This window comes from Paraburkholderia panacisoli (assembly GCF_008369935.1).
GTDB classification, from domain to species: Bacteria; Pseudomonadota; Gammaproteobacteria; order Burkholderiales; family Burkholderiaceae; genus Paraburkholderia; species Paraburkholderia panacisoli.
The window spans coordinates 1-57671 of the sequence record NZ_VTUZ01000030.1 but is presented as its reverse complement, the minus strand read 5'-3'; the positions used below and the strand labels follow the sequence as shown (position 1 = coordinate 57671).

44 protein-coding genes and 8 pseudogenes (1 of these 52 running past the window's edge) are annotated in these 57671 nt (G+C 56.4%); 27 read left to right on the top strand and 25 right to left on the bottom strand.

Annotated elements, in window-relative coordinates:
• The 9 genes from FVF58_RS33615 to FVF58_RS33575 all read right to left on the bottom strand — a co-directional run.
• Positions 1–809 carry the 5' portion of an NAD-dependent succinate-semialdehyde dehydrogenase gene (locus FVF58_RS33615; RefSeq protein ID WP_149674057.1) on the bottom strand. It extends 637 nt beyond the left edge of the window, so the window shows 809 of its 1446 coding nt (coding positions 1–809); its start codon is at positions 807–809; its stop codon lies beyond the left edge, outside the window.
• Positions 810–851: 42 nt separating this feature from the next.
• Positions 852–1682: an SDR family NAD(P)-dependent oxidoreductase gene (locus tag FVF58_RS33610; RefSeq protein ID WP_149674056.1), complete on the bottom strand. Its 831-nt coding sequence runs from the start codon at positions 1680–1682 to the stop codon at positions 852–854.
• Between the two features lie 46 nt (positions 1683–1728).
• On the bottom strand, positions 1729–3204 hold the full coding sequence (locus FVF58_RS33605) for an aldehyde dehydrogenase (RefSeq protein ID WP_149674055.1): 1476 nt from the start codon (positions 3202–3204) through the stop codon (positions 1729–1731).
• Between the two features lie 13 nt (positions 3205–3217).
• Entirely contained in the window at positions 3218–3964 is a 747-nt protein-coding gene (locus FVF58_RS33600) for an SDR family NAD(P)-dependent oxidoreductase (RefSeq protein WP_149674054.1), read from the bottom strand.
• Positions 3965–3987: 23 nt separating this feature from the next.
• Positions 3988–4980, bottom strand: a complete 993-nt coding sequence (locus FVF58_RS33595; RefSeq protein ID WP_149674053.1) for a branched-chain amino acid ABC transporter permease — start codon at positions 4978–4980, stop codon at positions 3988–3990.
• An 8-nt stretch (positions 4981–4988) separates the two neighbouring features.
• Complete coding sequence (locus tag FVF58_RS33590) at positions 4989–5864, bottom strand: branched-chain amino acid ABC transporter permease (protein ID WP_149674052.1); 876 nt, start codon at positions 5862–5864, stop codon at positions 4989–4991.
• Positions 5865–5898: 34 nt separating this feature from the next.
• Positions 5899–7053, bottom strand: a complete 1155-nt coding sequence (locus tag FVF58_RS33585; protein ID WP_149674098.1) for an ABC transporter substrate-binding protein — start codon at positions 7051–7053, stop codon at positions 5899–5901.
• A gap of 71 nt (positions 7054–7124) precedes the next feature.
• Positions 7125–7832, bottom strand: a complete 708-nt coding sequence (locus FVF58_RS33580; protein ID WP_149674051.1) for an ABC transporter ATP-binding protein — start codon at positions 7830–7832, stop codon at positions 7125–7127.
• Positions 7832–8605 carry an ABC transporter ATP-binding protein gene (locus FVF58_RS33575; RefSeq protein ID WP_149674050.1) on the bottom strand — a complete coding sequence of 258 codons (774 nt, stop codon included), beginning with the start codon at positions 8603–8605 and terminating at the stop codon, positions 7832–7834. Before FVF58_RS33575 ends, FVF58_RS33580 begins: the two co-directional genes overlap by 1 nt.
• A gap of 332 nt (positions 8606–8937) precedes the next feature.
• Between FVF58_RS33575 and FVF58_RS33570 the strand changes: the two genes are divergently transcribed.
• The 5 genes and pseudogenes from FVF58_RS33570 to FVF58_RS33550 all read left to right on the top strand — a co-directional run.
• On the top strand, positions 8938–9849 hold the full coding sequence (locus FVF58_RS33570; protein WP_149674049.1) for a LysR family transcriptional regulator: 912 nt from the start codon (positions 8938–8940) through the stop codon (positions 9847–9849).
• Positions 9850–10102: 253 nt separating this feature from the next.
• Positions 10103–11308: a CaiB/BaiF CoA transferase family protein gene (locus FVF58_RS33565; RefSeq protein WP_149674048.1), complete on the top strand. Its 1206-nt coding sequence runs from the start codon at positions 10103–10105 to the stop codon at positions 11306–11308.
• Between the two features lie 18 nt (positions 11309–11326).
• Positions 11327–12100, top strand: a complete 774-nt coding sequence (locus FVF58_RS33560; protein WP_149674047.1) for an enoyl-CoA hydratase/isomerase family protein — start codon at positions 11327–11329, stop codon at positions 12098–12100.
• Positions 12054–12914, top strand: a complete 861-nt coding sequence (locus FVF58_RS33555) for an enoyl-CoA hydratase (protein WP_246217271.1) — start codon at positions 12054–12056, stop codon at positions 12912–12914. The genes FVF58_RS33560 and FVF58_RS33555 overlap by 47 nt, the downstream gene beginning before the upstream one ends.
• A gap of 68 nt (positions 12915–12982) precedes the next feature.
• A pseudogene (locus FVF58_RS33550) lies at positions 12983–13294 on the top strand (MFS transporter); the annotation flags it as partial.
• 117 nt (positions 13295–13411) lie between these two features.
• Here FVF58_RS33550 and FVF58_RS33545 read toward each other — a convergent pair.
• The 5 genes from FVF58_RS33545 to FVF58_RS33525 all read right to left on the bottom strand — a co-directional run bounded on the left by FVF58_RS33545 (position 13412) and on the right by FVF58_RS33525 (position 20428).
• Positions 13412–14059 carry a glutathione S-transferase gene (locus FVF58_RS33545; RefSeq protein ID WP_149674044.1) on the bottom strand — a complete coding sequence of 216 codons (648 nt, stop codon included), beginning with the start codon at positions 14057–14059 and terminating at the stop codon, positions 13412–13414.
• A 1313-nt stretch (positions 14060–15372) separates the two neighbouring features.
• On the bottom strand, positions 15373–16113 hold the full coding sequence (locus tag FVF58_RS33540) for an SDR family NAD(P)-dependent oxidoreductase (RefSeq protein ID WP_149674043.1): 741 nt from the start codon (positions 16111–16113) through the stop codon (positions 15373–15375).
• A 488-nt stretch (positions 16114–16601) separates the two neighbouring features.
• The gene (locus tag FVF58_RS33535) at positions 16602–17975 is read right to left on the bottom strand and encodes an IS4 family transposase (RefSeq protein WP_149674042.1); all 1374 of its coding nucleotides are present in this window, start codon (positions 17973–17975) and stop codon (positions 16602–16604) included.
• A 219-nt stretch (positions 17976–18194) separates the two neighbouring features.
• Entirely contained in the window at positions 18195–19307 is a 1113-nt protein-coding gene (locus tag FVF58_RS33530) for an NADH:flavin oxidoreductase/NADH oxidase (protein WP_149674041.1), read from the bottom strand.
• 11 nt (positions 19308–19318) lie between these two features.
• Positions 19319–20428 carry an alkene reductase gene (locus FVF58_RS33525; RefSeq protein WP_149674040.1) on the bottom strand — a complete coding sequence of 370 codons (1110 nt, stop codon included), beginning with the start codon at positions 20426–20428 and terminating at the stop codon, positions 19319–19321.
• 564 nt (positions 20429–20992) lie between these two features.
• Between FVF58_RS33525 and FVF58_RS33520 the strand changes: the two genes are divergently transcribed.
• Positions 20993–24235, top strand: a complete 3243-nt coding sequence (locus FVF58_RS33520) for an efflux RND transporter permease subunit (protein WP_149674039.1) — start codon at positions 20993–20995, stop codon at positions 24233–24235.
• Between the two features lie 328 nt (positions 24236–24563).
• Positions 24564–25597: pseudogene (locus FVF58_RS33515) on the top strand (IS481 family transposase).
• Between the two features lie 231 nt (positions 25598–25828).
• Here FVF58_RS33515 and FVF58_RS33510 read toward each other — a convergent pair.
• The 5 genes and pseudogenes from FVF58_RS33510 to FVF58_RS33490 form a co-directional block, all read right to left on the bottom strand.
• Positions 25829–26947 carry an NADH:flavin oxidoreductase gene (locus tag FVF58_RS33510; RefSeq protein ID WP_149674038.1) on the bottom strand — a complete coding sequence of 373 codons (1119 nt, stop codon included), beginning with the start codon at positions 26945–26947 and terminating at the stop codon, positions 25829–25831.
• Between the two features lie 215 nt (positions 26948–27162).
• The gene (locus tag FVF58_RS33505; protein ID WP_149674037.1) at positions 27163–27882 is read right to left on the bottom strand and encodes a hypothetical protein; all 720 of its coding nucleotides are present in this window, start codon (positions 27880–27882) and stop codon (positions 27163–27165) included.
• A gap of 540 nt (positions 27883–28422) precedes the next feature.
• Complete coding sequence (locus FVF58_RS33500) at positions 28423–29247, bottom strand: alpha/beta fold hydrolase (RefSeq protein WP_149674036.1); 825 nt, start codon at positions 29245–29247, stop codon at positions 28423–28425.
• 200 nt (positions 29248–29447) lie between these two features.
• A pseudogene (locus FVF58_RS33495) lies at positions 29448–29570 on the bottom strand (IS110 family transposase); the annotation flags it as partial.
• Between the two features lie 46 nt (positions 29571–29616).
• Positions 29617–29835 (bottom strand): annotated as a pseudogene (locus FVF58_RS33490) (transposase); the annotation flags it as partial.
• Between the two features lie 994 nt (positions 29836–30829).
• On the opposite strand from FVF58_RS33490, the gene FVF58_RS33485 reads away from it, so the two are divergent.
• The 3 genes from FVF58_RS33485 (at position 30830) to FVF58_RS33475 (ending at position 33247) form a co-directional block, all read left to right on the top strand.
• A complete protein-coding gene (locus FVF58_RS33485) occupies positions 30830–32233 on the top strand; it encodes an MFS transporter (RefSeq protein ID WP_149674035.1) in 1404 nt (467 codons plus the stop codon).
• 92 nt (positions 32234–32325) lie between these two features.
• A complete protein-coding gene (locus FVF58_RS33480) occupies positions 32326–32721 on the top strand; it encodes a hypothetical protein (protein ID WP_149674034.1) in 396 nt (131 codons plus the stop codon).
• 217 nt (positions 32722–32938) lie between these two features.
• Complete coding sequence (locus tag FVF58_RS33475; RefSeq protein WP_149674033.1) at positions 32939–33247, top strand: hypothetical protein; 309 nt, start codon at positions 32939–32941, stop codon at positions 33245–33247.
• Positions 33248–34174: 927 nt separating this feature from the next.
• Here the strand turns inward: FVF58_RS33475 and FVF58_RS33465 are convergent.
• From FVF58_RS33465 to FVF58_RS54285, 3 genes and pseudogenes are all read right to left on the bottom strand, one after another.
• Positions 34175–34929: pseudogene (locus FVF58_RS33465) on the bottom strand (transposase); the annotation flags it as partial.
• A 15-nt stretch (positions 34930–34944) separates the two neighbouring features.
• Positions 34945–35280 carry a zinc ribbon domain-containing protein gene (locus FVF58_RS54890; protein ID WP_149674032.1) on the bottom strand — a complete coding sequence of 112 codons (336 nt, stop codon included), beginning with the start codon at positions 35278–35280 and terminating at the stop codon, positions 34945–34947.
• A 9-nt stretch (positions 35281–35289) separates the two neighbouring features.
• A complete protein-coding gene (locus FVF58_RS54285) occupies positions 35290–35415 on the bottom strand; it encodes a hypothetical protein (protein WP_281291313.1) in 126 nt (41 codons plus the stop codon).
• A gap of 14 nt (positions 35416–35429) precedes the next feature.
• On the opposite strand from FVF58_RS54285, the pseudogene FVF58_RS33455 reads away from it, so the two are divergent.
• Both FVF58_RS33455 and FVF58_RS54280 read left to right on the top strand, forming a co-directional pair.
• Positions 35430–35678, top strand: a pseudogene (locus FVF58_RS33455) (SIR2 family protein); the annotation flags it as partial.
• Between the two features lie 54 nt (positions 35679–35732).
• The gene (locus FVF58_RS54280) at positions 35733–35867 is read left to right on the top strand and encodes a hypothetical protein (RefSeq protein WP_281291311.1); all 135 of its coding nucleotides are present in this window, start codon (positions 35733–35735) and stop codon (positions 35865–35867) included.
• Positions 35868–36471: 604 nt separating this feature from the next.
• Here FVF58_RS54280 and FVF58_RS33450 read toward each other — a convergent pair.
• Both FVF58_RS33450 and FVF58_RS33445 read right to left on the bottom strand, forming a co-directional pair.
• Entirely contained in the window at positions 36472–38004 is a 1533-nt protein-coding gene (locus FVF58_RS33450; protein WP_149674031.1) for a CoA transferase, read from the bottom strand.
• Between the two features lie 274 nt (positions 38005–38278).
• Positions 38279–39205, bottom strand: coding sequence for a LysR substrate-binding domain-containing protein (locus tag FVF58_RS33445; protein WP_149674030.1), 927 nt, complete (start codon positions 39203–39205; stop codon positions 38279–38281).
• 272 nt (positions 39206–39477) lie between these two features.
• Between FVF58_RS33445 and FVF58_RS33440 the strand changes: the two genes are divergently transcribed.
• From FVF58_RS33440 to FVF58_RS33390, 12 genes and pseudogenes are all read left to right on the top strand, one after another.
• Complete coding sequence (locus FVF58_RS33440; RefSeq protein WP_149674029.1) at positions 39478–40164, top strand: SDR family NAD(P)-dependent oxidoreductase; 687 nt, start codon at positions 39478–39480, stop codon at positions 40162–40164.
• Between the two features lie 107 nt (positions 40165–40271).
• Positions 40272–40598 carry an NIPSNAP family protein gene (locus tag FVF58_RS33435; RefSeq protein WP_149674028.1) on the top strand — a complete coding sequence of 109 codons (327 nt, stop codon included), beginning with the start codon at positions 40272–40274 and terminating at the stop codon, positions 40596–40598.
• Positions 40599–40838: 240 nt separating this feature from the next.
• A pseudogene (locus tag FVF58_RS33430) lies at positions 40839–41548 on the top strand (aldehyde dehydrogenase family protein); the annotation flags it as partial.
• A gap of 163 nt (positions 41549–41711) precedes the next feature.
• The gene (locus FVF58_RS33425; protein WP_149674027.1) at positions 41712–42458 is read left to right on the top strand and encodes an SDR family NAD(P)-dependent oxidoreductase; all 747 of its coding nucleotides are present in this window, start codon (positions 41712–41714) and stop codon (positions 42456–42458) included.
• Positions 42459–42746: 288 nt separating this feature from the next.
• Positions 42747–43016, top strand: coding sequence for an SDR family oxidoreductase (locus FVF58_RS54885; RefSeq protein WP_425468991.1), 270 nt, complete (start codon positions 42747–42749; stop codon positions 43014–43016).
• Between the two features lie 362 nt (positions 43017–43378).
• On the top strand, positions 43379–44668 hold the full coding sequence (locus FVF58_RS33420; RefSeq protein WP_149674026.1) for an ABC transporter substrate-binding protein: 1290 nt from the start codon (positions 43379–43381) through the stop codon (positions 44666–44668).
• Positions 44669–44701: 33 nt separating this feature from the next.
• The gene (locus tag FVF58_RS33415) at positions 44702–45571 is read left to right on the top strand and encodes a branched-chain amino acid ABC transporter permease (RefSeq protein ID WP_149674025.1); all 870 of its coding nucleotides are present in this window, start codon (positions 44702–44704) and stop codon (positions 45569–45571) included.
• The gene (locus FVF58_RS33410; protein ID WP_149674024.1) at positions 45568–48108 is read left to right on the top strand and encodes a branched-chain amino acid ABC transporter ATP-binding protein/permease; all 2541 of its coding nucleotides are present in this window, start codon (positions 45568–45570) and stop codon (positions 48106–48108) included. Before FVF58_RS33415 ends, FVF58_RS33410 begins: the two co-directional genes overlap by 4 nt.
• A 670-nt stretch (positions 48109–48778) precedes the next feature.
• Positions 48779–49960: a porin gene (locus FVF58_RS33405; protein ID WP_188131001.1), complete on the top strand. Its 1182-nt coding sequence runs from the start codon at positions 48779–48781 to the stop codon at positions 49958–49960.
• Between the two features lie 695 nt (positions 49961–50655).
• Positions 50656–51906, top strand: coding sequence for an MFS transporter (locus tag FVF58_RS33400; protein WP_149674023.1), 1251 nt, complete (start codon positions 50656–50658; stop codon positions 51904–51906).
• 197 nt (positions 51907–52103) lie between these two features.
• Positions 52104–52376, top strand: a pseudogene (locus FVF58_RS33395) (recombinase family protein); the annotation flags it as partial.
• Positions 52349–53248, top strand: a complete 900-nt coding sequence (locus FVF58_RS33390) for a hypothetical protein (protein WP_149674022.1) — start codon at positions 52349–52351, stop codon at positions 53246–53248. The pseudogene FVF58_RS33395 and the gene FVF58_RS33390, both read left to right, overlap by 28 nt.
• Positions 53249–53570: 322 nt before the next feature.
• Here FVF58_RS33390 and FVF58_RS33385 read toward each other — a convergent pair whose 3' ends face one another.
• Positions 53571–53843 (bottom strand): DUF1488 family protein, encoded by a 273-nt coding sequence (locus FVF58_RS33385; protein WP_149674021.1) that lies wholly within the window; start codon positions 53841–53843, stop codon positions 53571–53573.
• Positions 53844–54225: 382 nt separating this feature from the next.
• Between FVF58_RS33385 and FVF58_RS33380 the strand changes: the two genes are divergently transcribed.
• Genes FVF58_RS33380 through FVF58_RS33370 form a run of 3 tightly spaced genes read left to right on the top strand, consistent with a single transcriptional unit; the run spans position 54226 to position 57222 of the window.
• Entirely contained in the window at positions 54226–55323 is a 1098-nt protein-coding gene (locus FVF58_RS33380) for a PD-(D/E)XK nuclease domain-containing protein (protein ID WP_188130994.1), read from the top strand.
• Positions 55320–56510 carry a hypothetical protein gene (locus FVF58_RS33375; RefSeq protein WP_149674020.1) on the top strand — a complete coding sequence of 397 codons (1191 nt, stop codon included), beginning with the start codon at positions 55320–55322 and terminating at the stop codon, positions 56508–56510. The genes FVF58_RS33380 and FVF58_RS33375 overlap by 4 nt, the downstream gene beginning before the upstream one ends.
• Before the next feature lie 16 nt (positions 56511–56526).
• Positions 56527–57222, top strand: coding sequence for a hypothetical protein (locus FVF58_RS33370; RefSeq protein WP_149674019.1), 696 nt, complete (start codon positions 56527–56529; stop codon positions 57220–57222).
• Positions 57223–57671: the final 449 nt, after the last annotated feature.

Below are 57671 nucleotides of genomic sequence, written 5' to 3'. Positions count from 1 at the left end.
CGCTCAAGGTCCGCATCTTCAGCGACGATGAACGGGGCATGACCTCCTAACTCCATCGTTACACGCTTCATGTGCCGACCAGCGAGTGACGCGAGTTCTTTGCCCACGGCAGTTGAGCCGGTAAACGTTACTTTGCGGATGATAGGGTGCGGGATCAGATAATTCGAGATTTCGGCTGGGTTGCCGTAGACGAGGCCAATCACGCCCGGAGGAATGCCGGCGTCGACAAAAGCTCGCACCAGCTCCGCAGGCGCAGCGGGCGTTTCCTCTGGTGCCTTGACGATAATTGAGCACCCTGTCGCCAATGCGGCCCCCATCTTGCGCACGACCTGATTAATTGGGAAGTTCCATGGCGTGAACGCCGCAACCGGGCCGACCGGGTCCCGGACGACCAGTTGCTGCGCTTCCAGATTGCGTGACGGCACGATGCGACCGTACACGCGAAACCCTTCTTCGGCGAACCATTCAATCAAGCCGGCGGCCAGCGAGACTTCGGTCTTCGCCTCGCCGAGCGGCTTGCCTTGCTCCTCGGTAAGCCATGCAGCAATCCGTTCAGAGCGTTCGCGCAGGAGAGCAGCTGCTCGCCGCATGATCGCGCTGCGTTCGTACGCGGGTGTGTCGCGCCAGACACCGAAGGCACGATGAGCCGCAGAGAGTGCGCGATCGAGTTCGGGAATTCCCGCGTGTGCAACAGTCGCGATCGCTACGCCGGTGGCTGGATTGACGACATCGAGTGTGCGGCCGTCCCTGGCATCCTGCCAGACGCCATCAATGTGAAGCTGCGTGTTGGGATATATGGGTGTAGTCATTGGTGCTGCCTTGGGTGAGTCTAGAAATCCGAAGGGGTAAAGTTACGCGATGCCCCGCGTTGCTGCGCCGAACAATGTCGTTATGCGACGCTCGACGATTGCGGGCGGGAGCGGTTGCGTGTGGACATACAACGTGCCGTCAAGAATGGCCTGCCGTACCATACGGCCCACATCGTCCGGTTCCATCGGGTTCATTGCGAGCGTTTTAAGAAGAGGGTTCTCATAGGGAGTGAAGGTGCGCATAGTGGATCGTTCATCGGCTGGACGTAACGCATCACCGTTTTGCGTAATATTCGTTTTGACGAAACCGGGGCAAAGAATCGTTACGCAAAAACCTTCCGGGGCGAGTTCCTCGGCGGCTGCTTCTGAGATCGAGGCCACCGCGGCTTTCGAAGCGCTATACGGCAAATGTCCAGCCAGCGGTACCAGAGCGGAAATGGAGGCAGTGTTGACGATGTGTTTCTCGCCGGACTGTTGCCGCATGCGCGGCAGGAATACGTCGAGTCCGTGTATCACGCCCCAAAGATTGACTCCAAACAGGAATTGCCAGTCGGCCATGTTGGCCTCGAGTATCGTGCGAAAGGGCCGCCACGACACGCCAGCGTTGTTACACAGGATATCGACCGCGCCAAACTTGTCGTAGGCTGCTTCGGCCAACGCTTCTACCGAGGCATGGTCGGCGACATTGGTTACAACTGACAGGGCTTCAACGCCTCGCTCGCGCACCTCCGAGGCGACCGCCGCGGCGGCCTCGGCAACGATGTCGGACACGACGATCCGGGTTCCCGCTTCCGCCAATGTTAGCGCGATGGCCCGCCCGATACCGCTCCCCGCGCCGGTTATGACCGCGGTCTTGCCTTGCAACGTCTTCATAGAGGGGTCTCCAGGTTAAGAATGCCAGGACCTGCAGCTGAGCAGTTCAAACCTTCATGATGAACGGGTCTGCTATTGTCTCGCCAAGTTCGCACCAGACACTCTTTGTCTGGAGATACTGGTTGATGGCCTCGATACCGTTCTGCCGACCGATGCCGCTTGCCTTCATGCCGCCGAAGGGCGATGCATAGTTCATGGCACGGTAGGTATTGATCCATACCGTGCCCGCCTTGATGCGACGCGCAAGCTGATGGGCGCGTTTAATGTCACGTGTCCAGATGCCGGCACCCAGGCCGTAGATCGTGCCATTAGCCATCGCGACGATATCGTCCTCGTCCGAGAAGGGCGTGATAGCCAATACTGGGCCAAACACTTCCTGCTGCATCAGCTCGCTGGATGGCGCGGAGTTTTGCAAAATGGTCGGCTGATAGAAAAAGCCGCCCTCGCAACCCGGAACGGTTACCCGGTCTCCACCGCACAATAGTTCGGCGCCATCGTCGATCGCGCGTTGAACCATCGTCTCGTCCTTTCGCAGCTGTGCCTCAGTGGACACCGGCCCCATCTGCGTGTGGCTGGCCATTGGATCGCCGACCCGGATTGCGCGTGCACGTTTAACAACGCGCTCAACAAGGGCCTCGTAGATCGAGGTATGGACATACGCGCGGCTGCCGGCGATGCATGTCTGACCAGTCGCGGCAAAGATCCCCGCCAGTACGCCTGTTTCCGCCTGGTCGAGATCGATGTCTTCAAAAAAAATATTGGGGCTTTTGCCACCCAGCTCCAGCGTACAGGAAACAAGTCTCTCGCCCGCGCGCGCAGCAATAGCGCGGCCCGCTGCATCGCTGCCGGTAAAGCAGATCTTCTGTACTGCGGGATGGGCTACTAGGGCTTCGCCAGCTTCGCGCAAGCCGGTAAGAACATTCAGAACTCCCTTGGGCAGGCCAGCCTCGATCGCCAGCTTTGCCAACTCGATCGCCGAGGCAGAAGTGACTTCTGAAGGTTTGATGATCACGGTGTTGCCCGCTGCCAGAGCGGGTGCGATTGACATTACCGTAAGAAAGATGGGGGAATTCCACGGTACGATTACGCCAACCACACCTAGCGCTTCTCGCAACGTGTAGTTCAGGACACTTGTCTGATCTAGAGGAATGACGGCGCCTTCAATCTTGTCCGCCAGGCCGCCGTAGTAGTACATCCAGTCACGCATCGCCTTGATCTGAGCGACGACTTCGACGTAGATTTTTCCGTTTTGCGCAGTGTCCAAGGCCGCCAGCCTCTCCGCGTTCTCCCAGATACGATCGCCCAGTTGCATCAGAAGCCGACCGCGTCGCGTGTGCGAGATGCGGCCCCATTCACCGTTGAATGCCAAATCAGCGGCGCGCGCCGCTGCGTCGACATCGGCCGCTGCTGAGAGCGCAAAAATGCCCCAAGGTTGTCCTGTCGTCGGATTGATGGTCTCGAAGACGCCGCCGCTCAGCGCCGCGACGTCGCGGCCGTCGTAATAGTTCAAAAATGTGTGCATAGTCGTCCCTTCCTCACATTGCTGTCTTGCCGCCGTCCACGCCTATAATCTGTCCAACAATGAAAGCAGCTCCCGGAGAGCTCAGGAAGCGCGCGGTGTCTGCCACTTCCTGAGGTAACCCAACGCGCCGCAACGGAATGCCCCCGATGAGCGCCTCCTTCCGCTCAGCGCTCCCAGCGAACCGGTCCAGCAATCCTGTCTCGATCGGACCAGGTGCGATTGCGTTAACTCGCACTCCGCGAGCCGCGGCCTCAAGCGCTGCCGCCTTGGTCAGACCTTCAACCGCGTGTTTGCTTGCCGCATACATGGAAGCTCCGACAGCACCGCGGCTGCCCAGCGTCGATGAGATATTGATGACGCTGCCGCTGCCTTGCGGCAGCATTACACGGAGTTCGTGCTTCATCGCGAGGATGGTTCCGAGAACATTGGTATCGAAGACACTGGCGTAGGTTTGCGCGGTCTGTTCGACTACATATCCGGTGTGTCCCTCAGTCCCGGCACTGTTGACAGCGACATCGAGTCGTCCAAATCGGTCGATGGCGGCATCGACTAGCGTTTGCATGTCGTCCTCCAAGCGAACGTCGGCATACACGAACTCTGCTACAGCACCGCAATCACGAAGCTCGGCCGCAAAGCTTGCGCCGGCAGCTTCATCGCGGCCGGAAATCACGACTCGCGCTCCGTCGCGGGCGAAGACCAGGGCGGTAGCACGTCCAATTCCGGTCAAGGCACTGGTGACCAGTACGACGGGATGGTTCACCTTTAACCACTCCAAATTAATTATCAATGTGTCCTCCGACGACGGTTAGCCAACGAAATAAGCTCGCCCATCACGCCACGTCGGAAAGCGAGGACACATATGACGAAAATGAAGCCGGAAATCAAGGTGGTGTATTGGCCCAACATGCCAAACCACGCGATGGACGTCAGGTTTTTCAGGAATTCGCCCGTTGCTTCAAGCCGATCATTGAGGAACGTAACAATTGCCGCACCCATCAACGGACCCGATAAAGTGCCCATCCCGCCCAAAAGCGTTATAAGGATGACTTGCCCCGAAGTACTCCAATGAACGTCTGCTAGTGTTGCGAAGCCAAGCACCAGAGCCTTGAGCGATCCGGCCAAGCCCGAGAGCGCGGCCGATATGACGTACACCAATAGCTTCACACGATCGACGTCATAACCAAGGGAGGTTGCGCGGGCACTGTTTTCCCGTATACAACCTAGAACCTGGCCAAAGGGTGAACCGAGCAGGCGTGAGATAAAGAGGAATGCAAATACGACGATAACTAAGACGACGTAATAAAGCGTGACATCATTGCTTAAATCCAACATCCCAAAGATCTTGCCGCGCGGGACCCCCTGCAGTCCGTCTTCTCCACCGGTCGCTTTGCTTTGCAGCGCCAGGAAGAACACCATTTGTGCAAGGGCAAGCGTAACCATAGCGAAATAAATACCTTGGCGACGGATGGCCAGTAGACCAAATATCGCACCAAGCAATGCACCGAAAGCTGTGCCTCCAAGCAGCGCAATTTCAGGCTCCACGCCCCACGTTTTCATCGCATAGCCAGCGACGTAAGCCGACCCGCCGAGAAAAGCAGCATGACCGAATGACAACAGGCCGGCGTAGCCGATTAGGAGGTTGAACGCCGAGGCGTACAACGCCAGGCACAGAAATTTCATGACGAAGACCGGGTAGACGCCGAGAACCGGTGCGGTGATGAGGCCGAGCAGAAAAAGGGCGTAGCCAGTCGGAGTGAGACAAGGATAAATTTTCATGGTGTCGCTCAACTCTGTTTGCCGAATAAACCTGCGGGGCAAATCAACAACACCGCGATCATGATGGCGAAGACGATCGTTGCGGACGACTCGGGATAGACAACTTTGGCTACGGACTCGGCTAAACCCAATGCAAGACCTGAAATAACCGCTCCGATGATCGAACCCATGCCGCCGATGACGACAATGGCGAACACAACCACAATATAGTTCTGGCCCATTAGCGGCGAAACCTGCATCACCGGCGCAGCAAGGACTCCGGCGAAGGCAGCCAGTGCGGCTCCGAACGCGTAAGTGAACGTGATCATTCGAGGTACATTGACGCCGAACGCTTCGACTAGGCTGGGGTTCTCAGTGCCCGCACGCAAATAGGCGCCCAGACGGGTTCTTTCGATCAGAAACCAGGTGGCGGCGCACGCAGAGAGAGCGATTACTACCACCCAGGCACGATAGACGGGTAGAGTCATGAATCCAAGGTTGGCTGCCCCATCAAGCGGCGCAGGTGTATCGTAAGGCAAGCCCGAAGAACCATAGGCGGATTGAAAACCTGCCTCGACTACCATAGCCAAACCAAGCGTAAGCAGCATGCCGTACATATGATCGAGCTTGTAAATTCTACGAAGCAGGAATCTCTCGACGACGATGGCGAGTATTCCGACCGTGAGTGGGGTCACTACAAGCATTGCCCAGTAACCGAGTGAAAAACACGACATACCAATGTATGTCACCACGGCGCCGAGCATGAAGAACGCGCCGTGAGCGAAATTGACCACGCCTAACAGGCCGAAAATAACCGCAAGGCCTAGGCTCAGGACCGCGTAAAAGGAACCGTTGACGATTCCCATTAACAGTTGGCCGGCGAGAACTGGCAAGGAGATGTTCATACTGGTCGGATCCGGGTTGGACTGGTTGCTGCGCCTAATGCCATAGCACGCACCTGCTTTCCGATTTTGTCGTCGCGATGTCCTCGCCTTTCAGGCGGGAGATCACCTGAAAGTAGTCCCACGGAGCTTTCGACTCAGCCGGTGACTTGACTTGCAGAAGATACATATCGTGTACAAATCTACCGTCCACGCGAATTACTCCATGAGCATAAAAATCGTCGATCGGTGTCTTCTTGAGATATGCCATGATTGCGTCGGCGTCAGTCGACTTTGTGGCCTGTACTGCCTTTAAGTAGGTTGTCGTTGCTGAATAGTCGGCAGCCTGCACGGACGTGGGCATGCGGCCGGTCTTTGCGTAGAATCGCTTGCCGAACGCACGTGTTTTCTCATCGAGATTCCAGTCCCACGTTGCAGTAAGAAGTAGTCCTTCGGTGTTTTGCAATCCCAGGCTGTGAATGTCGTCGTTAAAAACCAGCATGCCGACAATCTTCATCGATTTTCCAATGCTGAATTCCTTAGCTGCTTTTGCGGCATTGATGAAATCACCGCCGGCGTCGGCCAGCGCGAGGACCTGCGCTTTCGAAGCTTGTGCCTGGAGCAGATATGACGAGAAGTCACTGGCGTTGAGCGGATGGCGTACCGAACCAATCACCGTACCACCCTTGCTGGCGATGACCTTGCTTGCGTCACTCTGGAGTGAGTTGCCGAAAGCATAGTCGGCCGTCAGAAAGTACCATCGCTTATTGCCCTGATCCAGGACCGCGGTAGCGATACCCTTTGCCATGCCGACAGTGTCTATATCGTACTGCACGGTATATGGGCTGCATTCCTCATTGGTTAGCGTTGAGACGGTCCCGCCGCTAGTTATAAATACCCGCTTTTTATCCCGCGCAATCCTGGACATCGCGAGGTCAGCTGCTGAATTGGTCCCCCCCAGTAGCATTGTCAGATTGCGGGTGTCGATCCATTCACGCGCTTTGGTTGCGGCGATGTCTGCCTTATTTTGATGATCTGCCGTAAGCAGTTCCACAGGCATACCGTTAACGTTTCCGCCAAAGTCGTCGATCGCCATCTGAACGGTCAGCGCACCATTCTTTCCCTCTTTGTCTGCGTAAAGGCCGGACATGTCAGTGATAAAGCCGATGGTGACTTTGTCCTGTGCAGCCATGGCAAGTAGCGGTACGCTCATACCAAGCGCCAGGGTAACTTGAGCAAGGATTTTTTTCACTATATCTCCGTCTTTGTAATATGAATGTGGGCTTAAACCCCGAGAAGTTCGGTCAAGCGATATGCGAGCGCAGGCAATTGCGATGCTCCGAACGACTCAACAACCCGGCCGTGCTCCATAACGTAGAACCGGTCGGCCAGTGGAGCGGCAAACTGGAAGTTCTGTTCTACCATTACGATAGTGAAACCCTTGGCACGGAGTATTCCGATTGTGCGAGCAAGCGATTTCACCACGACGGGTGCCAAGCCTTCGGATATCTCGTCAAGCAATAGCAGATCGGCGCCGGTGCGCAGAAGACGTGCGACCGCGAGCATTTGCTGTTCCCCTCCAGACAGTCGCGTGCCTGGGCTGTGCCTGCGTTCAGCAAGGTTCGGGAAGATGTCGTAGATCTCGTCCAGTGACATGGAAGGTGTGGTGCCGCGCAATACCGGCGGTAGCAGGAGATTTTCCTCGCAGGTCAAGCTTGCGAAAATGCCGCGCTCTTCCGGGCAATAGCCAACACCCAGATGCGCGACCCTGTGACCGGGTAGTCCAGTGGTCTCTGTTCCGCGTATAGCAATGCTTCCGCTTCTCGCGTCTGTCATGCCCATAATGGCGCGCAGGGTAGTCGTGCGCCCGGCTCCGTTTCGACCTAGCAGTGTTACAACTTCCCCTTCATGAACGCAAATATCCACACCGTGCAAAACGTGTGATTCGCCATACCACGCCTGGAGATTTTTGATTTCGAGGACACAGGCCATCACAACGCCTCAGTGGGCATGCCCATATAGGCCTCAGTGACGCGCTGGTCGCGTGATACATCCTGGTATGAGCCTTCGGCAATGACTTTGCCGCGTTGTAGCACCGTAACGGTATCCGCGATTGTCGAGATGACGCTCATGTTGTGTTCGACCATCAACACTGTACGTCCGACAGAAACGCGCTTTATGAGCGCGGTGATGCGTCCGACGTCTTCGTGACCCATCCCTTGAGTTGGTTCGTCAAGAAGCATGAGTTCGGGATCTGCCGCAAGAGTGGTCGCAATTTCAAGCGCTCGCTTACGTCCGTATGAGAGGTTGCTGGCTTGCTCATCGGCATATGACGCCAATCCGACTTCGTCGAGCAGCTCCAGAGCGTGCATGTCGAGCGGGTTCAGTGAGCGCCCGCTTTTCCAGAAATGATAGGTAGTACCAAGTCGCCTTTGCAAGGCAAGGCGGACATTCTCACGCAGGTTAAGGTGTGGGAATACTGCCGAAATCTGAAACGACCTGACAAGGCCACGTCGCGCAACCTGTACAGGATTGCTGCGCGTGATGTCTTCACCATTGAAGAAAATTCTTCCGGCGCTTGGCTGAAGAAATTTTGTTAGTAGATTGAAACACGTTGTCTTTCCCGCACCATTTGGGCCGATCAAAGCGTGAATCGAACCACGCTCGACGCGAAGCGAGACGTCCTGCACGGCCACGAAGCCTGAAAACGCACGCGTCATGTTGCGTGTTTCCAGAATCGTGTCCTGCGATGGATCGTCCGTCATTGATTCGGTTTCGTCAGGCAGTTCTCTGCTATTGCACGCTTCCACACGAGTTGATGGTGAGGATGCGATAGCACTGCGCACTGTCGCAATAGGGCTGTGGCTCATGTCGTTGTACCGCTTGGTCTGTGCTTTACGGGCAGGTGTGTCGAACAAAGTTCGTCGCAGCAGGTGGGCTGGCGGCCCTCTGTCTCCGTGAGGGTTGCGCCTTGGGAAGATACTGCGTCGGTTTAGCTATTCCGACAATGGACTTATCTTCATGAATCCATCATGATCTGGAATAATTTGACGTCGTGCCGAAGGGCTCCGCTGTCAGCACATAAGGAGAGTAGGTGATGAATCTGACGGTCAAGCAATTGAAGGTATTCGTTAAGCTCTATGAATTGCGCAGCTTCACCGAGACCGCTGACGCACTGTTCATGACGCAATCTGCTGTCAGCAAACTGTGTGCAGAACTGGAAGATGAGGTCGGGTTCGCCCTATTTGAACGCTCAACGCGCAAGGTTGAGCCAATGGACGGCGCGACTGACTTGTACCGATTCGCGATAGAGATTCTTGGTACGCTCGACGCTGCGGCCCGCAGCCTGGCGGACTTGACTTCGGTGCGCCGTGGCAGCGTAAGCATCGCCGCCGCACCGATGATATTTCACGGCCTGATTTGCGATGTGATGGCCGAATACCACCGCACGTATCCGCACGTTCGCCTTGAGGCGCATGAAGTGTCTACCGATGTGGCAATCGAGTATGTGTTGAATGGCCGCGTCGACTTCGGTGTCGTGGCGCCCGACCGGGACGACCCGCGCCTGCTCACCGAGCCTATCCAGGAGGATCGACTGTTTCTTGCGTGCCCGGCCGATCACCCGATGGCCACTGCACGCAAAGTCAGCTGGCGGCGAATAGCGGACGAAAACGTGATCATGCTGCGTAGCGACAACAATATGGGACGGATGGTGGAGGCAATCATGCGTGAACAGCGGGAGGACTTCCAGCCGATGGTGGAAGCAGGCGCGTTGAGCACGTTACTAAGCCTCGTACGTACGGGAATCGGAATAGCCGTTGTTCCGGCTTACGTGGTGTCATTGGCGAAGGCTTTTAATCTCTGCGTGGTACCGATTGAGGGTAGCCAAAAATATCCCCGAGTGTTGTCGTTGATCCGTCGTGGTAACGGACGTCCATCAATTGCGGCGGGCAAGTTCTCGGACATGCTGATGAACAGGCTGAGGAAAACGAGCCCTTTTGCCGACTAATGCGGCAGAGATGGTCCACGGCTACAAGCCTTGCTTCTTCTCTGGTCTCCGCAACACCTTGGATTGAAGGCCGCCCTAGCCAACCTTCTGACGACGTCCTGAGTATTGCGCCGGTACGCAAGGCGTCGCTCGCCGTCGACCTATCGCTCGAATTATTCCAAATCGAGATTGATCTATAACAATAAGTCGATTGTTGGAATAGCCGGATGCTCTCACTATGGAGGTACGCAACAAAAACCGAAAGATTTGTACCATGACAAGCGCAACTAAAGACACGTCGCCCACATCTGAAGATCTATTCGGACCTCTTGCTGGTGTCAGGGTAGTCGACCTGACATCAGTTGGAATGGGTCCGTACGCCACTCAGATACTGGGTGACATGGGTGCTGAAATCCTAAAGATTGAGGCACCCGAAGGAGATGTGTTCCGCTATCCCGAGCCGGCGAGCTCCCCTGGAATGGGGGCAATCTATATTGCGCTGAATCGTAACAAGAAGAGCATCACGCTTGACTTGAAAGTCCAGAACGATTTGGCAACGCTGAAGCGGTTGATTGCGAATGCTGATGTCTTTGTGTCCAACGTCCGGCCGCGAGCTTTGCGAAAGCTTGGCTTGGACTACGAGACGCTGTCTCGTGACAATGCGCGTCTCATCTATTGCGCTGCGGTCGGCTTTGGTCAGAATGGACCGTATGCGGAGAAACCGGCCTTTGACGACATCATTCAGGCAATGAGTGGCATAGCAAGTCTGCAAGGTAAAAACGTCGATGCACCGTCTTACGCAAACACGATCATCGCTGACAAAGTAGCTGGACTCACACTCGCATATTCCATCCCGATGGCGCTCTATGAGCGCGAGAAGTCTGGACGAGGTCAAGCCATCGAGGTTCCCATGTTCGAGACTCTCGTCTCCTTTGCTCTGATTGAGCATTTGGGAGGCAAGACCTTTAAACCTTCGCTCGGACCGACCGGTTATGGTCGCGTGTTGTCGCCGCATCGACGGCCCTATCAGACAAAGGACGGCTTCGTCAGTTTATTGCCGTACACCGACGCCCAATGGAGCCGTTTTTTCACGCTCGCTGGCCGTGATGATATGGCTACAGACACACGCTTCACAAGTGCTAAAGAACGCAGCCTGAATTTCGATTCGCTTTATGGGGCACTGGCGGAGATCGTGAAGGGGCGCACTACCACGGAATGGCTCGATCTGCTGGAACCAGCGGATATACCTGTGGCACCTGTGTTGTCAATCGATGATCTGCTCGAGGACAAACACCTGAAGGAAACGGAATTTTTTGTAGAGCGTGAACATCCGACCGAAGGAATCGTGCGCGTAACGAATATTCCCGTTCGATTCTCTCGCACCCCAGGCCAAATCAGGTCCTTACCTCCGCGTCAAGGATCGGACCAGGCGGAGCTTGATCGCCTCTCCGCTCATCACGCGATCAAAGCGTCGCAATAAGTAAACGTATTGGAAGCTATGAACTCTATCTTTTATGAGATCCGCGACGGCGTCGCGGAAATTTCGCTGGCTCGCGTCCCTGTGAACGCTCTGGACGAGTCGACTCTTGACGAGTTGCTTGCTGCATTTCGACGAGCGGCAACGGATCGGGAGGCGAGGGCAGTCATTTTGCACAGCGCAATCCAGAACCGTTTTTGCGCTGGTTTGGACCTCAAAATTCTTCGCACGTACCAGCCTTCGCAGCTCCGGGGTGTCCTTCAAATGCTGTATGTGGATCTCTTCGATGCGCAGTTCGCTTTGGGCAAGCCGTCAATCGCCGCAGTGTCAGGTGCCACTCGAGGAGGCGGGATGACTGTAGCCGTCTCGTGCGACCTCGTCGTCGCATCCAAATCGGCGACATTTGGCTATCCGGAAATCGATAATGGTCTTCTACCAGCGATCCACTATGCGCATTTACCGCGAATCATCGGACGCCATCGTGCATTCGATTTGTTGTTCACCGGCCGCACCTTCCCCGCCCAGGAGGCTCTCAACATTGGATTGATTAACAGGGTTGTCGACGATACCGCGATGTTAGACGCCGCAAGACAGCTCGCAAAATCGCTAGCGTCGAAGCCCGCTGAGACTGTTCGACGCGGGCGCGCTGCCTACATGTCTGCTATTGACCAAAACTACCGCCGAGATATCCAGACAGCGGTCGAGCAGTTCTGCAACGTGGCGCTGACCGACGAAGCGCAGGAAGGTCTTGAAGCATTCTTTGAAGGTCGCAAACCGGTTTGGCGACGCGACTGACACACAACGGTACTCAACACTAAATACGGTGGAAGAGATGGAGACAGAAGGTAACTGCTGTTTCGCACTGTCGCGCGACATGAGAGGCGTCGCATATCTGGACATCAGGGCGGGGAAGATAAACGTTCTCGGTGTATCCGAAATGGAGTCGCTAATTCGGGCGATTACAGAAATCAAGGAAGACGATATAATTCGATGCCTCGTCGTTACGGGGGGGAACGATCGTGCATGGATTGGGGGCGCCAATATCAAGGAGATGGTGAAACTTGACCCAGCCACTGCTCGCGAGTTTATCAGCCGAGTGAACGATCTCTGTGAAAGTGTTCGAACCCTGTCGGTACCCGTTATAGCGGCGATCAACGGTTGGTGCCTTGGCATGGGCGTCGAGTTTGCTGCCGCGTGCGATATTCGGGTCGCTTCGACCGTCTCCCAATTTGCGATGCCAGAAGTCAAGCTCGGTATCCCGTCGGTGGTCCACGCAGCCATGCTTCCTCGGCAAATCGGTGCCGGCCGGACTAGATCGTGGCTGCTTACTGGACGGGCGGTTGACGCAACAGTTGCGCACACGTGGGGGTTGCTGGACGATGTCGTCCGACCTGAGAATCTGGACGCTGCAGTGGAAGACATAGTGTCGGCGATTATCGAATGCCCTGCCGAGGCAATCAGGACACAGAAGGCTTTGTGCAACGCGTGGGAGGAGCTTCCGTTGACGGAGGCCATTCAGATGAGCATCGGTCCGTTTGGCGACGCATTCTTGACGGATGAGCCAGGAATGGCGATGCGCGCGTTCCTGGCTAAGAAGCTTGGAAATTAGACAGGTGAAGTTGAGGATCGGTGAGGATGCCGGAAATCCAACCGTGACAGGCGGTTGGAGTGGAGAAAATGGATGTCGGCATTTATAGTGGTGCCGCAGTAGCCGGCAGCCTGGGGAAGGCGAGAGCTCTAGTAGAGTGTACGCTTGGGACACTCTTTGAATGGTACGACTTGTTCCTATACGGAACGCTCGCTTCCGTAATATCTGCCCGATTCTTTAGCGGGCTATCAAGCCGTTCACACTTCATTTTCGCCTTGCTTGCGTTTGGGATCGGTTTTGCCTTTCGACCTCTAGGCGCCCTCATTTTTGGGCGACTGGGTGACCGCTTGGGGCGCAAGCTCACTTTTCTTGCGACATTCGTGATGGTGGGTGGATCAACACGGAAGAAAACCGAAGCAGGCGATTGGGTACCTTGCGACGCAACGGGCCCAATCGCCTCGTAGAAGCTGCTCACGAACTCACAGCGAGCGCTCGATGAAGCTCACTTGGAAGTCTGGTTAGGCACTCGCGCCCGGACGGATTGACGTCTTGTCGTACCACTGCTGAAAAGCTGTGTGCTCGGCCGGAAGCGGCATCTTCAGTGCGTTGGTTGCGAAGTCCACCGTTACCAGCGTCGTTATGTCCGCCGCTGAAAATTCCTCGCCGGCGACAAATGGCACGGCCGCGAGACGTTCATTGAAGTCGGCATAAAAGTTGGCCACGCGCTGCTTGCTGCGCTCGACCAGTTCGGGAATCTGCTCGTACGCATGCGGACCCGACAGCGCCCGACCCTTCAACCCGGCAATCCCGTTGCGCACACCCTCCATGACCGGTGCGAAGCCATCGAGTTCGGCGCGGCGTTCCCACAAGGTGACGAGCGCCTTCGTCTTCGCGCTAGTGCCTAGTAGCGGGGTTTGCGGATACGCTTCTTCCAGATAGCGCCAGATGGCGAGCACTTCTGTGATGGTGGAACCGTCGGCGAGCGTCAGTGCCGGTACCTGGCTGCGCGGATTGATCGCCTTGTAGGCATCGGAAAACTGCTCCTTGGCGCCAAGGTCGACAGCCTTCATCGGAATCGTGATGTCCTTTTCCGCGATAAAGAAGCGCACACGGCGAGCGTTGGGAGAGCCCTTTGATTCGTAAAGGATGGGTGTTTCGATGGTCATTTGGGAGATCCTTTTTGATCCGTAGATCGAAAATACTATTCAAAATTGGCTACCCAATATACACGTGTTGTCACCACGGATAAATCCGAATTTCTGAAAAGAACAAACGGCAGAAACGAATAATGCCGTGACGGGCGTCTATCAAGAGGGCCGTACTATCACCTGAACTCGGCACGACGTTCTCGAGTTACCAGATTGACGGTGGTCGGAAGAGTCTCCTTACAAGACTTCGAAAGGGGCCGAGCGAGGAGCCATGGAGGTATGACGAGAGTCGGTTCGCAGTTAAATTCCTTGGATGAGGTGACAGGCTCGACGCCGAAATCGACTTCGCGATTCCGACGCTCTCAAGAACTCCTACCGATGTGTGATCCCGAACGTGGATCTCAATTGTCGGACACTCATCATGGTAGTCCGCGGAGCTACGCGCAAGCAGCGTCGACGCGATCGCCGGAGAGTCCGACGGAGAAACACGTCCGCGCCAGATGACAGCCCACTTCTGGATTTTCCGCGGCCTTTGGTCAACCTCGCGAATGGCAGGCTTGCTGCGGTGCGATGAAACAGCTCCTACTGGTTACTTCTCCCAGCAGAGTCGTTCCTGAAAGGGGGCCATGTGCGAATCCACGCATCGCGTTCTCCAGGGGATGCAGCGCGAAGCTGTCGACGCTAGTCCAGTCGAGCCGATCTCTGTCGCACCAATTCGGCTACAGTCACCCAACTACACGTGACAAGCCTTATCCTTCAGCCGGGCGACGAGTCCGTCAAATACTGCCCGCATGCGCTTTGGAACTGGACCGCGTTGCGGCCGGTAGACGTGGAGCCGCCACGGATTTGGCTCATTCTTGCGCAGCACCCAGACCGCATGGCGTTGCGGGCTTTAAATAGGCGTCTTGCATGAAACTGCTACTCTTCTAGGATGGTAGGTTTGTCCCCGCGCCTTCGCGGCAGTACCTCACACTGCGCGGAATTCGCCGTCGCTGCTCGCTGCGAACAAGCTGGCGCCTGGGCTCGCCGCAGACAAGACCTTCGTTCTCAAGTCACCACACCTGGCCTCCGCTTTGGAGTTTGCCAAACTGGTTGAGAAGAGGTGCGATACGGGGGTATCTGCAGATCAAGGCGGTCCGGATCAGTAGCGCAATCAGGACGCCTGATCCGTTTGCAATGCGAGAGTCTGACGGGGTGACGAACGGGGTGGTGCTGGATTGCCTCGAGGCGACAGGTTAATGGGGAGCCGACTCCGTTAGTTCGTCGACTCCCCGTCGCGTCCGCACGGACGCCTCTCTTCCTAAAATCTATGGCCTGGTATGTGCTCAGGCTCAGGCATTCATTCCGCCGTCCACGGTAAGATTCGTTCCAGTAATGTACGAGGCCTCCGGGCCGGCCACGAACGCTACCATCGCGGCGATCTCCTCAGCACGTCCATAGCGACCGAGTACTGTGGCGGCCTTCTGCGGCACCGCCCACTCACCTGAGGCGGGATTCAGGTCTGTATCGATCGGACCCGGCTGGACGTTGTTGACCGTGATGCCACGACCCCCCAACTCTCTGGACAGCGCCTGGGTGAACATCCTGACGGCTGCCTTCGTGGCTGCGTAGGGCACCAGCCCGGGCGCAATGGCACGCTCGCCCACTGCCGAACCGATCATGATGATGCGGCCACCATCACTCAGGTGCTTCAGCGCAGCCTTGGTCGTAGCGAATACGCCGCGAATGTTGATGTTGATCACTTTGTCCATTTCCTCCTGCGACGTCTCCTCGAACGGTTTTGGAATTGCCGTGCCCGCATTGTTCACCAGCACATCCAGCCGGCCGAACGTCGAAAAGGTTTTTTCGACTGCGGCCTCGACAGCTTTGACGTCAGTAGCGTCGGCCTGGATCGCAATAGCCTTTCCGCCATTAAGTTCGATCTCTTTGACCACGGCCGAAGCCGCGCTGGCGTCCTTTGCATATGTAAAGGCCACGCTCGCTCCATCCGCAGCCAGACGTTTCGAGATTGCCGCACCGATGCCGCGTGAGCCACCGGTAACGAGTGCCACTTTTTGGGCTAACTTAGACATGTGATCTCCTAATGTTTCCGTGAGCGATTCACCGCTTCACGGATCTGGTTAATGATTCATTGATTGTTACCGTTGCCCGGAGCATTTCTGAAACCAGAGCCTTCTCGGCCCCAACCGGTCACGAAAATCGGCGATGACCTCATTCGCGGGCTTCCTGGCGTCGGCGGCTGCGTAGTCCTCGTTTGCGAGGGCTTTAGCGATCAGACAAAGATCTCGGTGGCGCCACCTTTGATCTGTGTTGGCACAACGACTATAGTTTTCGTGGAGAGACGTGACAAAGACCTTCTAAGCAGGAGGGCATGCCTCTCGGGCATAACAGCGGAGCCGCCTAACCGTGGTGGCATGGCGGTACAGGTCGATCGCAATATGTCGTTGCGTCGCTTGCCGCCGGCGAGCAGAGTCGCAGGGGCGCACAACATTCTCGCGGCCGGACATGGCCGCCTCGCAGGAGGAACCCCCGCTCTAAAGGACTGAGTTTTACCCACAAGTTACAGGCCAGAACTAAAGATGCGGAACATCTCGGTGATTTCGTGCAAGACGAGGAAACCTCGCCAGATGACCGTGGCGCCGGGTGGTGGATCATGACGTCGATTGAGGTAGCCGCCCAGGGCGGCAATCCATCGTATCGCCTGGTGCAGCGACGGCACCGTGTCCGGCGGCCGGGTGGTTCGATGCACGCGGCAATACAGGGCTTGCCATTCGACGGGTTGGAGGACCACTTCACAAGGCAGGTCACCGTCCAGCCGTGCCAGCAGCGTGGTGTAGAGAATACGCCAGGCAATGACCGCGAACAGGGAAGTGGCCCGAACGAAGCGTTCGAGCGTGCCGAACTGACGGGCCTCGATGCGGCAGCCGCTCTTGAGCACCCGGTGCCAGGTCTCGATCGTCCAGCGCCGCGCATACCATTGCAGCCGCTCAAGCGCCTGCGCGGGCGAATGTGTGGGCACCGAGGTGAGCAGCATCCATTCGATTGGCAGGATATTGGCCGGCGGTTCGTCCTCGATGACATGCACGACGAAGACGTCCAACTCGGGCAAACGGGTCCGTGTCTGGGGCGGTCGCAGACGTACGCATGCGTGTCGCAATGTCAGGCGTGCGGTGCGCTGGGGACGAGTCCCTTTGGCTGGCACCAGCAACTCGGTGTGACCTGCTACGGGGGTGTGCAGTACCGCCTGCCACAGATAGCGCTGGGGATGGCGGGCGCAGCGGTTCCATGCCGCGCGCACCAGCCAGTCCACCCCGTCCGGGCGTTGCGCAGCAAACAGTTCATAGACATCGCTTTCACGATCGCCGATGCCAATGAGTTGCGTGTGCTCACAGCGCGACTTCAGCGCCGACAGGTGCGCAAGTCCTTCGATCCACTTGATACTTTCCTTCTCATGGATGGGGCGGGATTTGCGCTGCGCGGCGCTGCCCTTCGTTCCTTCAGGACGTGCCCACGTCTTCATGCCCAGTAGCCCAAGCGGCAAACCTTCCGGACTGACCGCCAGCAAGCTGTGCATCAAGAACCCACGCTCGTTGCCACCGGTACAGCGCCCCAAGCCATCTGTGGCAGGCAAATGCGTCAGGTTGAATTCGGTTGTGTCCTGTATAGCCAGCACTACCGGGGTCTGCTCCATACGATGCAGCGTCTGCGCGATGTGCGGCGCCAGTACACCGTCGGTATCGACCTGGTCGTTGTCAAAGAACCGGTAGGCCGCCTTCAGTTCAGCAGGCGAGAGAGCCTGCGGCAGCGACGTGTGGGGGCTGGTCGCCAGTTGACGTGCTAACGCAATCAGGCGATGCGACAGGCGAGCGTCTCCGAGATTCGCTTGCGCGAATTCCTCGCTCGCCCAGTCTGCCGTGTCGTCTCCGATCGCCAATCCGCAGCCGCTACATCAATTGGATGCGCGAAAGTTAACACCGTCCGATCCAGTTTACAAGCGGACTTGTGGGTAAAGCTCAGCTCTAAAGGACGAGGGGGATGTCAAGATTGCACGACTGCCTTCAGAGCTTGGGACATCGCACGGCGACGCCTGAATTGCGGGGCCGGGCGATGTCGAGGCAGAAGTTTCTTAAAGAAAATCAAATACGATTCCCGTTCAGCGTGCACCGTAGTGCGTGCCCTGGAATAGATCCGGATGTTCGCGGGGTGGGGCGCGCCAGTATGGCGGTGCTGCCGTCACATTAGCGCCTAACTGGGCCGCCGCATGCCAGCCCCAGCGGGGGTTGTACAGGGCGGCGCGCGCCATTGCGACGAAGTCCGCCTGGCCGCTCGAGATTACTTCTTCAGCCTGCTGGGGATCCGTGATCAAACCCACTGCGATGGTTGCAACCTGGGCTCTATCGCGGATGGCGTGGGCGAACGGCACCTGATAGCCTGGGCCGATAGCAATTTTCTGCCGTGGCGAAATACCCCCGGAAGATACTGAGATCCAGTCGACACCACGCTGCTTAAGTGCTTGCGCGAAGGTAATGGTCTGTTCCAGATCCCAGCCTTCGTTTACCCAGTCGGTGGCAGAGACCTTGACCCCCAGTGGCATTTCCGAAGGCAAAACAGCGCGTACGGCGTCGTAGACCTCCAACGGGAAGCGCATGCGATTTTCCAATGAACCGCCGTATTCGTCGCTCCGCCGGTTCGAAATAGGCGAGAGAAACTCATGCAGCAGGTAGCCATGTGCGACATGCAATTCCAGGCCGTTTACGCCGAGCCGTATGGCACGCTGCGCGGATGCAACGAAGGCTTCGCGTATTCGCACCATGCCGGCCCGATCCAGTGCCAGCGGCGGGATTTCACCGTCGATCTGCGGCAGCGCCGACGGAGCGTATGTATGCCAGCCGCCGTCTGCCGGCAGGATTTGTTGGCCGCCTTTCCACGGCACTTCGCTAGATGCTTTGCGTCCAGCGTGGCCCAGTTGCAGGATTACAGAGGCCGACGAGTACTCGTGGATGGCATCGATGGACGGCTTCAACGCTGCCTCGGTGATGTCATCCCACAAGCCAAGATCGCCGGGTGTGATCCGCCCTTTCGGTTCGACAGCCGTTGCCTCGATGAACAGTAGCCCTGCACCAGATGAGGCGAGGCTACCGTAGTGAATCAGATGCCAAGACGTGGCGCGGCCGTCTCTGGCAACGTATTGGCACATGGGAGAAATTGCTATACGGTTTGGCGGCTTCAACTGACGCAGGGCGGCAGACGTAAAAAGCTTGCTCATAATGTATTCCGTTATGCTGCTACAGAGTCGCTGCTATAAAACGGATAGTCGGTGTAGCCGATCTCGGAACCGCCAAAGAAGGTGGGGCGGTCATATGGGTTCAGTGGGAGGTTGCGCCGCAGACGTTCAGGCAGATCGGGGTTGGCGATGAAGTCGCGCCCAAAGGCAACCAGGTCAGCGTCGCCCGCCTGAAGGACTGCTTCAGCCGTATGACCCTTGAAGCCGCCGGCGGCGACAATGACACCCTTGTAGTGTTTGCGGATCAGCTGTGCGGCGACTGGGTTCTGGTCCTTGCTCTCGTCATCGACGTTGCCGAATACACGTGGCTCGATAAGGTGCAGGTAGGCCAGGTTCAGTTTCGCCAGTTCTTGCGCCACATAGGTGAAGAGACCTTCCGGATTGCTGTCGGACATATCGCCCCAGGTGCCGCTGGGTCCGAGGCGCACGGCTACGCGTTCGCTGCCCCAGACAGAACTGACGGCCTTGGTGACGTCGATCAGGAAGCGAGCTCGGTTTTCGAACGAGCCGCCATAGATGTCGGTGCGCTTGTTGCTGCCGTCCTGCAGGAACTGATCGAACAGGTAGCCATTGGCGGCATGCAGCTCAGCGCCATCGAAGCCAGCCTCTTTAGCGCGAATCGCAGCGGTCCGGAAGCTCTCGACGAGATCTGCGATTTCGGGGATTGTCAGCGGACGGCTGGGCGTGTTCGGAACCCAGCCCGATTCAGTGTAGGCGGCGCCGCCATGCAGCACGGCCGACGGCGAGACGGGCTGAGCACCCCCTGGCTGCAACTGGCTGTTGGACTGTCGACCGGCGTGATAGATCTGCGCGAAGATACGGCCGCCTTTGGCGTGCACGGCGTCCGTCACCAGCTTCCAACCGGCAATCTGGCCGTCGTCATACAAGCCAGGCGCACCGAGGTAGCCATTGCCGTTGGGAGCCGCGATGGAACATTCGCTAATCAGGAATCCACCCTCGGAAGTGCGTTGGGCATAGTACTCGGCCATTAGTGGGCCGGGTCTTGCACCTTCTCCCGCGCGCATGCGGGTGAGCGGTGCCAGCACCACGCGATGGGAGAATTCGTAGGGACCGACTTTAACGGGGGAATGAAGTTTGGACATTTTTTCTTTGTAGCCGATTCAAAAAGGATGCTGAGTTCAGTGGAGGTCGGGAGCGTGTTTCCGGTTCCCGATGCAACGAGCATGAGTTTAGTGCCCTCGACTGCGAATAAAAATAGTCTGCTCTTCACAACATATCGGACATTTCTGTCCGAGCTAGGCGCAGAACTGGAAGCCCAGTATGCGTAAAAGTGCCGGCGGTAGAAAATATTTGTTTAGCAAGACACATCGTCATAATTGTTCACGAACCGCGAATTGTGTTTCGGCGCGGAGTCGATTTATCCGTGCGCTAGAAGCAAGCAGAATTCGAGCTCGGAACATTGATGGGGTAAACGCGAAGGGTGTTGACGAACAGAGTGCAGACTTGGACTGAAACAGTCGCGGCGTCGGCGACTCATGCGGAGACAACGGTTGTGGCATTCGCACCCGACCGCAGTTGAACGACGATTTCCGCGAGGATGCCGGTCGCGCCGTTGTCGGGTCTGGGCGGATACGTTGTGCTGAACGAGATACACGAAAGCATCTACAGGTTCTTGGAGCCGTGGACCGTACACACAGGAAACTGTCATGAACATCTCGAAGTTTTTTATCGATCGCCCCATATTTGCCGGGGTGTTGTCGATACTCGTCCTACTGGCCGGCATCATCGCCATGTTCAGGTTGCCAATCTCGGAATATCCGGAGGTTATTCCGCCGTCGGTCGTGATTCATGCGCAGTACCCTGGCGCAAATCCGAAGGTTATTGCTGAAACCGTGGCCGCGCCGATCGAGGAACAGATCAACGGTGTCGAGGACATGCTGTATATGCAGTCGCAAGCGACGAGCGACGGCAACTTGACGACCACAGTGACATTCAAACTGGGTACGGACCCGGACAAGAATACGCAACTCGTGCAAAACCGCGTGAATCAGGCGCTTCCGCGTCTGCCAGAGGATGTGCAACGACTAGGGGTGACGACGGTGAAGTCGTCGCCGACGCTTACGATGGTTGTTCACGTCACTTCGCCGAACGACCGTTACGACATGACGTATCTGCGCAACTACGCGTTGATTAACATCAAGGATAGGATAGAGCGCCTCCAGGGCATTGGCGAGGTTCAGCTTAAGGGTTCCGGCGATTATTCGATGCGGGTGTGGCTCGATCCGCTGAAGGTGGCGCAACGCGGATTGACCGCCACAGACGTTGTGAACGCGATCCGCGAGCAAAACATTCAGGTAGCGGCTGGCGTCATCGGTTCGTCACCCAGTGCGCCCGGTGTGACACTTCAGTTGAGTGTGAATGCGCAGGGACGCCTCCAAACGGAAGAGCAATTCCGGGACATCATTCTGAAGACGGCTCCCGGCGGAGCAGTCACTTATCTACGCGATGTTGCGCGTGTAAAAATGGCGGCATCGGAGTATGGCCTGCGTGCACTCATCGACAACAAGCAGGCAGTTGCTTTGTGGATTTTCCAGCAACCGGGCGCGAACTCCCTGCAGATTTCCGATGAAGTCCGCAAGACGATGAAGGAGCTCAATGCCGACATGCCGGCCGGAGTCAGCTACCAGATTGTCTATGACCCGACGCAATTTGTCCGTTCCAGTATTGAGGCAGTGATTCATACGCTGATCGAGTCGATTGCGCTGGTTGTTCTAGTCGTGATTGTTTTTCTGCAAACCTGGCGCGCGTCGATCATTCCGCTTCTCGCAGTGCCGGTGTCGATTATTGGGACGTTCTCACTGCTTCTCGCCTTTGGATTTTCAATCAACGCCTTGTCGCTCTTCGGGATGGTGCTCGCGATAGGGATCGTGGTTGACGATGCGATCGTCGTGGTGGAAAACGTTGAGCGAAACATCGGCTCAGGATTATCGGCAAGGGAGGCGACCTATCAGGCCATGCGAGAGGTGAGCGGACCGATCGTCGCCATCGCGTTGACGCTTGTTGCCGTATTCGTGCCGCTGGCGTTCATGTCGGGTTTGACCGGCCAGTTTTACAAGCAGTTCGCGATGACAATCGCAATCTCAACGGTAATTTCGGCGTTCAATTCGCTCACGTTGTCACCGGCGCTCGCGGCCCTGTTGCTGAAGGGGCATGACGAACCGAAAGACTGGTTGACGCGCGCGATGGACCGGTTGTTCGGTGGATTCTTCCGTCAGTTCAACAGGGTGTTCCATCGTGGCTCGGAAAATTACAGCAGGGGCGTGACTGGTGTCATCAATCGCAAGGCAGCCATGGTGGCTGTCTATCTGGTGTTGCTCGGCGCTGCGGTTTTGATGGGTAGGGTAGTGCCGGGTGGATTCGTGCCAGCGCAGGACAAGGAATACCTGGTCTCATTCGCACAATTGCCCAATGGCGCCACGCTCGACCGCACGGAAGCAGTGATCGAAGAAATGACGGCGATCGCCCGCAAGCAGCCTGGAATTGAATCCGCAGTCGAGTTCCCCGGTCTTTCGGTAAATGGGTTCGTTAATTCGTCGAGCGCCGGTATCCTGTTCGTCACGCTCAAACCGTTCGGTGAGCGCAAGGGCAAGCCGGAGCAGTCTGCAACCGCGATCGCGGCGCAACTGAACCAGAAGTATGCTGGGATCAAGGGTTCGTTTATCGCGGTTTTCCCACCGCCACCAGTATTGGGATTAGGCACGCTCGGTGGCTTCAAGATGCAACTGGAAGACCGAGGTGCGCTTGGATATGAAGCGCTCAATACCGCGACCCAGGCGTTTATCAAAAAGGCTGGACAAACAGCCGAACTCGGCCCGACGTTCTCAAGCTATCAGATCAACGTTCCTCAGGTGAACGTCGATCTGGACCGGGTGAAAGCAAAGCAACTGGGAGTCTCGATCACGGACGTGTTCAATACGATGCAGATCTATCTTGGTTCTCTATACGTAAACGATTTCAACCGTTTCGGTCGCGTGTATCAGGTCCGTGTTCAGGCGGATGCGCCGTTCCGTGCGCATTCCGAAGACATCGGCCTGTTGAAGACCCGGAACGTCAATGGCGAGATGGTGCCGCTGTCGTCTGTCGTCAGAGTGACGCCGACGTACGGCCCGGACACGGTCGTACGTTACAACGGCTACCCTGCGGCGGATATCAATGGCGGCCCGGCGCCAGGGTATTCGTCTGGTCAGGCACAGGCTGCTGCCGAGCGTATCGCAGCGGAAACCCTGCCGCGCGGCATCAAGTTCGAATGGACGGACTTGACATATCAGCAGATTCTCGCGGGTAACACCGCCCTATGGATTTTCCCGATCAGCGTGCTGCTAGTGTTCCTGGTGCTCGCTGCGCTCTATGAAAGTCTGACGTTGCCACTAGCAGTGATCCTGATTGTGCCGATGAGTCTTCTATCCGCGTTGCTGGGAGTCTGGTTGACCAAAGGGGACAACAACATCTTCACGCAGATCGGTTTGATGGTTCTGGTGGGGCTTTCGGCGAAGAATGCAATCCTGATCGTCGAGTTCGCTCGTGAGCTGGAAATGCAGGGTCGCTCGATAGTCCAGGCCGCGATTGAAGCTAGCCGTCTACGTCTGCGCCCAATCCTGATGACGTCGATTGCTTTCGTCATGGGGGTGGTGCCGCTCGTGCTGTCGTCGGGAGCGGGCTCGGAAATGCGTCATGCAATGGGTGTGGCCGTATTCTTCGGGATGCTCGGAGTGACGCTGTTCGGGCTTATGTTGACGCCGGTCTTCTACGTGATTTTACGCAAGCTGTCCGGCACCGAGCATCTCGTTGACAAACACGGACATCCGCCGCATATGCGCGTCGACGAGCCGCCGGAAGAGTCTCCTTACAAGACTTTGGAAGGAACCGCGAGAGAAACTATGGAAGCGTGAGAGCAGCGCGAAGAAAGGTGAAGATGGTGAACGCTCGCATTGAGGACGCAAGAGCCGTATATTCCCCGTCGCGTTGAATACAGCGGACATCTTAATTGGCGCGTCAGATCAGGGCGCTTGTGGACCAGGGGAGAGGCTCTGATCCCTCCCTTGTGGGGGCTGGGGACTGAAGCACGGTGATGGTTGCGATTTGAGGAGAGTTCGTCTCAGCGGGGCTACGGTTAGCCGCGGCGCGCGGCGAGGACGTACTCGTGACTGAGTTCCTGGTTGTGTATCTGCGGCGATGATGTGTGTGATTCATAGACATCGTTTCAACTAAAATGAGGCGATGGACCGTGAGATTGCGACTCGATTGCGATGGGTGCTGATGTATCACGAGACCGGCAACGCCGGTCTCTTATGCTCGCGGTGTGGCGTATCGAGACCGACACTTCGCAAATGGTTACGACGCTACCGGGATGCTGGAGAAGAAGGTCTGCACTCTCAAAGTCGCCGCCCTCACAACAGTCCAAACCGGAAGATCACCGAGGCTGATCGGGCGACGATTCTCCGCTGCGTGCCGAGCGCAAGGGAGCACCGCGAATCCAAAACGAGTTGCGACTGTGCGAACAAAGAGATCTGTCGCTCGCTACCATCCATAAGGTTCTGAGCGAAGCGGCTGTGAAGCCGTTAGTGCGGGCCAGACGACCGGCACATCCTAGACGCTATAGCCGCCCGGTTCCGGGAGATCGGGTCCAGATGGACACGATGAAGATCGCGCGAGGCGTTTATCAATACACGGCCATCGACGACTGCTCGCGCTTCCGCGTACTGGCCGTGCACCCACGTAGAAATGCCCGTAATACGCTGCTTTTTCTCGATCGCGTCATCGAGGAGATGCCGTTTCCTATCCAGCGTATCCAGACTGATAGGGGCGGCGAGTTCTTCGCCGAATCAGTGCAGCGGCGTCTGATGAGCGAGTGCATTAAATTCCGACCGCTTCCGCCACGCTCACCACACCTCAATGGCAAGGTGGAGCGTTCACAACTGACGGACCTGAACGAGTTCTGGTTCCACCATGCCGCGACCGAGGCCGAGATTGATCAGCGTCTTGAGGAATGGCAATTCGACTACAACTGGCGTCGCCCTCACGGCTCGCTCGGAGGCAAGACGCCCGTCGACCGCATAGCGGAAGCGGGCGAAGTCACACCTCTCGCGGAGCAAGTCGAAAGCGCCTACGACGAGCGAAAGGAGCGAATCCGGCACCGCGAATGGCGAGTCGACAAGACCCTTGCCGACCATCATCGGCGCGCGCTTGAAATCGCGTCTCCTCACGGAGCCACGAGCTCAAGTACGCCAAGAAAACGATCTACAAGAAAGTGAAACGATGTCTGTGAATCGCACACTTAAGGGTCACACGCCCCCGCGCGCAGCATAGGCAAATCCAAAGGTGAGGCCCGGGCGCGGATCATAATATCCGCATCCTTGACCACGGTACGACCACCGAATAAATCCTCGATGTCGTGATCACCACTGTACCGTCCCGGAACCAGGCACTCGGAAGATGTGGCGATCTGTGAGCGAGAGGGCACCGTTACTGACGCACTTGAACGACTAGATCAACTCGGCGAACGCTGAGGGATCAAAGCCATTGAGGTCAGCGTGAGCGCCTGCCTTGATCTTCTCCGCCCATTGTGGATCTCCAAGCAAAGCGCGACCGACCGCGATCAAGTCGAACTCTTCTCGCTCCATTCGTTCGATCAGGCGTTCCAGCCCGATATTCGTTGACCGTTTGCCCGCGAATGAGTCCACCGCGTCGCCCGAGAGCCCAACGGAGCCAACGCTAATCGTGAGGGCACCCGTCAGCTTCTTGGCCCACCCGGCGAAGTTGAGGCCGTTCTGGCCATCGTCGTCGGGGAATTCAGGTTCCCAGAAACGTCGTTGCGAGCAGTGAAGCATGTCCACACCAGCATCGACCAGTGGTCCCAACCAGTCTGCCATCGCTGCGGGCGATTCAGCAAGGCGGGCCGAATAGTCCTGCTGTTTCCACTGACTGACGCGGAGAATAATCGGGAAGTTGTCTCCTACCATGGCGCGAACCGCAGCCACAATCTCGCTGGCAAAACGTGAGCGCTCCTTGAGCGTGGTGCCACCGTAACCATCTGGGCGCCGGTTCGTATCCGCCCAGAAAAACTGGTCGATGAGATAGCCATGCGCGCCATGAATCTCCAGGGTGTCAAAACCTAGCCGCTTCGCTTCTCCGGCGGCGCGGGCAAATGCTGAAATAGTGTCGGCGATATTCTCATCGCTCATCTGAACGCCCCGTTCCTTGCCCGGTGCCACCAACCCTGAGGGGCTCTCAACAGGACTACCAGGCTCCCAACCAGATTTGCCGCCAAGCGAGCCTACGTGCCATATTTGCGGCCCCATGCGTCCACCTTCCGAATGCACGACATCGATGACTTTCTTCCATCCATCGAGCGCGGCGTGGCCGTGAAAGAAAGGAACGCCGGGCTCATTTCGCGATGCGGGCCTGTTGACCACTGTTCCTTCCGAAAGAATCAGTCCTACGTCAGCTGCGGCACGACGCTGGTAGTAGGCAACGTTCGCGTATTCCGGGATACCGCCCGGTGCTTTTGCGCGGGTCATTGGCGCCATCACGATGCGATTTTTCAATTCCAACGATTTGACACGGAAAGGGCGAAACAGCACGTCTGCGGAATGAAGAGGCATTCGGGACTCCGTCCAGCTAGATGAGAGAAAGATGATGCGTTTCCCGCGAAAACAGCGATACTCCGGTACATGGGGTCGCAGAATCAACGCTTGCGAGATATACATAACCGGCAATGCTCAGGATGGCGCGGCCATCCTGATACTTCCTTGAGTACGTACAGCGAGCCGATCGGGTCGGGCCGTTTACCTTCATCAAATCGGCCGCCAGGGCCGTTTCACCGACGCACTACCACGTCCACATAGTCGAGAATGAAGGACGTTCGGCCCGAGAGGAGTGGACCCTCAGGAATACGCCTGACCACGCGCCGCAAGCTTGGGAAGATAATGCCGTCGACGGTTACAGGATCGTAGCAGTAGTGCGCAGCCACGCCGCCCAACACATCGGTAACGTAGTCGAGTCGCTTGAGCATGAACTGCTCGTCAAAGTACAGCTTTTGTACGTTGGTATGCGCGGGAACATCGTCCGGGTAGGTCACTTCGAGGACGCGCCAGCGCTCGTTACCTTCGATGTGCTCTTCCAGTTCGCGGGTTATGAACCCGTCACGGGTGAAAAGGAACGGCACGGTCAGGTAATTCCAGATTGCATAGCCGAGGAAATAGGTCAAATGCAGCCGGTCCCACGGAGTAGAGCGTTCATGCCCCGCGAATGCCGCGCGCGGAACAAACCGCTCTTCGACAACCTCGCCGTCCCGGCGCTCGACCCAAACACGGTCTGGTGTGAATATCCAGCGATCGTCAGGATCTCCACCGAGCCGCTGGAACACGGCGCGAGGCCTCGCAGTCTCTATCGATACGACCGGGCGGTGGTGGCCGGGGAATCCTTTCAAGTCAAGAAGACCACCAGAAAAGTTGAACACGACATCAATGGCACGTATACCGTGCCATTTTTCGGTTCCACCATGCGCTTCTATCACGCGTTCAAGTAATTCGTTCATGTTTAAAAATTCTCCTAATTTCATTAGGCACAAAGCGTGCCGCTGTCTTCAAGGAAAGGATTCGTCTCCGGTGACGTTCTGGCGCGAGTCACGTGCTCTACCCGTTGTTCAGCGCGCGAGGCGGGCCCGCTCCTGTGAGAGCGCATCGTTGAGAGTCAGCGTATCTTCCTGAATGAGCACTTTCTCAAAATCACCACATTGTCCGCCGCACCTTCAAGCGATAACTACGGTGCGTCCGCCTGGTCGCATCACACTTTCGACCGCGGCCGTCTTGATTGCGTCAGTATTTCTCTTTGTCCAATATGAGGTCGTGCTGTGGAGCAACCGCATCATGGTTGGGCGGCTTCTTGACGCAAATGTTCATTGAAGCAACTTGCCGCCGAAGTACGGGCGTGCTGGAAATTCCCACGGCAGGGATCGAAATCGCCTCCGGGAATCGTTACTAGTTTCTTGGGTTCGATTGCACGTACATACGCGGCAAGGGTGCCTCCCTATCACCTAAATAGGATGTGCGAGATTCCGACCCGGCCGAAACGCGCTCTACGCGGAGAGAAATGCCAAAACCTCTCTGGTGAACTCGTCGATGTGTTGAAACAGAAAGCCGTGCCCAGCGTCTGGATACAGCACAAGCTTGGCGTTTGGTGCCTCTTGCGAAATGACAAATGAACCGTACGTCGGCACCATGACATCTGTCACTCCATTTGCCACCAGGATGGGCATGGAAAGTTCCTTGAGCCGAGGCCGCGCGGCGTCACCACCATTTGTCCAGTTCACGATCGCCTTGAGCTGGTTCATAACTGAGAGCATTGGGGTAGCAGGCCCGTCATTGTCAGCAGCAATTCGCGCCAGGTTAGCGCGGCCGGCAGCTCTACTTGTCTCAGAGTCCGCAAAGAATAGAAAGAGGTAATCTTCATCATCGACCGTTTCTTTAGGGGCGATCTCGTTGACACGAGGGTGACGCTTTACGCCCTCTGTGATTGCACCCGGACCGGAGCCCGCAATGACCAACCGACGCACACGCTCGGGCGAACGGAGTGCCATTGCCTGCCCAATATACCCCCCCAACGACCAACCGAGTATGTCAGCGGCGTCGATTTTGAGTGCGTCCAGGAACTCAAACGCAATGTTGGCAGTCTCGGTAACTGTGGTTGGAGCGTTCCCTTCTGAACGCCCAACTCCCGCGCTGTCGAAGCGGATAACCCTGCGATGAGCCGCAAGCTTTTCGATGAACTCAGGATCCCACTCGTCGATAACGCCACGAAATCTCTGTATAAGCAACAAGGGCTCGGCATCCGGACTTCCGTCAATCCGATAGGCAAGTTGACCACTCGAAGTTTCAATGTATTGAATCCGTTTGATGACCATTTTGCGCGTTCTCCATGTTCACACATATTGAATTTCAGGTCGAATGCGTATCGGTAAATTCGTCACGTACAGAATTACTTCAATGTGAACAAGCCGTCGACATCGCACGACGTGACAGCGCTACGCATGGCCACGGTCTTCGCGTTGGCCATTACAAGCCTGATCATGCGACCCAGCGCTTCGCCAGCATCGTTCACTAAAAAGTGCTCCAGGAACTCGGTACGACGAAGCTGTCTGTCGAACACCTCGCCGGTATCTGCAACTATCCAGTGCAGTTGGAAAACCCGCTTGGCGATGTCTACACCCACGACTGTCGATTCCATTTGCGCTCTCCGGTAGGACGAGGCCTCAATTATGCGATGAGGAGGCGTCCATACCATTTTTTCCGAGCAGTCGCTGAAGCTCCCTGATTTGTTTGAGTGCGTCGCTCAGCTCCGACGCCGGCACGACTTCCTCGCCGGCACTGACGGCCGACAGGCTGCCGTCCTGATACAACTTGCGCCAGTGAAACAGCTGATTCGGATTCAGGCCGTGCTGGCGTGCAACCATCGAGACCGACTTGCCCGGCTCGAAACTCTCTCGCACCATCCCCAGCTTCTCGTCCGCTCACCACCGCCGCCGGCGCTCCGGTCCCGTCAACACTTCCATCACTTCTTGCTTGTTGTTAGTCAAAAACACAGTCGTATGCCGCTATTTTAAGTGGGAGACTGTGTCCGGTGATTCCGGGGGCCGCTCCAGTCACCTGCTGGTAGAACCTCCGCGCGAATGCGGCGTCCCCTAAGAACGGCAACGTCAATTTCCGTTCACTGACCTTGGTCGGTTTCCAGGGCCAGTCAATCTCACTATGTACGGACATCCTAGCATAAAGAATTGCAGCGTCAGAATTCAGGAATGATCCAAGCGGAGTAAGGATGATTTTTTTCAAAAAATGTTTACAACCGAGAACTTAGATTCTACTATGTCCGTACATACTGGTGTGAGCGGAACCATGGTTTCGCGGAGGCCAAGTTGAAATGGATAAAGATGAACACGATCGTGGTCTATTTCGAGAGTTTTCGAATTGGCATAGAGAGCCAACATGCCGCGCCGCGTACGCCGACGGAGGGCGATCGTCGCCCATACATTGACCTGACCGGCGCTCGCCGCACGGCGGGTAGTGCGCAGACCCAACGCATACACAACGTGTCGTCTCCGACTAACATCTGCGCGAAGATCCACCGGTGCCCAGTACCGCTGTCGGAAAGACAATGGCGGGACACCCCGCGCTTGCGGTTTGCAGCGAAGCCGCGTAGTGGATATTCGATCGCTGCGGCATATCACAATGGGTTGGTCTCGCTAGCGGCTGGTTAGAGATTCTTTAAAGATCCGACGGGTGAGCCGGGCTAAGGCCTTTTCGCAGGCAACCCAAGTGGTGCGACTGTGTAGAGCGGCACCTTGAACGGCGGCTGTGTTACGGCGAGTTCCTGTGAAGTGATAGTGGCAGATAGACAAAGCTTAAGACTCGCGTGTGTATGCGCCGGCGTAGAGATCACCCAAAAGACTATGTAGTTGACTACTAGACGAAAATATCTGGAGATAATGCATGAATCCGCCCCCCATCGATGTCCAGCAATTTTTAGATGAAAACCGATTTTCGCCATACCAATGGCTGATCTTGTTCCTGTGTTTTCTGGTGGTTGCTGTCGACGGTCTCGATACAGCCGCCATGGGTTTTATCGCACCATCGCTCGTTACAGAGTGGGACGTCAGTAAGGCGGCACTAGCGCCTGTGATGAGTGCTGCTCTCTTCGGACTTGCAATTGGAGCGCTAACGGCTGGACCGCTCGCCGACAAGCATGGCAGGAAGGTGGTGATTGTTGCATCGGTCCTGGTCTTCGGTGTGGCCAGTGCGTTAAGCGCAGGCGCTTGGTCGCTATGGTCCCTGACCGCATTTCGATTCATTACCGGACTAGGTCTTGGCGCAGCCATGCCAAATACCGTCACGTTAATGACAGAATATGCCCCTCGGCGCAAGCGTGCTTTGCTGTCTACGTTGATGTTTTGTGGCTTCGCACTTGGCTCTGCGTCAACGGGTTTTGTCGCCTCCTCAGTTATCCCAATGTTCGGCTGGCGTAGCTTACTTGGGCTCGGCGGTCTGTTGCCAGTGACTCTGGCGGCCGTTCTTATGCTGACCTTGCCAGAATCCGTGCGATTCCTGACGTGGAGGGCGGCTTCGAGCGCAGAAATCGCAAGAATTCTCCGAAAAATTGCGCCTTTGCCAGCAGAGGAAACACTAACGTTCCATCTTTCGGGAGAAGCTGGGGGACATTCGCGTTCTTCTATCCGGTCTCTTTTTAGCGAAGGGAACGCGGCAGGAACTTGGTTCCTCTGGATAACTTTTTTCATGGGGCTTATCGTCGTATATCTCCTGACGAGTTGGCTCCCAACCTTGATGAAGGAATCGGGCGTGCCGATGCCGCAGGCCGCTGTGGTGACTGGGATGTTCATGTTTGGCAGCATGTTCGGCACCATATTGATGGGATGGCTGATTGATCGGTTCAGCACTTATGTCGTCGTGAGTATTTCCTATGGATGCGCGGCTGTTTCGATTATTTCGATAGGACTAAATCCAGGAGATGTATCTCTGCTGCGGGTTCTCGTCTTTACGACGGGATTTGCAATGGGCGCGACAACAACGATGCCCATAGTCGCTGCGCAGTTTTACCAGATTCACTGCCGGGCAACTGGGGTTAGCTGGATGCTTGGCATGGGCCGCTTCGGAGGAATTCTGGGCGCGTCTATGGGTGGGATTCTGATGACACTTGGATTGAGTTTCCGGGCTATCTTCCTTGGACTGGCGATTCCTGCAATCCTTGCGGCATGTGCAATGGGCCTGATGGGTGTGTACTATTATTTCCGCAAAGGAAACGAGCCGTTGTCCGAGGTTTTCGAAGGTGGCGACAAGGTCCGTAAAGCTCTCGGACTTCAGTCGAAAGTACCCTATTAGCATCGAATGTCGGGTTCTGAAATCCGTCGTGATCTATTGGAGACGTTTGAATTCGCCCGTGTCCAGGTGAAGGTGACTTCAGGACCCCGAGAATGTCGTCCGCAAGCGGTCTTGCAGTGTCTATGGCACATGCATTGGCAACGGTAATTTGTGTCGACTTTCATTACTCGATCGCATTCGGAGAGACGCGAACAATATCGCTTCCTCAGGAAGCGGGAATACTGACCTTTCAGCGCAATCGGAAAACAGGCGGCGTTACCCGATCGCTGGAGAAACACGCGACCCAGCAAAAGCCCGCCCCCTATACAGATATCCCTGATTTTCGGCGCAAGGGCAAGCAAGTTGGCAAGGACGGTGATGCAGTGAGCGCTGAGCATCGGCGACGCGCACAGGACCGGAGCGCTTCAACAGATCATCATTTCACTCTGAATGGAGTTCTTCCTACCGAGGATCTGACGTGCTTTATTCGCCTCGAGTCGCTGAGCTAACACACGTTTGCGGAGAGATATATATATCCAATTCGATTACGGTCGGAATGGCATCTATGCCCGCGGTGCCTGTGATTAATCGGAAGCTGTCGAAATGTGATTTTTTCGGCTTCAAGAGGCTGCCTGGTTAGCCAAATCTAAACGGATTTACCAGGAACACTTAACTGGTCGCATACGATGAATGCGCAGATCAATCGTTCCATATCTGGGTGTTGTCATGATCCCCTACCTGTCTGAGCGAGAAAACTCTATCGAGCAAGTCAACGAGATGTGCTTGCACCTTTTCGACCTGTGGTGCGAAAGCAGAAGCGTCGTGCCGCTGACGCATCTGCTAAGAGGCTGGCCGTTGACGAACAGCGAGCCCGAGGCCCTCCGACGCCTCGGCAACGCGCTGCGCGATCTCAGACGGCAACATCTGCACGACGCCAAGAGTCATTGGTCTCAGGAGCTCTGTGAGCTATCGGATTGCGTCGAGGATCTGCTTGCCCTGTCGTCCCTATCAACGTGGGCGGCGACCAGCGCGTAGCGCGACCGGAGACACCAGGTCCCGCGCAATGCAATGGGTATGCGGAGGGCAGCATGCATTTCAATGAAATCAGTGACGAAGAATGGCTGCAGCTGGCCCCCGTTTTGTCGGATGCTGCCATCGGCCATCGGCCATGGGCAACGCGGCCGGCCCCGCGTGCCGGCTCGCGTCGTGGCAAATGCCGTGCTGTAGATACTAACCAGTGGTGAACCGTGGTCCCGGCTGCCGAGCGCCTTTCCGTCAATACCGACGTGCCGGCTCCGTTTTGAACAATGGCGTTCGACCGGTGCCCTTGCGGAAATGCACAGGATCCTCTCGGCCGCCGAACGCAAGTTTCGTTGCGGTCCGGACGGCCTCCTGGAACTCCGCCATGCCGCGCCAAGCGCCTTTGATCGTCTGACCAAGGACGAAGGGCTTCGCCAGGTATTCTGGAAAGATCAGGCGTCGTGGCAGACACCGCATGGCACACGGCAACCACGTCAGGCAGTGGATGCGTTCACTCAGATCGCACTGCAGCTCCCAAATTCTTCGAGTACCGTACCCGAGCGGATCCAATCACACGCTCCGGTCGAACGCCCACTGTCCAACGATCGGACTGTCTCGCCCTGGATGGGCCTTGCGTCGAAAGGTAGACGTGAATTCGACCCGCGCGGATACGTCATCTACTTTGCCGCCGATTCCGTCGCTACCTCCCGGTTTCGCGGATGGGCCGAGATCGTACGGGATGCACGGCGGGTCGCTCGATCCGGGCTGATTGGCCCGAACTTCAAGAACAGCGAGGCGGCACAGCAGTACGCACTCGAATGGGCGCGGCGATGGATCGACGAGGCAACGGCAAGAGCGAGGACGACGTCAACGAAGTCGAGAATGATTTCTGGCAGCGAAAAATTCAGTCCGGGTAAGCAGTCCATCGCCACCATATCCAGCATCGAGGGCGGGTTGACATATTGTTTGGGATTTTTTCGATATCAATACATCATGCCGGCGGGTATCGCGACGTTGGCCAAGGCGCCGAAGCAGCAACTGATGGTCGCGCATGACGCGATAGACCCGCTTGGCGTTCACGCACGGCGCACCAGTCATTTCGTGACTACGTCGCAGCAATGCCCTGGCTCGCCGGTATCCATAAGTCGGCAAGCCCGCCACCTGTTCGTGGATTGCAGCGACCAGCTCCGTGTCGTCGGTCTGTTGGGCGCGGCGGCCGTCCTGCCAGTCCGGCGAGCGGGCTTTTCTGACTGCCAAAGCAGAGCGCGCAACGCCGAGAACATCGCAGACCGTTTTCATTGGTCGTCCCCGGGCAGTAAGGGCGAGCGCGCAATCCAGTTTTTTGAGCGGCCATATTCGACTGCTTCCTTCAGGATTTCTGCCTCCTGCGTCTTCTTGCCAAGCAGACGCTGCAGTTCCCTGATTTCCTTCATCGCTGCGGCTAACTGTGAGGCTGGTACCACGGCTTCTCCAGCCTTCACCGGTGCCAGGCTGCCGTCCTCATATTGCTTGCGCCACGCAAACACCTGGTTTGGGTTCACCCCGTGCCGTCGGGCAACGGCCGAAACCGTTGCTCCCGGCTCCAGGGTTTTCTGCACGATGGCCACTTTCTCTTGAACCGAACGCCGACGACGGCGCTCTGGTTCGGTCAGAACGTCAATGCTTTCCACGATTTGCCTAGGCTTGAAACTAGTCACAGACTACCTCTTATTTTAAGAGGTGCCGCCTGTCCTGAGAATCAAGGGGCTACTCCATTGCCATCGCTCGAGCAACGTCTGCTTCACCGCCTTGTACCGCATCGGCCTGGGTGCGAGACGACCATGAGCATCAACCGTATGCGGGGCTTCCCTCAGAACATCATCGGTCAGCCTGCGGTGAAGATTGATGGCGGAATTCGTGTCGGCGTTGGCCCTGAGGCCGCAGCCAATACATTCAAACTGTTTCTGTGTCTTGCGGTTGTCCCTGTCTATGGTGTGGCATCTGGGGCATTCCTGACTTGAATACGCCGCGTGAGTTGTGTGCACCCGAATGTGCCGCTTCTCACACATCGACAGGAGTCACGGCTTCAGCGACGACAGGCGCAGCAGTCTGAGCAGCCGGCTGTATTTCACGTTGTGCAACTCGTGCCGCAGGAACGTGGCGTCCTTCGAGATCGACAGGTCTTCGAGCACGATGTCGGTCACACCTTCGGCAGCCCAAACACAATAGCTCCCAGTTGAACAACACGCGTCCGAAGCGCGATGCTGTTGTGTACAAGATGCACGGTGACGTCACGGTGCCGGCGGATGCCGTGTTATACAAAGAGCAGTACGAACGGTACTACGAGACCCACGCTCCTTTTGTTACCGCACTTAGTGGGGACCTAGTGTCGAAGACATTCCTCTTCATCGGTTTTAGTTTTACTGATCCGAACCTGGACTACATCCTCAGTCGGCTGCATACCTCCATAATCTGAAATGTCCGAACAACGGTACGTGCGCGAAAGGAGACAATCCTTTCGATGAATTCACGTTCAAGCGCAATGGAGTCGTTGTCAAACCCGCTGTGTACGACCCGAACGAGCGACGCCAATGGCGACATCAAGGACAATCTGCCGAAGTGGATCGAGGCAGCAATAGCGGATCTATCGAAGTAGTGCTGTAGAGCCTTCGTTTGGTGTGGCGATGGGATGGGCGAATTCCGTCCCGTTTTACGTTGTGCTCACGGGACTGTGGCGGGCCGCGCGATTTTTGCACGCGCGTCTCGACTACACCCAGAAACCGTGTGTGCTTTCGAGCTCTTTCTGGTGTCAGGGGAAAATCACTCGAGCTATGCCGCCACTGGAGACCGCGGTGATCGACTGCGCACCTGACTTTGGCGCAGTGACATGGGCAATTCCGGCATCTGCGTCGTTACCGCACCAGTCGAACATGTTGTTCTGACACGTCATCAAACTCCGCCGCATCGGGGGAGCGGGTGGGCCGGCATGTACTTCAGCGTTTTGGACAGCGGACAAGTAGAAGGGTTGGTATTGCTCACGCTCGGTGGGCTCGGCGTCGGCAGTCGGTGTGCACATGAAATCGGTTGCCCAATATACCGGTGCCGCAACGACGGATAGTTCTGAAATCCTGAAAAGAACAAACGATAGGTGCGAATAATTCCGCACCCGGCCCTCTTTAGCATTTAGATGTGTTCAAAATCCCGCAAGAGCTGTGATGTTCAACTGTCCTGCCGTTCGGGCTGGGCGCGTTCCGCTACGGTTAGCGCGGCAACCACTCAGCCTTGCTGGCGCCTCGCGGTACCAGGGGAGTCTGGTAGTGACCTGGCGTACCGGACATCGTCACCTGATCGGTAACGCCCTGATAATGGCCACATGGTGTTTCCACCTGGAAGAGCTCTGGGGCCAAATAGGAGTGTTCGCCATCGGTTCCCGCGACGTTATACGCATAGGCTTTATCAAACACCCCCATTTGAAGCAACCAGAGCGATAGGCGCGCCAACGAGATGCGGACTCGATAGCTTCCGCCCTCGACTGCCCGGCGTTTGAGTGCCGCCATGGCTCCGACACTCGCCAACCAGGCGGTGATGTAGTCGTTGACGACGAAAATTTCCGGCAATTTGGGGTTTTCCACCGAGCCCTCCAGAGCCAACACGCCTGACACGCCGCCCGCCGTTTGGTCGAATCCGATGCGGTTGGCCCATGGACCACGCGCACCGTAGATCGAAATATCGACGTGTACAATACCGGGTCTGATCAGGGCCAAGTCGTCGGTCGACAGGCCGATCGATTCGATATAGCCCGGCCGGCGATTCGCAAAAAACACGTCAGCATCTGCCACCAGAGCCTTCAGACGCGCCATCTCATCGCCCCGCGTGACGTCCAAAATGGTCGATCGCATTCCGACATTGGCTGTGTAGTAGTTGAAATCAAGCTCATAATCTTCGGGGCGCCATACGTTGAGGACGTCCGCGCCGTGATAGGCAAGGGCTCGACCACAACCCGCGCCGGCAATGACGTGTGACAAGCCCAGAGCTCGAATACCGGACAATGGTGCCACTGGGTTGGTAGTGAACGGTTCCGGATCGCTATCGCCAACCTTTTCGATCTCAATCAACGGTAAGCTGGAGACATACTGGGCTTGTTCTTCTGCGAGGAACTCTGCGGGGCTACGTACGACGGTAGCTTGCAGACCGGCGCGATTCATCGCCTCCTCCAATTCGAACGCGTCCCATTTGCGGACGACCTCCCCGATTGCGGCCGGGCTGTCGTGGCAGCCAAGAAACGCCAGTGCCTTTGTCTTCAAGGACGGGTAAATGTTCATGAGCAGAATCCTGCGTCCGTCGCGCGTCCTGAACATATTGTTCGGCATGAATGGGTTGGTCGGATCCGCGGGGTTTCCGGGAGGATATCCGTTCAGGAGTTCCCATTTTCGATCGTAGAAAGGACACAGCCGATGCAAGACTTGTCCGAGGTTGACTGAAAGGTCTTGCGCGGCGCCACCTCGAAAGCGCCAAAGATCTGCAACTGATATCGCTTTGGCCATCAATGCGATAGCCGCCATGGTCGCGAGTGGTAGTGCGCTCCTGACAATCGGATCGCGACCGACAAACCGGATCGCTCCACCTGAGGAGGTAAGATCAAGCCCCACCGTTGCGAGTACTTCCGTCAGCTCCCGGATCGGGTCGACTGTGCAGTCGTCGGTAATCGGGTTGTCCAGCGCCCGTTGGATACGTTGGATCAGGGCGTTAGTGGGGGGCTGTGAGAGCGCAAGGGTTGGCGGGTTTTCAATCATGGTTTCGAATCGATCCTTCGTTCGACGAGATCGCCGTTCAACGATCTCATATACGTTCCGTCCGGCCCGAACCTGTGGTTCTCGCCGACGCGTGGCAGCCGCTGTTTGGGCCTTGAACCACGACTCTAGCTCGCGTATAAGGGGATGGCTAAGACTTTGAAGGCCTTGCCTCATGCCTCATGGGCATGCAGGCGAGGGAAAGCTATTACCGGGGATAGCCGTGGAGTGCGGACGCAATGTGTCGCGGCGGAGCAGGGAGTATTGCCCGGAGGCTCTATGGCGCAGCGGCTAACGTCGTCACGTCGCCGAGCGGTCGCCTGGCAATGAGGGCATCAGCCTGGGAAAGGAAATGCTGCAGAATAGGCGATGGGTTGGTCCGGTTATAGGCAATCGCCAAATCGACGGCAGCTTGTCCACCTTCGAGCGGAATGCCAACGACCGATGGTGGTAGAAGACGTCGGGCGAAACCTCCCAAAATGCAAACTCCGGGCGTGGACAGCACCAGCGTAAACGCCATGTGAAGATGATCGGCCTCCAGGCCCGCAGCCAAAGTCACGCCTGACTGAGCCACGAATTCATCGATCGCCCGTCGAAGCGCGGGAGAAACCGTGCGCGAAATGCTGATGAGCGTCTCGCGGGAGATGTCCTCAAGACGAATTGTTGTCCGACCTCCCATCGGATGATCACGGGGCATGATGACGACGAGCGGTTCCTTTGCTACTAGCATCAAAGCAAGTTCCGGAGGCGTGTCATATGGTCGGATGAAAGCGAGATCGACTTTGCCGCTGATAAGGTCGCGCGTAAGTTCCGGTGAGCTTGAACTGATCGGAGTTAGTTCCGCATCGCTCAATTCGTCGCGCAGAATACTTAGTATTTCTGGCAATAGGGCGACCTCATAGCCGGACAGAAAGCCGACTACGAACGATGTCTTCGCGGACCGAGCGGCGCGTTGCGTTGCCATGCGCGCGATTTCAACTCTTGCGAGGATGAATCGCGCATGCTCGAGAAACACTTGACCGGCGACGGTCAGCGTTAGGCCTTGCGCACCGCGAACGATAAGCTCAGTGCCCAATTCCAATTCCAGATCGCGAATCTGGCGGCTCAGTGATGGCTGAGCCGTATGCAAACGTCGCTCCGCGGCCGCAGTAAAGCTGCCTTCCTCGACGACGGCAATGAAATATCGCAAATGTCGGAGTTCCATTAGGCCAATGCTTCAAAAGTATGAGCCGCAGCTTACAAAGTCTTGGTCACTGACGCAAGCAGTCTCTACAGTCACTCCCATGCCGAGGATCTCGTCGACGGGCAAGGCTCAACGCAGCGTGACCTGAGACGTCTGTGATCATTGGCGACGAATGTTCATTCGCCGCAAACACGTCGCCAGACTCTTGCGAATTTCATGCTGTGCCGATGGTCTTGCCAAAGAGGGCGGATTGATCGGTCATATTCTCGTTCCCGTGAAAAAGGAGGCTTTAGATGACTGGACGGCTGGCCGGTAAGCGCGTAATCGTGACGGACTGTAACGAGTACAACGGCGCGGATATCGTTGAACTCTTCAAAAAAGAGGGCGCGGAGGTGTTTGCGGAGTCGCGTGATTTGACACCGCCGGACGCCGCAGACAAGTTGATCCGCGAGGTTGGGCATGTCGACATTCTTATCGCAAACTTGGCGTATCCGCACAAGTATGCACCTGCGACCGAAAAGACCGATGAAGACATGGAGTTGGCGATGCAACGGATCGTATATCCACTGCACCGGCTCACCAGGGCAGTTCTGCCGCAGATGCTTGCACGCAAGCAGGGCAAAATCGTCGTCGTGGGCAGTGCCACCCCGCTACGCGGTCGAAAGGGCGGAGTATCCATATATGGTGCGGCGCGAGGTGCGCAGTTCGGCTACATGAGAAACGTTGCGATGGAAGTCGCGCCCTATGTGCATATCAACGCCACGGCGCAGACCTACGTTGATAATCTGACGTACTGGCCAAGCGAATATCGCACGACCGAAGAATTTCGTGTGCGTCTGGCGGAGTGTCCCGGCGGTCGGCTCGCACCCGGGCTGCAGCTAGCCCAGTCAGTTCTCTTCCTGGCTGGACCGGAAAGCGACTTTTCGTATGGTCAGATTCTGTCCTTCGACGGAGGATGGACGTCGGGCAGCACGATGTAAGTTTCAAGAGAGGCTGCGCAACGCATGGCTGAGCATCGCTGCTCCGGATGGAGGGCGAAAAGCGATGTATCTCGATGTGCTTTACATGGTCTTTTTGAGAGAAATCGATGGTCTATGAACTTCGAATTTATACGCCGGTGCCCGGCCGGATGCCCGATCTCCTGCGACGATTTCAGCAGCATACGTTGGGGATCTGGGCTCGGCTGGGGATATGTCACGCCGGTTTCTGGAGGACGCATCCCAAGGTCGACGGTGATCAGCTCGTGTATATGCTCGTATGGAATACGCTCGAGGAGCGTGAAGCTCTCTGGGCCGCCTTCGTTAGTGATTCTGAGTGGATTGCTGCGAAACAGGAGAGCGAAATCCCGGGGCCCCTCGTTGTCAATATAACGAGCTCCCTCCTTGCATCTCATTTGTTTTCCGCTGTCACATAGCCCAAGAAGAAGAGCGCGCAGAACCGCTGGCTGATTGCAAGCCCAGATGCGCTCTTGGATTGCAAGTAGGCGGTGGCCACCCTGTGTTTGCGCTTGAGCTAGCGATTCCTACAGTCAGATGTATGGCTAGAATGTCCGGTAGTGCGTTGACGAGGTGTCACCGCACTAGCTCCCAAGTAGGGAAGAAACAGGCATCCTGCCAGCACGGGGCGGTCACCTTCAAACGAACAGGAAGATCGGATGAGCACGTCAATCTATTCAGATACCCGGCTGTTGGTTGATAACGAGCGGTGCGACACTGCGGACGGCAAGACACTTGACGTCATCAATCCCTCGACCGGCAAGTTGATCGGGACAGTCGCGCACGCCAGCATCCTGGATTTGGATCGTTCCTTGGCTGCGGCACAACGGGGTTTTAACCCCTGGCGCAAAGTTCCGTCTAACGAACGAGCTGCAGTGGTACGCAAGGCCGCTGCTCTAGTGCGTGAACGTGCACAATCAATCGCGCGTCTGATGACCCAGGAGCAGGGCAAGCCGATTTCCGAAGCGCATCTCGAGATGCTGTCCGCCGCCGATATCATCGAATGGTTCACTGACGAAGTTCGTCGTGTCTATGGCCGGATTGTGCCGTCACGCAAATTGGCCGCGCAGCAGATGGTTATGAAGGAGCCAGTCGGGCCGGTGAAGGCGTTCACGCCGAGGAATTTCCCAGTCTTTCAAATTGTGCGTAAGCTGGGTTCTGCCCTAGCGAGCGGTTGCTCGTCCCCGGTGAATGCCCCGGAGGAAACGCCCGCTTCGCCCGCAGCCCTGCTGCAGGCTTTCGTAGACGCGGCGTGCCAGCGGGCACGGTCGGTCTCTTCTATGACAACCCGGCCGAGATTTCCAGCTATCTCATTCCGCACCCGATTGTTCGCATAGTGGCCTTTACCGGCTCTACGGCTTGCCGGAAATGCCGTTCGGTGGAGTTGAGGATTCGGCCTCCTCGCGCCGAGAGCAAGCATGTGCTTTGGACGTGAGTGGCGGCGACAGCCACACCTCCTTCAATGCGGATGCCCCATCTCGCACCGTTTCCTGCAACGATAACCTCATTCACCAACAATGGAGAAATTCGATATGTCCACACCTATTGTCCTTATTACCGGCGCTCTGACGGGCATCGGACGAGCGACCGCAATTGCCTTTGCTCGCGAGGCTGCAAATATCGTCATTTCAGGGCGCCGTGATGAAGCTGGCCAGGCGCTTGCCGCAGAGTTGCGGATGTTGGGCGTCGAAGTTGAATTTGTTCGCGCTGACGTTCGCCACGAGGAGGACGTGCGCTTTCTCGTCGATCGGACCGTCGAGCGTTTTGGGCGCCTGGATGTCGCCGTGAATAATGCGGGCAATGAAGGTAGTCCAGGTCCGCTGATTGAACAGACTGCCGAAAGCTATGCGGCCGCCTTTGACACCAATGTCTTGGGCACGCTGTTTAGCATGAAACATGAGATGCGCGTGATGCTTTCGCAAGGATATGGAAGCATCATCAATTTATCGTCGACCTTGGGAAGCCGTGGCGCGATGAACTCATCGATGTATATCGCTAGCAAGCACGCGGTCGAAGGGCTGACCAAGGCAGGCGCGCTCGAAGGTGCCGCAGCTGGCGTGCGGGTAAACGCAGTCGCGCCGGGTCCGGTCGAGACTGGAATGCTTGACCGTTTCACGGGTACCCCCGAACGTAAGGCGGGCTTGGTCGCGGGCGTTCCCGCAAAGCGAGCAGGAACTCCTGAAGAAGTTGCCGATACCATCGTGTTCCTTGCGTCGGATAGGGCGAGATTTCTTATGGGCCAAGTCATTGGCGTGAATGGAGGAAAAACGGCCGCGTGATCTCGCGCAGTCTGACACAGACGTCTTTTTTTGCTGCGTGAAACGGAGAATCAACATGGGCTTGGAGAACTTCCTAAATTACTACGGCGACCGTGAAATGATGGCCGTAAACGGGAAAATGCTCAAGTCTGTCAATCCGACGACGGGTCTTTGCCGAAGGGCTTTCGCTACTGAAGCCGATGGCATCAGCCCGGTCGTAATGTCGACACACGCCGCAACGCTGTCGCGGTCTCGTCGCGGCCGCTAGATGGCGCTCCGAAGCAACTTGATGTCTGAATTTTAGGTGTTGTGCACGGGACGGGTGCCTTTCTCTCGAGGATGCGCAAGCAAGAGGGGGAAAAGCTCATTGTAAATACATCATCGATAGCCGGGGTGCCCCAACTTGCGGGACATTTGCTGTGCAACACATCGAGGGTAGCAGTGGCGTTCATCTCCGAAGCCACTGCACAGGAGTTGGTGCCGGAAGTCTTCAGTGCCGCCATTCGATGTTCTAGTTTCGCGGATACCGATGTCAGTGAAGAAGAGATTCACAGCATTCCGAGGCGGGGCGTTCTATGAGCTGATCAATTGTTCATTACGACAATAAGCTGGGGCTGACTGCGATGGATCCAGAAACCGTCTGACACGGGATACGCAACGCGATTTCAGGCGACACCCCGTACCTGAATACCCACCACGTGCCATGTGAAGTCGTAGTGTAACGACTGATAGTGTTAGTTGGTGAGCGGACGGTGGGGCGAGTCTGAACGCGTTACTAGCTGTGCTTGTTCTTCAAAAACATGAAGGAGAGGAAAATGTAACTATCCACGTCTACCAAGATAAAAATATTAGGGATACAAAGCATATTAGAAAGGATAAGTCTGGGAAGTGGGTGGTGACATCGTCCCAACAACTGGATGCTGACATAGGAGTGGAGACAGATGAACGACGAACACCAGAAGCATGACGTCGATGAGCGTCAGCCGGGTTTAAACATGGCGCGCCGCGATTGGCTCGCCGTCGCGGGTAAGACACTCGCGAGCGGCGCGGCTATGCTCGCCGCACCTGCGGTCGTGCGCGCACAGGGCGAGCAGCCGGTGAAGCTCGGCTTGGTGTTGGCGAAGCAAGGCGTCTGGACCGAGCAGGGCGAGGTCATCGCCAATGGCGTGAAGATGGCCCTCGACGACGCCGGCAACGAGGTTCGCGGCCGCCGCATTGAACTCGTCTGGTACGACGAACCGAATCCGCAAAGCGCCCAACAGAACATGCAAAAGCTAGTGGAAGAGGACAAGGTCATCGCGGTGATCGGCGGCACCAACAGCGCTACGTCGCTCGCGATGGCGTCAGTCGCAAACCGCGCACGCATACCCTACCTCGCGCCAAATGGCACCGCAAGCGAGCTCACTGGTGGCAGTTGCAATCCGTACACGTTCCGCACGCAGGCCGCAACGCCCGTCTGCTGCCGCGCACTCGCTCCGTCGTTGCTGGCGATCGGCAAGCGCTGGCACTTCGTGTTCTCGAATTATACGTACGGCCAAGGTATCCAGCGCTCGATGGCGGATCTGCTCAAGGAAGCCGGCGGCACGATGACGGGCGCCGACGCGACGCCGCTGAACACCACCGACTTCAGTTCATTCATTTTGAAGATCCGTCAGGCGAAGCCTGACGTCGTGGTGCTCGGCTTGCCGGGTGGCGATCTGTCGACATTCCTCAAGCAATACGCGGAAATGGGCATGAAAGGCCGGATCCCGGTCGCGTGTCCAATAATTGGCGATTCGGATCTTTGGTCGATCAACGTCGATGCTGCAACCGGCTACTACGGCAAACCTTGGCATTTCAATTCGCCGGGACACTCGCCGGAAGAGCAGGCATTCACTAGGAAGTACACCGCGAAATACGGCCGCCCGCCAGGCGCCCAGGCATGGCTCGGCTGGTTCTCCGCTCACGCGCTACTCGAAGGCATCAACCGTGCAAAGAGCGCGAGCGGCAGCGACATCGCGGCAAGCCTTGAAATGGTCAAGTTCAGCGACGGTAGTGGCTCCGCATTTTTTCGCCCGTGGGATCATCAGATGGTCCGTCGGTGGACAGTATTCAAGGTGAAGGACCATGTCACCGACCAGTGGGACTGGCTCGACCAGATTTCGGTTGTGCCACAGAACCCCGCCGACATCGACAAGCTCTACGGAACGCGCCAGGAAGTCGGCTGCGTGATGCCGTTGCGCCAGATCTGATCCTTCAAGCAAGCAGGAACCAGGAGTACGGACATGGCAGACATTGTCTTGTCCCAGATCGCCAATGGCTTGGTGCTGGGATTTCTTTTTGTGTTACTTGCGATTGGACTCTCGATCATTTGCGGGTTGCTCGGGATCGTCAACTTCGCGCATGGGGCGCTATTTGCACTCGGCGCGTACTTCGCGGTTGCTCTATCTATGCGTTTCGGCTGGTGGGCGGTCGTGCTTGTGCCCGTGCTCGTCGCCGCTGTCGGTGTGCTGATTGAGGTCATCTTTATTCGCAGGCTGTATGGCAAGGAGACACTACAAGGACTGATCGTCACGTTCGCCCTCTCGCTGCTACTCACGGAGCTGATCCGGCTCATCTGGGGTGCGGGCGGACTGGCGTTCAGTCCGCCTGAGGCGCTGTCGGGCGTTTTCGTCTATGGTCCTCTGCTGCTCACGAAGTATCGGCTCTTCGTGCTCGTCACCACTATCGTGATCCTGGTCGCCTTGTGGTGGTTCATGAAGTTCACACCGTACGGCCGCATCCTGCGTGCGGGCAGCCGCGACTCGGAAATGGTCGGCCTGCTCGGCATCAATCTGCCGCGCGTGCTGACGGGTGCCTTTGGTCTCGGCGCACTGCTGGCGGGGGCAGCGGGACTGCTCGCCGCACCGTTGCTGACTGTTACGCCCAGTATGGCGACCACCGCCGTGATGCCGGCCTTCGTGATCGTCACGATCGGCGGGCTCGGGTCATTTGCCGGCGCTGTGGTCGCGGGACTGCTGGTTGGCGTGGTCACGGCGCTAGCTGTGCAGTTTTTCCCCGAAGGTTCATCGGTCGCGATGTATGTTTTGATGGCCCTCGTGTTGCTCGTGCGTCCGCGCGGGCTCTTCGGGGAACGCTGGGAGCGTTTTGAATGAATCTAAAGCTTGTAACACGACACCCAATCGCACTGCTCGCGATCTGCCTTTTCGTCGTCTCGGTACTGCTATCTATCACGGGCACGCCACTTAACCTCACAACGCAGATAGCCATATATACGCTCTACGGCATGGGAGTGAATCTGCTGGTCGCGTATAGCGGTCTTGTGCCATTCGGCGCTTCGGCCTTCTTCGGCACCTCGACGTATCTGGTTGCTGTGTCTCTACAGCGCCTCGTCGGCAATGAGATCGTCGCACTCGCGTTGAGCGTCGCGCTCACTACGGGCATGGCCGCGGTGATCGGTGCGATCGTGCTCAAACGCCGTGGACTGTATTTCTCGCTGCTGACGCTCGCGTGCTCGCAGATTGCATTCGAAATCGCGTTCAAGTGGACTGAGGTTACCGGTGGGGAGAACGGTCTGCAGAACGTGCCGCGCCCGATGTTTGCGACATTCCCAGCGTTCCACGTGTTCGTTTGCGTGACGGTACTGGCGGCTGCGTGGGCATTGTGGCGACTCGTCCACTCTCCATTCGGCCGCGCGTTGCAGGCGCTGCGCGACAACGAAGAGCGCGCGTCGAGTCTGGGATATGACACGTATCGCCTGAAACTGTTTTCGTTTGTTGTCTCAGCGGCGATCATCGGTTATGCAGGCGGGTTACTTTGCCTGATGCTGCAAGGCGCGTATGCGAATAACCTGAGCTGGGAACATGCGTGTGACAGTCTGCTCATGACCGTACTCGGCGGCGTGCACCAGTTCCTCGGACCGTTATGGGGCGCGATTGCGTTCATTCTGCTCGAAGACAAGTTGAGCAGCCTCACCGAACATTGGTGGTTGCTGTTCGCGCCGATTATTATCGCGTTCGCGTTCTTTTCACCTGAAGGGATTCAGGGGCTGGTCCAGCGGTTTCTGAAAGAGCCGCGCTGGACGCTGGTGCGCGACACGATTCCGGAGCGCCCCGCTGTCATTGAGCCGTATAGGAGCGCACGTATCGACGCTGACCCGAATATGCCGATTCTTTCGGTACGTGGTTTGTCGAAACGATTCGGCTCGCTTGTCACAGCAGACGAGATCGACCTCGACGTGTTTCCTTATCGTTTGCACAGTTTCATCGGGCCTAACGGTGCTGGCAAGACCACATTCTTCAATATGCTGACTGGCGTGCTGCAGCCGACGGCCGGACGCATCGTCTTCGATGGGCAGGACGTCACCCGCCTCGCGATGTTCAAACGCGTGCGTCTCGGCATGAGCCGCTCCTTTCAGATTCTGAGCGTGTTTCGCAACCTGACAGTGTTCGAGAATGTGCGCGTGGCCGTGCAGGCGGCCGAACGCGGACGCTTGGGCGTGTGGCTCGATGCACATGGTTCGGAAAAACAGAATGCACGTACGTGGTCGCTGCTTTCGGCGGTTGGACTGGTCGAAAGGGCCGCTGCGGTGTGCGAGAGCCTGTCGCATGGCGAGCAGCGTCTGCTTGAAATCGCCATCTCGCTAGCGACTCGGGCGAAGATCCTGCTTCTCGACGAACCGCTCGCGGGCCTCGCCGAGGCTGATCGTGAGATCGTTGCGAAGATTGTGCGGGAGTTGGCGAATCATCATGCGGTGGTGCTGATCGAACACGATATCGATCGCGTGCTGGCCATTTCCGACCGCATCAGTGTCTTGCACCGGGGACATCTGATCGCCGATGGTGCTCCCGCTGAAGTGGCCGTGCATCCGGAAGTCATCGAAGCGTATATGGGCCGCTCGAAGCGGACGCTGCCGGTTGCCGAGCGCTTGAACACGCGCGTGGCGAGGGCAGCTGCGATAAAACCGCTTCTGACCATCAGGAATCTGAAAGGTGGTTACGGTGGCAACACGATTCTCGATGGCCTCGACCTCACGCTCAACGAAGGCGAGGTCGTGGCGATTCTCGGCCGTAATGGCGTGGGCAAGACGACCACGCTGCGAGCAGCCACGGGCGTCGTGCCAGTTAATTCCGGCTCGATTACGTTCGATGGGCACGACATTACCAACAAGCCAACCCATGTGATCAACCGGCTCGGTCTTGCAATGGTGCCCGAAGGAAGAAGGCTCTTCCCAAACCTGACGGTCTTCGAGAACCTGCGGCTTGCGGCGCGCAAGGGCGGGGTGAGTGTCGACGAAATCTATGCGCTTTTCCCACGCCTCGCGAACCGCAAGGACACGCGCGCCGAGAATCTCTCCGGCGGGGAGCGGCAGATGGTAGCGATTGCCCGCGCCTTGATGGCACCAGCCAAAGCGATTTTGCTCGACGAGCCGTTCGAAGGGCTCGCGCCGGCTGTTGTGCAGGAAGTGCTCGATGCGGTGGTGCGTCTACGCGACCGCGCGAGTGTGATTATCGTCGAGCATCAGGCGGATATGGTGCTGCCGATCGCGGATCGGGTGTACGTGCTCGTCAATGGGAGAGTAGCGTACGAGAACACGGCAGAGGCGCTGGAGCAGGACGAATTCACCCAGGCGAGACTGCTCGGCATCGTCCATGATGAAGCCGAACTCATCCATGAGGCTAAAAAAGCATGACGCGATGCGGGAGCGGAGACGCGCACGACATCGTCGTCAATGCGTCGCCTGCTGGCGCGCGTCCCGACGATTCGCCGCCTATTGACGCCCCACATCTGCTGGTCACGATCCTGACCGGAGAAGTGGTCTCCAAACCACCACTGACTCCACTATCGGGATTTCCCGCGTGCGCGACCGGCAGGCGGAAGTTCGCCCGCGTATGCCAGATAGTGATGTGTCTTTCTGGATACGGCGGTGTGAACGTACACGCAACGCGACGGTCTGCGCTCGGAATATCGTCGAACTTGTCTGTCGGGGCGTAGCCAATGCTTGGTCTGCGATGCCCAGGTTGGAGCCAGCCGGTGACTGCGACGTAGCGGCATAACAACGCGCGATCGGCCACGGATTGAGTAGTACCCTTCCAGCCGATCCGGCCAACGTGCTGTTCTTCAATGACAAAGGATAACGTGCGCAGAGTGCGACTAGAGGGGGTAAGTGAATTTTTTTAATGCAAGTATTTCAAATAGGAGTACATATAGAAGTAAAAAACGTGTTCAGATTTACCGATGAAGAAGCGTCAAAGAACGTACTCATACGGCTCGTTGGTGGCACCATCAGAACTGGCGCACAAATCACTGATGGAGGCAGCGTTACGTTAATCAAAAAAGATAAATATATTGGAGATGATTTGATGGAAAAGAAGGTACTTCTTACCATATGCGCATTTTCCTTGTACGCCACGGTCGCACACGCGCAAAGCAGCGTGACCTTGTATGGCGTTATTGATGAGGGGATCATGTTCAATAACAATGCCACCGCCGCTGGGCTTCCCGCAGGCGGGCGCAGATTTTACCTGGATTCTCTCAATGGACCGTATGGCAGCCGCTGGGGATTGAAAGGCTCCGAAGATCTGGGCGGTGGTGCCCGGGCGATTTTCACCCTTGAGTCGGGCGTCAATCTGAACAGCGGCGCCCTTGCGCAGGGGGGGCTGGAGTTTGGCCGGCAGGCCTTTGTCGGGTTAAGCGACACACGATACGGTACTGTTACATTCGGCCGTCAATACGACTCAGTAGTGAATTACGCTCAGGCAGTTACGGCTGCGGGCTACTTGGCTGGCGAACCGTTTCAACATCCGGGCGATCTCGATAACACTGCGAACTCGCTGCGCACCAACAACGCAATACGATATGCGAGCCCGAGTTTCCGTGGCTTGACGTTCGGCGCGGAATTGAGCCTCGGAGGAATGCCTGGCAACATAACTGGCGGTGGTGGGTACTCTGCGGGTGCAGCGTATGTCAATGGTCCAGTGACGCTTGGCGCTGCGTACTTGTACTTCAAGAATCCAACGAGCAGTTCCGCGGGAGTGGGATTTTTTACCGGCAATGCCAGCGGCACCCAGTTGACAGGGATTCTGAACAAAGGCTACGCAACCGCGAGTTCGTATCAGGTGGCAATCGCAGGCGGCACCTACGTGATGGGATCCGCACGAATCGGGATGTCCTATTCCAATATCCAGTATGGCGGGATCAGCGCTTTGGGCGGAGCAACCGCAAGCTTCAATAATGTGGATGCGGGGGTGAACTGGATTATTACGCCGTTTTTATATGTCGGCGCCGCATATGACTACACCAAAGGTGTCAATGTTGCGGCGGCAAACGGGCAAAACGTCGGCAACCAGCACTTCAATCAATTCAGCCTGATGGTCGATTATTTACTTTCCAAACGCACCGACGTTTATGTTGAAGGTGCCTACCAGAAAGCAACAGGAGTCTCCTCGACTGGTGCCGCGGCCGTGGCGGACATTGGTAACGCGGGCGATTCATCAAATAGCCACCAAACCCTTGTGCGATTTGGTATTCGCAACAAATTTTAGACGATACTCTTGGTACAGAGCGGTATCGGGGGCGAGGCTTGGTGGTGGCGAAACTTCGGATCTCAGCAGCGAACATTTGCCGCTCACTGCTCGGTACCAACAAGCGGATCCGTCGTTCAGGCTAACAAATTGGATCGCTTGACATTGACCAGGACACATTTGGGCGTTCCGCGCCGGCTGGGCGCTCACCAACTTGGTGAGATAGAGCATGAGGGGATTCAACTGAGCGAGACATCGACGACACGTTTGGACGTGATGTGTTCAAGTCTATACCTACAAGGCATGCCGGCAAGCCTAAAAGGTATTTCTGCGGCGCGCTAGTCCATGTCAGTCTACGGAGCATGAACTCTCCTGTGAACCTCTAAAACCGATTTACCAAGGCTCGATAGATCCGACACCGCCGATGTTCAAGGTATGACGAAACTAGTCTGTGGGGAGACGCGGTAGATACGCTTGGAGAACGGGCAACACGCTCCGCTTCCGACCGCTTTCTGTCCGATTCGATCTCTGGAAAACCTGGCATTGTGTCGATACCGGAATGGTGTTGTGCGCTATTTTCAGACCTCTGGCGATTGCGAAGGACAGGAAAACGAAGCGGCGATTCAGAGGAAGACAGGTGGCCGCTCGATGCCATAGCAACGCGGCTCTTGCCGCCTTAATAAAAATCAGTAATCGCGACTATCAGGAGAATGTACATGAAGCACTCAATAATCTCACGAGCCGAGGCCGCAGAATTTCGCCACGGATGGCCAGTCCTGCTGGCGGCGACGGTCGGATGTTTCTCAGGCCTGACAACACTTCCGTTCTACAGTCTTGGAAGCTTTATCATCCCCCTCCAAGCCGCATTTGGATGGGGCCGGGGGGAGATCTCTTCCTCTTTTTTGTATCTGACTTTGGTTCTCGCTTTGACATCGCCGGTTCTGGGCTATCTGATTGACCGAGTTGGCGTGCGCTTGGTCGCGCTGGTATCTATCCCGCTGCTCTCGTTGGTGCTCTTGTTGATCAGTCGATTTCAAGGCTCCGTTATCGCCTTTCACGCACTTTACGCCGTGGCAGCGCTGGTCGGCGGAGGCGCGACGCCTATTGCGTATAGCCGAGCCGTCAACGGTCACTTTGTTGCTGCTCGCGGATTGGCGCTCGGCATCTCGCTCACCGGGATAGGCCTAGCCGCAGTTCTGTTGCCATCGCTGCTCTCGAGTATTATTCGCGACCACGGTTGGAGGGCCGGTTATCAGCTCATTGCGGCACTCACGCTGTTGCCTTTACCGTTTGTATTCTTCGGTTTCGAAACTAAAGCGCCTGTTACGTTGCGCAGTCGACCTGCAGGCTTCGCTGGATGGGACGTGCTGCGCAACGGCGTGTTTTGGAGGATGAGCCTCGCATTTGCAGTGTCAGCGGTAGCCGTCTCAGCGTTGGTGGTGCACATGACCCCTTTGTTACACGACGCGGGTATGAGCGTCGCTGCGGTGGCGCGCACAGTATCGGTTATCGGGCTCGGCGTACTTGTGGGGCGCGTGGTTGTCGGGTACCTGATCGATCGGTTGTTCGCCCCTTACGTCGCCGCCACTCTTTTTTGCGGAACCGCTTTGGGCTGCATGCTGCTGTTGTTTGGGGGCGTGGCCCTTGCGCCGCTTGCTGGGATGCTTACCGGTTTGTCCCTCGGTGCGGAGGTAGACCTCATTGCGTATATGACGTCGCGATATTTTGGGATGAAGAGCTACGGATTTGTCTATGGCATTGCTTACTCGATCTACGCGGTTGGCGTGTCATCTGGGCCGGCGTTGGCTGGCATGTCATTCGACGCGACGCGTAATTACAACACGGTTCTTACTTGCGCGATTACGCTCCTGATCGGTGCGGCAATCGCTATGCTGCGCCTTCCCCGCTTTGAGCGCTTCCCTGATGACCACGCATTTGCCACGAACGAGGAGATTACCACTGCCTAGTTTGACGACGGTGACGGCTCAACAACTTCAGCGCTTTTGATTAGTGGTCCGCGCAGCGGTAGTGACGGTCCTGATGCGATTGTATTTGGTATGCTAACGAATCATGAACGCGCTTTAACGAGACGGACACTATACTCGCACCCGGCGCGCTTCTCTACGCGAGGCGCTGACGAATTGACGCAGGTTTCGCCGATATCGAGGTCATGACCGACCTGGGCAGCGGCCTGAATTACCGTAAAAAAGGGCTACGCCGGTTGCTGACGGACATTCTCAGTGGGCGCGTGGCGCGTCTCGTGCTGGTCACGAAAGACCGCCTTCTGCGCTTCGGCAGTGAGTTGCTGTTCCGGATCTGTGAATTCTTTCACGTCGAAATCCTGACGGTCTTTTCGTCGCGGCTTTATGGCTCGCATAGCCGCAAGAACCTGCGGGTGCTGGCCGCCGGATGCAGGCGACCACGCAGACCCGCCTGAACCTGTCATCGCGTGTTGCGCAGACGCTCGACCAAATGGCGGCGCTGCACGGTTCGATGAAGCGCAAGCTGTACGCGCGCATCGCCGCCCACGGCGGCAAGGCGAAGTCCCACAAGACGGCGTTCTGCCGCGAACACGGCCTCTCCGCCCGGATGTTGAACGTGATTGCGATTGAGCTGCAGGGGCTACTGGATGGCACACGCGAGCTGCTGGGCGCGGAGCGCAAGGACCTGCTCAAGGCAATACACCGCCAGCAGGGCCAGCTCGATGCCCGACGGGGGCGCCTCGCCGAAATTGCGGCCGACCGGCGGCGCATGCACCCGCAACGCGAGGCGAAGCTGCGTCACACCGTGCATCACAACGGCGTGGCGCTGGCGCGTCTGCTGGCGAAGCTCGCCCGGATTGGGCGCCGGCTTGCCACGAACGTACTAGGTATCTGCTGCGGAACACGCAAGCTGTTCGCCCGGCAGCACCACCTCGCGCTGTCAGGTTTCAGGAACCACGACGCGCGGCTGCGTGCCTGGCAGGACAGCCGCTCACACCAGATCTTCTTCGTCGGCTCGAAGGACGAGACGGCGGGAAACCTGCTTTGCCAGCTCCGGCAAACGGCCGACGGTCATTACCAGCTCAAGATTCGTGTGCCCGATTGCCTGCGTAACAGGGGCGAGCGAAAATATCTCGTCATCAACGGCGTGACGTTCAACCACGACCGGGCAGCGCTGGATGAGGCGCTGGCCGCGAATACTGCCCTGAGGGCGTCTGCACTGGGACGGACGGCACTGGCGCGCCTTTGTATCGTTCGGTCATGCACCAGCACGCAGGGTGACGCTGGACGTGCAGTATGGCGCCGTTGGCCTCGACTTCAACGTTGACCATATCGCCGTCACCACGACCGACGCGTTCGGAAACCCGCTGCGTACGCAACCTGAAATGCCGGTCTATCCTTCGCGCCGACGGCAAGGTAGGGTGTGCGGCCTACAGCCGGGAACAAAATTGTGCAAAAGCGGGAGCAAAATCGTGCAAACGAACGAGGAGCGCCAGTCATCGCATACTTGACTTTTAACTTGACATAATGTTAATTAGCAACATTTGAACGATCGTGCTTTTTATTGCTGTGCTACCAGTCCTTTGGCATCCCCGTGCCCATGCAGGGGAAACTGGGGGTTTGCTGCGCAAGCATCGTCTGCGGGCGGCTTAGCGCTTGTCGAGGAAGTCAGCGGTGGTGAGCCGGACGGGTTGATCGGGCCGCACCCGCATTTTTCTTTCCGCGACCGCGATAATGCGCTCGCGGCCATCAGCAAACGTCTTGAGCATGCGGACTTCGCCGGCGCCGGGCGGCAGCCAGAAATACGCTTCAAGTACCTCACGTGTGATTGCACACTCGACTGAGCCAATCCGATCCGACAACCGGAAGGTGATTCTGCTTCCGTCTGCCGACACGCTTGGGACGAAATCAAGAACGTCCATGACATTACCTCGTAAATTCATCGGCGAACTTTTGAGTTGCTGCCGCTTGTTTGCAATTTACCAGAACGCGCCTAGCGGCTAACTACGATTGCCACCACAGACCGCGGATTCGGGTGCGCCTAACCGGAGCCCGGCCCTTTGCAGACTTGGGTTTGACGTTTGTGGGTTATGAACTCGTACTTGACAGTTAATTGCATGGTTACAACTTGAAAGCGGCATGTAACGGTGAGCTCTTACGGGAGGCGAAAGCAAACCAGAGCAGGAACCGTGTACGCTTGCGTCGCCAACCGTCTCCCCTAGAAAGCGTTGTGCCCGCCGCATGCCCTCGCTATCATTCGCAACGGGATCAGATCGACACACGATCTGAAAGCGGATAAAAATTATGACTGAGGGGCAAATGAGCGGCGGAGAAACAGCGGGCATCGCTGAGTTGGCGAACAAAATATCGAAAGAGCTATTCGAATGGTTTAGATGGGAACGGGTGCCGGTACTTGACCAAAACTTCCGGTGCGTAAAGCAAGAAAAACATGCGCCAAGGAAGAAAGCAGATCACACACATCCAGTAGACGTCGTTTTCCATTACGTGGACCCTTATTTGGGTCGCCGCGTGTTGCTCAATACTGACTTGAAGAGCTACGCGAAAGGATCTATTTCCTCTAGCGCGATCCGATCTGCACTCCGGTCACTCGCCCAAACCATAGATTGCGCATGCGTGAGCGAGGAATGGTCAGGTCGCTATGACCTGACAAACGAGTCTCTCGATGTACGTGGGATGTTGTTCGTATACAACCATGACGCCGAGTATGACAGCGACTTCATGGCTATGCTTGAAGAGAAAAAAACCAAGGCAAAAAATCCCTTGGATGAAGAACCCGGTGTAACGACGGAAACATTGCCGCTTGAACAAAACCAGGTGCTGCACATCGTTGATCCGTCGATGATTGCCTACATGACGACTGTGATCGCGGACACCCACCGACTGCATTCGGAAGGAACATTTCCCACTTCAGACTACTTCTTTCACTACCCGGATCTCAAACTCCATAAAACTCATGGGAGTAAGCAATCGCGGGCTGCCACGGTCGAGATGATCGCCGGCCCTTATTTGATCGTTGGCCACGAGGTTGTAAAGAAATACAACGAGAAAACCGAGGAAGTCGAAGAACGTTTTCCAGCCGGGTACGTGATCTACTACAACCGCGCGGGCTCGACACACCACGAGTTCATGTACTTATTCGATACGTTATCGAGTTTTCAAATTCTAGATGGATCTCATCCACTGCGGGTCCGGGTTGCACACAGTTCACCACACACCAGCATCCGTAGTAATTTTCAACGTGCCATCGAGATGTACATCAGCGATTGGAAATTCGACGAGTACAAGCGGCGTCGACTCGAGCAAATCGAACTTGAGCTGATAGAGGTTCGCAAGACAACGTTCTCGCAGGAAAACATCAAATGGGATCGGATCGCAAAATGAAAACTGGGTCGATTTATAGCGCAAGCGACAAGGCGTTGTTTGAAGCGCTCAACCAGCCGAAAGTGACGCGTTCTGATCTCCGACAGCTTTTTATGTCGAGAGGCATTGTCGTTTCGCATCAGACCTCACGCGAGGCACTTGCGTTGCATTTTTCTCGCCTGATGCACGATTACAACGATTTTCAACTGCTCGCTCGTCTGTTCGGCACGAAAGCCCGAACAGAGCGTATTGCCTCGTTCCGCGTCATCTCGAAGGCAAAGATGCAGAATTTTGAGACCGCCGCGCATGCAGTCATTGAACAGATCAAGAAGGAAGACGACTCTGCAACAATGTCCTATCAAAAGGACGGTACTCTTCAGATCTCTGTCAGATATAAGACAATGCACTTCGACAAGAGCGAATTTAAGCAGATCGTCAACAAGAGTGCAATTATTACGGTCGAGACATCCGGCAAAGACCTCGTTTTGCGCGGCCCTCAAAACGATAAGGTCGACGGCTGGTGCCGGACGCTCCTCTCTAATGTAGAGGCGCAAGTAGACGGCGTTTTGGAAATTGACGAAATTAGTTTAGAGAATGAGCCGTTACCCTCTGTCCGATCGAAATTTTTCGCGGATCTGATAAACGCGATGTCGGGCTTCAAGCGCCATGATGTTACGGATGTATACGTATTCAAGCCGAAAGTAAAAATAAAAGAGCTTGACGAGTCCGAAGAATCGGATCCGAAAGACGTACAACTCGGCGTACATATTTCCCGAGCATCGTTACGCGGAGAAGGTGTCCTTCAGTCTGCTGAACTTCAAACGCTCGCGCAGCGTGGGTTTTATATATCAAAAATTATTTGGCAAGCGACTCGGAATTCTGAAATCGATTCCGATCTATTTGAATTCGAAGCTCAATTTTCTGAGCCAGAGACCTGTACAAAATTCTCTTACCTTCCGCGTGGCTATTATGGATATATGGGGCCGAATGAATATGCGGTTAGCAGAACACAATGTACGCTTGAAGAAGACCGAGAGTTAAGCAAGCTGATTGAGGCGGCGGCTCGATCATCTTTGCCTGCCAATTCGCAAGGTATCGCAAGGAAGCTAACGTCGACAAAAAAGAGACCAGCTGTCTCTGCAAAAAAATCTGTAGATGAAAGCTCCGACGCTTCTTTAGAAGAATCACAAGCGGCGACAACTAAATAATAATCGTTGGCGGCACATGATAAAGACAAAGTGGTTTGAAGTTTCGACCCAAGAGCGAATCAACGTGATTGCCGACGCATTGTCCACGCATCGGTTTCGACGCGGTGCGTCTACTGGGGTCGAGCTTATTTCGGTAAGCGATCGACAAATCGAAGGCAAGTTTATCGAGGAGCTCCATAATACCGAAATTTATGTTGACCCATTTGGCGATGAAATTCGGAATGAGGTTCGTCGATTTTCTATCTTTGCATTTGTTATTTTCCGCGTTAGAAAAGGGCATTACCTGCTCCGTATAACAGCGGGGCCCCGCAACCTTCGAAGTTTTGTGCAATTTTTATCGGACGCAATCGGGTTTGGCTTAGCGGTTTCGCCTATTGTCGTAGACGTGGCCGCGTTCTTGAAAATGCTTAAAGTCGCTAAGGGTTTTCAGTTAGTCCGTGTCAAGAAAATCCGAGCAGGTCAGATACGATTAGCTGGAAGATCCGTGGCGAGAGTCGAGATCACGTCGGCCGCTGACGCGTTTGATGACCTAACACAGACAATTGAACTCGGTGATGCTATTCTGGAAAAGGCTAGTGTAGATTTTCATCTCGATGGTCTTGTGCGAAACGTCGAGCTCACGGCAACGGGCTCCTTAACCACAGACTTGTCACTGCTTCCCGTAATAACACCAATGTTTATCAAGTGTTTTGGTCGTGACGACGAGCTCTGAATCGAGTAACTGTTTGAGAACCGATCTTCTCACTTCAGGCAAGGCGGCCTTAAACCGATCGCAGACCGCAGGTCCCCGCACAAACCCCTAACGCTGGACTGCTTTGAGTCGTCAAATAGCAGTCTTTCACAAAAGGATTCGGCAGTCATAAAAACCTGCGTAAATGCAAAACAGATAGGTGGCCTCGTTCGTCCGGACAGGATCTGCGAGTTTTTAAGTGGAATTTCTGAGGCAATCAAGCTGCCGATTTTATCGCTGGCAGCGTGGCGAAGTATGCTTCATCCGGTGTCTGATCGGCCAACCTCGAATGAGGCCGATTCTGGTTGTACAAGCCGTCAACACAACGCCCATATCATCGAGTCAAGGGAAGTTCTCTATCGCTGGCACCCGTGGTACGGGCACACGGTATGGATTTTCACCACGATAGAGAGGAAGAACGCCGAGTCAGT

Excerpts from the sequence above, each read along its gene's own strand:
- FVF58_RS33610 (WP_149674056.1), bottom strand. The coding sequence starts at position 1,682 with ATGAAGACGTTGCAAGGCAAGACCGCGGTCATAACCGGCGCGGGGAGC.
- FVF58_RS33605 (WP_149674055.1), bottom strand. The coding sequence starts at position 3,204 with ATGCACACATTTTTGAACTATTACGACGGCCGCGACGTCGCGGCGCTG.
- FVF58_RS33595 (WP_149674053.1), bottom strand. The coding sequence starts at position 4,980 with ATGAAAATTTATCCTTGTCTCACTCCGACTGGCTACGCCCTTTTTCTG.
- FVF58_RS33590 (WP_149674052.1), bottom strand. The coding sequence starts at position 5,864 with ATGAACATCTCCTTGCCAGTTCTCGCCGGCCAACTGTTAATGGGAATC.
- FVF58_RS33585 (WP_149674098.1), bottom strand. The coding sequence starts at position 7,053 with ATGAGCGTACCGCTACTTGCCATGGCTGCACAGGACAAAGTCACCATC.
- FVF58_RS33580 (WP_149674051.1), bottom strand. The coding sequence starts at position 7,832 with ATGGCCTGTGTCCTCGAAATCAAAAATCTCCAGGCGTGGTATGGCGAA.
- FVF58_RS33575 (WP_149674050.1), bottom strand. The coding sequence starts at position 8,605 with ATGACGGACGATCCATCGCAGGACACGATTCTGGAAACACGCAACATG.
- FVF58_RS33570 (WP_149674049.1), top strand. The coding sequence starts at position 8,938 with ATGAATCTGACGGTCAAGCAATTGAAGGTATTCGTTAAGCTCTATGAA.
- FVF58_RS33565 (WP_149674048.1), top strand. The coding sequence starts at position 10,103 with ATGACAAGCGCAACTAAAGACACGTCGCCCACATCTGAAGATCTATTC.
- FVF58_RS33560 (WP_149674047.1), top strand. The coding sequence starts at position 11,327 with ATGAACTCTATCTTTTATGAGATCCGCGACGGCGTCGCGGAAATTTCG.
- FVF58_RS33545 (WP_149674044.1), bottom strand. The coding sequence starts at position 14,059 with ATGACCATCGAAACACCCATCCTTTACGAATCAAAGGGCTCTCCCAAC.
- FVF58_RS33540 (WP_149674043.1), bottom strand. The coding sequence starts at position 16,113 with ATGTCTAAGTTAGCCCAAAAAGTGGCACTCGTTACCGGTGGCTCACGC.
- FVF58_RS33530 (WP_149674041.1), bottom strand. The coding sequence starts at position 19,307 with ATGAGCAAGCTTTTTACGTCTGCCGCCCTGCGTCAGTTGAAGCCGCCA.
- FVF58_RS33525 (WP_149674040.1), bottom strand. The coding sequence starts at position 20,428 with ATGTCCAAACTTCATTCCCCCGTTAAAGTCGGTCCCTACGAATTCTCC.
- FVF58_RS33520 (WP_149674039.1), top strand. The coding sequence starts at position 20,993 with ATGAACATCTCGAAGTTTTTTATCGATCGCCCCATATTTGCCGGGGTG.
- FVF58_RS33510 (WP_149674038.1), bottom strand. The coding sequence starts at position 26,947 with ATGCCTCTTCATTCCGCAGACGTGCTGTTTCGCCCTTTCCGTGTCAAA.
- FVF58_RS33505 (WP_149674037.1), bottom strand. The coding sequence starts at position 27,882 with ATGAACGAATTACTTGAACGCGTGATAGAAGCGCATGGTGGAACCGAA.
- FVF58_RS33500 (WP_149674036.1), bottom strand. The coding sequence starts at position 29,247 with ATGGTCATCAAACGGATTCAATACATTGAAACTTCGAGTGGTCAACTT.
- FVF58_RS33485 (WP_149674035.1), top strand. The coding sequence starts at position 30,830 with ATGAATCCGCCCCCCATCGATGTCCAGCAATTTTTAGATGAAAACCGA.
- FVF58_RS33480 (WP_149674034.1), top strand. The coding sequence starts at position 32,326 with ATGTCGTCCGCAAGCGGTCTTGCAGTGTCTATGGCACATGCATTGGCA.
- FVF58_RS33475 (WP_149674033.1), top strand. The coding sequence starts at position 32,939 with ATGATCCCCTACCTGTCTGAGCGAGAAAACTCTATCGAGCAAGTCAAC.
- FVF58_RS54890 (WP_149674032.1), bottom strand. The coding sequence starts at position 35,280 with ATGTGTGAGAAGCGGCACATTCGGGTGCACACAACTCACGCGGCGTAT.
- FVF58_RS54280 (WP_281291311.1), top strand. The coding sequence starts at position 35,733 with ATGAATTCACGTTCAAGCGCAATGGAGTCGTTGTCAAACCCGCTGTGT.
- FVF58_RS33450 (WP_149674031.1), bottom strand. The coding sequence starts at position 38,004 with ATGATTGAAAACCCGCCAACCCTTGCGCTCTCACAGCCCCCCACTAAC.
- FVF58_RS33445 (WP_149674030.1), bottom strand. The coding sequence starts at position 39,205 with ATGGAACTCCGACATTTGCGATATTTCATTGCCGTCGTCGAGGAAGGC.
- FVF58_RS33440 (WP_149674029.1), top strand. The coding sequence starts at position 39,478 with ATGACTGGACGGCTGGCCGGTAAGCGCGTAATCGTGACGGACTGTAAC.
- FVF58_RS33435 (WP_149674028.1), top strand. The coding sequence starts at position 40,272 with ATGGTCTATGAACTTCGAATTTATACGCCGGTGCCCGGCCGGATGCCC.
- FVF58_RS33425 (WP_149674027.1), top strand. The coding sequence starts at position 41,712 with ATGTCCACACCTATTGTCCTTATTACCGGCGCTCTGACGGGCATCGGA.
- FVF58_RS33420 (WP_149674026.1), top strand. The coding sequence starts at position 43,379 with ATGAACGACGAACACCAGAAGCATGACGTCGATGAGCGTCAGCCGGGT.
- FVF58_RS33415 (WP_149674025.1), top strand. The coding sequence starts at position 44,702 with ATGGCAGACATTGTCTTGTCCCAGATCGCCAATGGCTTGGTGCTGGGA.
- FVF58_RS33410 (WP_149674024.1), top strand. The coding sequence starts at position 45,568 with ATGAATCTAAAGCTTGTAACACGACACCCAATCGCACTGCTCGCGATC.
- FVF58_RS33405 (WP_188131001.1), top strand. The coding sequence starts at position 48,779 with ATGGAAAAGAAGGTACTTCTTACCATATGCGCATTTTCCTTGTACGCC.
- FVF58_RS33400 (WP_149674023.1), top strand. The coding sequence starts at position 50,656 with ATGAAGCACTCAATAATCTCACGAGCCGAGGCCGCAGAATTTCGCCAC.
- FVF58_RS33390 (WP_149674022.1), top strand. The coding sequence starts at position 52,349 with ATGCAGGCGACCACGCAGACCCGCCTGAACCTGTCATCGCGTGTTGCG.
- FVF58_RS33385 (WP_149674021.1), bottom strand. The coding sequence starts at position 53,843 with ATGGACGTTCTTGATTTCGTCCCAAGCGTGTCGGCAGACGGAAGCAGA.
- FVF58_RS33380 (WP_188130994.1), top strand. The coding sequence starts at position 54,226 with ATGACTGAGGGGCAAATGAGCGGCGGAGAAACAGCGGGCATCGCTGAG.
- FVF58_RS33375 (WP_149674020.1), top strand. The coding sequence starts at position 55,320 with ATGAAAACTGGGTCGATTTATAGCGCAAGCGACAAGGCGTTGTTTGAA.
- FVF58_RS33370 (WP_149674019.1), top strand. The coding sequence starts at position 56,527 with ATGATAAAGACAAAGTGGTTTGAAGTTTCGACCCAAGAGCGAATCAAC.